We start from the raw sequence: 57,671 nt of genomic DNA on the forward strand, positions 1-57,671 counted from the left end.
ATACAGTAGTTATTATTATATATAAGATCAAGTGATTTTTGCTGTTAAAGTAATCATTATTAAATAAAATTTTATGGGGTTTTATTTTAACCCATTGATTTATATTGATTTTCTTATTTTTAATTTTAATGCTTTGCTAGAAAGAGAGGAGATAAAAAATGTGATGAGTACTTGTTCTAGATTGAAATCCATACAGTAGTTTCAATGCTATACAGTACTTTTTGACTCAATAGTCGTTTGGGAAACGCTATCTAGTTCTAGTTCTAGTTGGGTGGCTAGTGGCTATAGAGGCAATTGTTTGAAAGGTATAGTTTGTGCCGGGTCGGATAGACTTTAGTTTAGAGCCAAAACACAAAAAAGCGCTCTAGGCGCTTTTCTATGTCTTATGGTACTTATTTGTTTCTATGACTTATCTTAGACTTACTTGAGAAAGCTTCGATCTCATTTCTAATTCGCCGATATTGAATTGGCGAACATCCATTGTCGCAAAGTCATTACATTTTTCGCATGAGTGATGGTGTTTTCCATCAAGATAATCATGCTTCATTACTAGGCTTGGCTGCTTACACCAATCACAAATGCCTTCAATTGTGAACATATCAAATCTCCTCACCTGTATATGTCAGGTGTATTTTCGCGGCAGATTATGACACAACCAGGCATTAAAAGTTAATTCTTTGTTACTCTTTTTTGAGAGCGACATCGTTTGCTAGGTCAATAAAAATAAGAGTAAAGGGAAACTCGACTGATTAATGCTATGTAAAATTCACTTTTTGGTAACATTTTGTAAAATGGTTTTTAATGCGGCATTCAATCGTTTCATCTCATCATCACTCCCATGTAGGTCTGGGTGATAAATTTTTGATAACTGCTTATACCTAATTTTGATCGACTTAGGGGGTGGAATTGAATTTGCACTATACCCAAATAGTGCACATGCAATCTTAAGCTTTTGGGTATCTTTGGAAGCTTGATGCTTTTTCACTTCTCGAAACATTGCTTCTAACTGACGCTTCTGCTGCTTAATCGTGAAATTTTTTGATTTGACTTGAGCTTCTAATGCTTGATGCTGCTCATTTGCTTTGTGTGATTGCTTAGTTCGCACTTTTTTGAAAGCAATGGCTAGCCCACCGAGTAATATCAATAATACAGAGATTGATAAATAGTCGGATGTAACAAGAAAGGGTGCAGGAGTAGGTGCTCGATTTGGTTCAACTAGACTGCCTGATTGTTCTTCTTCACTAAAGGCACTATTGAGCTGTTCTATCTCCGAGATCTGTTTCTCGCGCCGAGCATTAAATTTAGCTTCTAAAACACGGCTGTAACCGTCTTGTGCGTTATCATCGTAATAAGTGGCAACTTGATACCATACTTCAGCTAAATCAAGAGGGTTTAATGTTGAATAAGGGTAGTGCTCATAAATTTTTGCGAGTTCTAGAGGGGCGGTGGGGTTGCCTCTGCTGGCTAGTTGGCTATACCAGCGAATGGCAGCTTGTGGGTTTTTCTCTGTTCCTATCCCTAACGCTAGAAAGTTAGCCAGTTTTAATTGAGATTTTATATGCCCATTTTCAGCTGCTTGTGAATACCAGTAAAAAGCATTGTCAGCATTTGCTTCTACATCAACACCAAGGTCATACGATTGAGCAAGTAAGTATTGAGATTGAGGGTCTTGCTGCTGCGCTTTCTCAGTCAAACTAGTAATCGTATCTGCTTGTGTGAAAAAAGCAGAGAAGCAAAATAGAGCAGTGATGATTCGTACTATTATTGACATAATAATTATCTAATTCTAATAAAAAGGCTCAGTAATGATACTGAGCCTTTTTTGATTATTTCAGAGGAAGAATCTGAATTTCTACGCGGCGGTTACAAGAACGACCTTGAGAAGTTTTATTATCGCATATTGGGTAACGTTCACCATTACCTCGTGCAATGGCACGTCCTGGAGCAACATCTTGTGAGATGAAGAATGAACGAACAGATTCAGCGCGACGCTCTGATAAAATTTGGTTTGATGATTCGCTGCCTGTGCTATCAGTATGACCGTCAATCACTAAACTAGTATCTGGGTATTCAACAAGAATACGAGAAATGCCACGAAGTGTTTTGTGAATGCTTGGTTCAAGAGCATAAGAACCAGACTCAAACCCAATGCCATTTTCTAAGCGAAGTAATAGTTGGTTTTCACCTACACGCTCTACTTGGACGCCAGAATCTAATAGCTCATTGCGCAAAGCTTGCTCTTGTTGGTCGAAGTAATACCCAACACCGCCACCAACAGCACCGCCTGCAGCAGCACCAATAAGAGCGCGTTTACGGCGATCTTTAGAATCATCACCGGTCGCTGCACCAGCAACTGCGCCAGCAATAGCACCAATTAGAGCACCTGTTGTAGCTGAGTTTGTTTCCGATTCACCAGTTGTAGCGTTTTGACGCTGAGTAGCCTGACAGCCAGTAAGAGCAATGGTAAGTGCAAGTGCTAGAGTGATTTTTTTCAAGTTTTGGTCTCCGTATAATAATGCTGTGGCGAGCCATAAATAATACTTATCATGGTTAATATTTTATGGCCATGGTAAACATACTATTGCTTTTGGCTAATATACTATTCTGTATAACAACGCGATTAGGTATTGTAAAGTCTTGGTTAAGCTTTACTTATGCGTTTAGCGGCTTGAGCCCCTGCAACTGGGCGATTAACAGACAACTTACGTCCTTTTTTCAACCCAACTTCATAGTCAGCCGTTAAGTTTTTCATCGCCTCACGTAACTGCTGTTTAAATGTTTCGCGGTCAATGTTTTTAAATTCTTTATCAATATAGTTATTGATTTTATTATTGGACTCGTCATCTGGGGTGATAGTCGGCAGCTTTTCAAGGGCGCCTTCAACCCAACCCGAAACAAATGAATTAACACGACGTGTCACTTCTAAAGTACTGGTACCAGAACCAGCAAATCCATTTCTAAATTGTCCGGTATGTTCATTTAGTTCACGGTAGACAATATCAAAAGCAAAAGCTGCAAAAATAGCTCGGTCTGCTTCACCGATAAATTCAACACGCTTCAACCCTTTATGGTTGAGTAAAACAGCCTCAACACCAAATTTAGTATTGATACCGCGGATAACACGCAAAACCGTTGAGCTGATGTTTGCTGGTAATAAATGGCTAGACTGGGTTTTTCCCATCTTGATGAATTCAATATCGTCTTTCTCAAGACCATACTTAAGCATTAAATTATGGGCCATTTTAATCGCATTGGCCGCTTCATTTACGTTCGCTGAATTACCTAATTCAAGGCATTTAGCAATTTTCTTAAGAGCTTTTTTCTTATCCATCGACTAACTATTCATTTCCGCAAATTTAGAAAAGTCCGACATTTTACCTGTTTTCGTGAATAACAGAAAGCCCTAACTATTGAGAGGCGAAAAGCGCACAAGCAAATGACACCTTCTCAGCTATGGCAGGTTTCTATATTGGAGTGCGGGACAGAGCGATTAACTGACTATTTTAAAAGTAATTTGATTGTATTTTAGAGGTGAGCTTGGTGCGAAATCGAAGGGTCTTTAGTGAAAAGTGGACTTTCAGTTAGAGGATAATAAAACGCCATCACACAATATTGATGGCGTTTATTGATGAGTGCTTATATGTAGAAGCGCTTATGCTGCAGAACTTATGCAGAAGAACGCATTGAAAAGCTTAGTTTTGATTTAGATACCAAGCTCATCAAGTAGATCAGCGGCAGAATCATTTTTGTTTGTTTCAGCTGGCCCCTGTTTCTTCGTTTCCTGCATTTGCTTTTGTGTCGCTTCTAAAATGCTATCAGGGCATTCATCTTCAGCGACTTCAAATTCTTCTAGTTGGATAAACTCGGTTTTGTCCATTGCGAGTTCAAGGTAGAAGATATTGTTATTTGCCGTTGAGAATGTTACTCGGCGTGCTTGAGGGCGATCTAGGTTGGTATCGACAGATAAGTTTACTTGCTTATTTAAAGCCAACATCTTTGGTTGGTTTTGAGTGATGTTGGTTTGTAGCTCTTTACGGATTTTATTAGTGAAATCGCCAACAAGTTGGTTCATTAATTCACCTAATACGTCGCCAACTTCATCTGAAGTGTGAAGTACAGCAAGCTCGTCTTCTGGCATGCCCATATTGCGCATATAGTTGGTATAAATTTCTAATGCTGCTTTTGAGGTGAAATTGATCACCACTAAACCAGAGAAACCACCATCAAATAATACGAAGCAACCAAAATCTGGCTTAAGGCTAGTTTTGTTAATCTTTTGAACCATAGCTGAATACGATACTTGAGAAGCAGTAGCTGAAGTCAGTACGCCAGATACCGATTGGCAAAGCTTAAGTAGGATATCTTCTGTTGTGACTGTCTTGTTTTTTTTCATTGTTATATGCTCTTGAGGGTTCGTATTAACGAAATGTTATTCAGTATACTTCCTGATAAAATAAGAGGAAAGAGACCATTTCTGTCATTCTTGCATTGAGATTCTTATTTGATCACCTTTTTATATGAACTTATTAGTAGTAAAGTGACGAAATTCAAATAAATATATTAAAAACCACTCATTACCCATTGCTGATAGGATCAGCGAAGTAGGGGGCAGGAAGCAAATGTTACCAAGACTTCAACTCAATATTGATGTCGATCCAGTAGTTGTAAGCTTTTTACAGGAGTTAAAAGCGGCTGGCTTTACTGGCGATATCGAATCTCAATATTCTAGCCGCTTAGCGGTTGCCACTGATAACAGTGTTTATCAACAATTACCTCAAGCGGTTGTTCACCCTCGAACGACTAAAGATGTCACGCTTATTGGTAAGATTAGCTCACAATCCACTTATGAGAGAGTTACTTTTTCTCCGCGGGGCGGTGGAACGGGTACGAATGGACAATCGCTGACAAAAGGTGTTGTTGTTGATTTGTCTCGTCATATGAATCAAGTTCTTGAAATTAATGAAAAGGAAGGCTGGGTTCGTGTTCAATCTGGGGTTGTTAAAGACCAGTTGAATGACGCTGTTCGCCCATTTGGTTATTTTTTCTCTCCAGATCTTTCTACCAGTAATCGAGCAACGCTAGGTGGAATGATTAACACGGACGCTTCAGGGCAAGGTTCGTTGAAATACGGCAAAACATCAGATCATGTATTGTCTTTACAAGCAGTCTTTGCTGATGGGTCTTGTTTAGAATCTGATTTATCTCACGGATTGCCAAGTGAAGGTGAATTTGCTCACCAAGCACTTGAGGTAACAGAAAAGGTTTGCCGTGAAAAACGTGCAGAAATCCTTAACAAATTCCCTCCACTTAACCGTTTTCTAACGGGTTATGATTTAAAAAATGCCATTGATGAACATGACGACAGTTTCAACTTAACTCGTGTTCTGTGTGGTGCTGAAGGTTCACTTGCTTTTATTACTGAGGCAAAACTCAATTTAACACCCATTCCTAAAGCCAGAACTTTAGTGAATGTGAAATATAACTCGTTTGATTCAGCATTGCGTAACGCTCCCTTTATGGTTGAAGCGAGTGCATTGTCTGTTGAAACGGTTGACTCAAGAGTTTTAAATTTAGCGAAACAAGACATTGTTTGGCATACCGTGAGTGACTTGTTGACCGATGTTCCGAATAAGGAAATGCTTGGTATCAACATGGTTGAATTTGCGGGGCAAAATGAAGCAGAAGTTGAAGCACAAGTAAAAGCGTTGACTGCACAGCTTGAAACCATGCTAGAGACTGAACAAGCGGGTGTCATTGGTTTTCAGGTCTGCAGTGATCTTGCCAGTATTGGTCGCATTTATAACATGCGAAAGAAGGCTGTGGGTCTACTGGGAGCAGCGAAAGGCAGTGCTAAACCTGTGGCATTTGCTGAAGATACTTGTGTTCCGCCAGAGAACCTTGCCGATTTTATCGTTGAGTTCCGAGAGCTACTTGATAATAAGTCACTTAATTACGGCATGTTTGGTCATGTTGATGCGGGTGTACTTCATGTTCGTCCTGCTTTGGATCTTTGTGATCCAAAACAAGAAGCGCTGATGCATGAGATCTCTGATGAAGTGGTCAAGCTGGTGGCGAGATATGGCGGTCTAATGTGGGGTGAACACGGGAAAGGCTTCCGTTCAGAATATGGTCCTGACTTCTTTGGTGATGAACTCTTTACTGAGTTGAGAAGAGTGAAAGCCGCATTCGACCCTCATAATAAGATGAATCCAGGTAAAATTTGTACTCCACTTGATAGTGATGCTCAGTTGGTAAAAGTTACCGATACTAAGCGTGGCTACTACGATAGACAAATAGATGTAAAAGTACGCGATAGTTTTAAACAAGCCATGGAATGTAATGGTAACGGCTTGTGCTTTAACTATGATACTAGCTCTCCAATGTGTCCTTCAATGAAGGTAACCGCTGATCGCCGTCATTCACCGAAAGGAAGAGCTGGGTTAGTAAGAGAGTGGTTACGTCAATTAACGGAACAAGGCATAGATATACTCGACTTAGAAGCACAAGCTCTTAAGAACGATACGCCCGTTAAAACGATGATTGATCGAATCCGCAATAGTATGAATAAGCGTCATGAGTATGATTTCTCTCATGAAGTCTATGAAGCTATGAATGGTTGCTTAGCTTGTAAAGCGTGTGCGAGTCAGTGTCCAATAAAAGTGGATGTGCCAAGTTTCCGATCTCGTTTCTTAAATATTTACTACTCTCGTTACCAACGTCCAGCCAAGGACTATCTTGTAGCAAATATTGAAACCATGCTTCCATTGATGGCGAAAGCACCAAAAGTGGTGAATACCGTTATTTCACAGAAGTGGGTAGCAAGCTTAACTGCAAGTACGGTTGGTTATATAGATACACCATTAATGTCTGTACCGACTTTATCTAAGCGTGTGTCGAATAAAAACCTTCAACTGTTCGATTTGCACTATCTTGCTGGCTTATCTGCCGATGAGAAGCAGCAGCATGTTTTGATTGTACAAGACCCGTTTACTAGCTTTTATGATGCAGAAGTTGTCGATGATTTTGTCATTTTGGCTCAGAAGTTAGGTAAAACTCCGGTTCTATTGCCGTTCAAACCAAATGGAAAAGCTCAGCATATTAAAGGCTTCTTAAATCGATTTGCTAAGAACGCCAAAAGTACAGCTGACTTCTTATCCTTGGTTGCTGAGTTAGGTGTACCTTTGGTGGGGGTGGATCCAGCATTAGTGCTTTGTTACCGAGATGAATATACGGAAGTGCTTGGTGATAAGCGCGGAGAGTTTGATGTATTAACGGTACATGAGTGGCTATACCCAAGGTTAGGTGAGTTCGATGCTCAATCACGCGACTCAGAAGCTTGGTATCTATTTGCACACTGTACTGAAAAGACAAAAATGCCTAATGCTGAAAAAGAGTGGGGGGCTATATTTACTCACTTCGGCGCAACGCTAAACACAGTGCCTGTAGGTTGCTGTGGCATGGCGGGAACCTTCGGTCATGAAGTGGATAAATTTCAGATGTCGAAAGACATCTATGGTTTAAGCTGGAAGCCTCGATTGGAAGACTTACCCAAAGAGCGTTGTTTGGTTACTGGTTATTCTTGCAGAAGCCAAGTCAAACGTTTTGAAGGTGAGAAGCTTGCGCATCCATTGCAAGTGCTTGCAAAACTCATTTAAGATATTTATTAAGCCTAGCTTCCTGCTAGGCTTTTTTATATAGGTTGCTTAGTGCTTAGTGCTTAGTGCTTAGTGCTTAGTGCTTAGTGCTTATATGTGTTTGCATTTCGAGGGCGAATTGTGAGTACATCAAAACAAGGATGTTAAATGAAGACTCTTGAATTAAAAATCCCACCGGTAGCGGTATTCATATTTCTATTGCTACTTTCATATGGTTTTAGCCAGCATGCTGAATTTGGTTATGTAAAACTTCCGTTCACTACCAGCTTATTGATCGTTGGAACTGTTATTAGTGTTGTTATCGGTCTGTCCGGAGTCTGGGAGTTTAGAAAGCACAAGACGACAGTAAACCCAACGAAACCAGATGGCGCTTCTACTATCGTTGATTCAGGGGTTTACGGATACACTCGTAACCCAATGTATTTAGGGCTTTTTATTCTACTGTTTAGTCTCGGCTATTATTTTCAAAACCTAGTGAGCATTTCGTTTAGTTTTCTGTTTGTTATCTACATGAATCAGTTCCAAATAAAGGCAGAAGAAAAAATATTGGAGCAGCTATTTGGAGCGAGTTATGTCGATTATCAGCAGAAAGTAAGGCGGTGGATCTAGAGGGTTTAATGAATAAATTGATAATAGATATCATTTATAAAATATTGATCACATTTATCAATTTCATGACTTTTACGTGCTTTGGATATGAATTAGATTTCACCTGAATTTATAATAAATATATAAGGTTAGGTTATGAAAGGTTTGCAAGCTACTTTGCTCGCTATTGGAATTTCGGTCGCAGGCTTATCGTCAGTGTCTGCTCAAGATACTTCTTCAAGAATTATAAATGGTACAGAAGCGGCTGAAGGGAGCTGGCCATTTATTGCAGCGCTTGTAATGAAAGGTGCCGATCCTTATCAAGGACAATTCTGTGGGGCAAGTTTTATTGGAGAGCGCTACATCTTGACTGCGGCTCACTGTACAGAAGGTATGGAAGCTGAAGATATAGATGTTGTTATTGGTTCCTCAGATCTTTCCGCTTCAAATGTTGAAAGTTCACGTTTTGCAGTCAAGCATATTTATACTCATGAATCTTATGTCTCCGCATCGTCCGGTCATGATATTGCAGTCATTGAATTGTCTGAATCAGCAACAAAAGTGTCAGTTCCACTTGCTGACCAATATTTAAGAAATGACTTACCAACAGGCGAAAGCTTAACTGTTATGGGGTGGGGTAATCAGAACAACCAGTCTGACCAATTTGTAAGTTCTAGTAAACTTCACCAAGTGAATGTTCCACTTGTGGCTCAAAATGTTTGTCGTGCTGCAACGCACCCTGCTTACCGCTCAATTGGTGATGACGCTTTTTGTGCTGGTTTCCCTCAAGGAGGATATGATTCATGTCAGGGTGACAGTGGTGGACCAATTGTTGTAAATAATGGTGGGGTTACAGAGCAACTTGGTATCGTAAGTTGGGGAATCGGCTGTGCTGATGAAGATGCTTACGGCGTTTATACAAACTTAAGCTATTTTACGAATTGGATCACGAGCGCTACTGGTGGTCTCAGTTACAACCAACAAACAGATTTAGGAGTAAAAGCACCTGGCTCGAACTCTCACACTTTTGATTATACAAATAATACCGATGTCGCAATTAAGATTAGTAACATAGCTGAAACTTCGGGCTTAGCTGTACAAAGTTCAAATTGTTCAAATTTACTAGTGGGAGAGACTTGCCAAGTTACGGTTGATTTTAATGTAACAAAGCTAGATTTCGATTCTATTAATATTGAGCTTTCAACAGATCATCCTTTGTATTCTAAAGTGAAATCGAGAGCTTCATTTATTGGTGCAACAGCAGCTAATCAGAGCGCAAGCAGCTTAGTTGATATCACTAATTCTGGTGTGTTTAATACTGCACCTTGGGAATCTCGAGATGGCTATATTGTTTCTCCTCAAATTGGCAATAGTGAGAAAACTGCATTGATTATTGAAGGTATTCCAAGAGGTGAATTAACGATACAAATTGGTGTTTCTTCAGAAAGTTACTCTGATGTCATGAAACTATATGTTAATGGCACTCAAGTCGATCAGATGTCAGGTGAAAGTGTAGAGTCGAAGGTGGCTTTCCTTTCACAAAAATTGAATACAGTTATGGTTGCTTATGAGAAGGATGCTAGCTTATCGAGAGGAACTGATGATGTTAGGTTATTAGATTTCCAATTAAGAGAAAGCTCTGATAGCTCACAAGGCGGTGATAACGTAGCTAGAAGTTCAAGTAGCGGCGGTACATTTGGTCTTTATGGCTTGTTTATGATATTTGGTTTTACTGCGTTAAGAAGTATTCGCTCACGTACAACTAAATAAGATTTGAGTTAAATGAAAAAGGTCTACTTAGTAAGTAGACCTTTTTTGATTCTATTCTTAAGCATTAAGCATTAAGCATTAAGCATTAAGCATTAAGCATTAAGCAGCGGCAGCAAACTGCGCTAGGAACATTTCTTTACGTTCGTTAAATCGGTTTACTAAGTCATCGACAGATGCTTGGTCGTATGGTTTAAGACCACTAGCAACCATACGTTTAATACCTTTACCTACAACTTCACCGTCTTCTTTGAAATCAAAGTTCAGTGTTACTAAACCACGCTTACCATCTACATCGAACGTAGCACCAGAAAATGAGACTTCAGGGTGAGTCAGATCTAAGCGTGAAAATTCAATTTCCATGCTTTCGTAAATAACAAGAGGACGCTGGCAATTGATCATCATTTGCTGTTCTTCCATAAGAGGAACCATGATGTGTGGGAAGTTCATCCCTGAGAATTGCACATAGTTTTTTACTACATGCTCTATGAATGCTTGATCATGGCTCTTTTCACCTTCAGAACTCATATGAAGGTATTCTTTTCCGTTACTATCGACTAATGCACTTTCTGTGTTGCACTTATTATCAACACTTAACGCAATCCCATCATTAACCATCCCAGAAAACTTAAAACGCATTTTCTGGCTAATTCCTTCTTTTTTAAGAAGTACAGCGAACAGAAGATCACCTGGCACACAAAAACGTTTATTGTCTTCGTCGTGTATAGGATTGAAGTCAGCCGCTACTTTTTTTGCAAAGTGGCTTGCTTGTTCACGAGTGAACTGAAATTGGTCGTCTTGAGTTGAAAAGTATGGTGTCAGAAACATAGAATCGCTATTAGTAATCAAATCTGCGGCGGATTATATCCAACAATGGTCATTTCAATGGTCTATCCAGTTGGTGAGGTTGCATAAGTGATTACTTAATATGATGATTTTCTAAATATGTGGGATGTTTTTACGCTCGAAAATAATTTTACAACGATAGCTGGTGGGTAAATTTGTTAGAAAGGGCTAAAACTAGCCCTTATCAATTATGTTGCTAAGTGTATTCGACCATTGGCTGACAATAATCGAATACTTGCTAGAAGCTAGAAGCTAGAAGCTAGAAGCTAGAAGCTGCACATAAGTCCTTCTGGCATGAGATGGTTATGTACTGAAAGTTTTAAGAGTAAATTAGCTTTTTCAATATCAGGAGCAAAGTATCGATCCTTATCGTAGAAAGTGACTTTCTCTCGCAATATTTGCTTCGCTTCTTCAATTCGAGCGGAGGACTTATTCGGTGCTCTGAAGTCGATACCTTGAGCGGCAGATAAGTACTCGACAGCTAAAATTCCTCGTGTATTTTCACTCATATCACGTAGACGGCGTCCTGCGAAAGTTGCCATGGAAACATGGTCTTCTTGGTTTGCTGATGTTGGTAAACTGTCAACAGAGGCTGGATGAGCTAATGTTTTGTTTTCACTAGCAAGCGCTGCTGCAGTCACTTGAGCAATCATAAAGCCTGAATTCACCCCACCATTATCAACAAGGAAAGGAGGAAGCTTACTGAGTGCACTGTCGATGAGCAAAGCCATGCGTCGTTCAGAAAGGCTGCCCATCTCTGCGATGGCTAATGCTAAGTTGTCCGCGGCCATAGCAACAGGCTCTGCATGGAAATTACCACCAGAAATGATGTCACCGTCATCAGCAAAAACGAGCGGGTTATCAGACACGGAGTTAGCTTCTACTTGTAGGATATCGGCAGAATTTCTTATTTGTTGCAAGCAAGCGCCCATCACTTGAGGTTGGCAACGCAGTGAGTATGGGTCTTGCACTTTTTCACAAGCAGTGTGTGATTCACCAATCTCACTGTTTTGATCAAGCATATAGCGGTACGCCATAGCAGCATCCATTTGTCCTCTATGACCACGTACACGATGGATTCGTGGATCAAATGGACGTCGGCTACCAAGTGCAGCATCAACCGACATTGCACCACATACGGTTGCTGATGCAAAAAGGTCTTCACTCGCAAACAAACCTTCTAAAGCGAATGCAGTCGAAGCTTGCGTACCATTTAACAGAGCCAGCCCTTCTTTTGGTGCCAGAGTGATCGGCTCTAACCCTGCAATTTGCATGGCTTCTAAACCCGAAATGATTTTCCCATTATGACGAGCTTCGCCTTCACCAAGTAATACAGTACTCATGTGTGCAAGAGGAGCTAAGTCACCAGAGGCACCAACAGAACCTTTTTGTGGAACACATGGATAAACCTGCGCGTTAACCAAGTCAATAAGTGCGTTAATTACTTTAAGACGAATACCAGAATAGCCGCGTGAAAGGCTATTAATTTTTAGCACCATCATTAGGCGAACGGTTTCGTCTGACATTAGTTTGCCAATGCCTGCAGCATGTGAAAGCACAATGCTTTTTTGCAAGGTTTCCAAATCTTCAGGGGCAATCTTAGTGTTAGCCAATAAGCCAAAACCGGTATTAATACCATAAACGGTGCGATCTTCAGCAATGACTTGCTCGACCACTTTCATGCTCGCTTCGATATCTGGAATAGCGGCAGGGTCTAGGGATAGATTGACTGGACTACGGCTAATTTTACGAAGTTCAGGAAGGCCTAGCTGCCCAGGTTTTAGTAGTAAATTCAACATGTTTTCTTCTCCAGACATTAAAGGCGGCTTAGTTCTTCGTTTAGCATTGGTAAATCAAGTTTTTGTTCTTTTGCGCATTGTTTTGCAATGTCGTAACCAGCATCAGCATGGCGCATTACGCCTGTTGCTGGATCATTATGTAAAACACGAGCAATACGCTGTGAAGCGTCATCGGAGCCATCACAGCAAATCACCATTCCTGAGTGTTGAGAGAAGCCCATGCCAACTCCACCACCATGGTGAAGTGATACCCATGTTGCGCCGCCTGCAGTGTTAAGAAGGGCATTCAGTAGTGGCCAGTCTGACACAGCATCTGAACCGTCCATCATGCCTTCTGTCTCTCGGTTAGGGCTAGCAACAGAACCTGAATCTAAATGGTCACGACCAATCACAACCGGCGCCTTAAGTTCGCCATTCTTTACCATTTCATTGAAGGCTTGACCTAGGCGTTCCCGATCTTTTAGCCCAACCCAACAAATACGAGCCGGTAAACCTTGGAATTGAATTCGTTCACGGGCCATATCTAGCCAGTTATGTAAATGCGGATTATCTGGAATGAGTTCTTTTACTTTTTGGTCTGTTTTATAGATATCTTCAGGATCACCAGATAGCGCAGCCCAACGGAATGGTCCTACGCCTTCGCAAAATAAAGGTCGTATATACGCCGGTACGAAACCTGGGAAATCAAAGGCATTCTCGACGCCTTCTTCTAGAGCCATTTGGCGAATGTTATTACCGTAATCAACGGTTGCTGCGCCTTTATATTGAAGATCTAGCATGGCTTGGACTTGAATTGCCATAGACTGTTTCGCCGCTTTAACGACTTTAGCTTCATCGACTAAGCGCTCTTGTGCTGCTTTCTCCATTGTCCACCCCTGTGGCAGGTAGCCATTTAGTGGGTCATGAGCTGAAGTTTGGTCAGTGACGACATCGGGAGTGATATTTCGTTCTACAAGTTCAGGGAATACATCAGCAGCATTACCGAGAAGACCAACAGAGATTGGAGTGTCAGACTCAGTAATCATTGCCATTGCTTCATCTATACTAGTGGCTTTTTTATCTACATAGCCGGTACGAAGACGGTAGTCGATACGAGACTCATCACATTCAACTGCGATCATAGAAAAACCAGCCATTGTTGCAGCTAAAGGTTGAGCGCCACCCATACCACCAAGGCCACCTGTTAGTACCCACTTACCTTGAGCTTCACCTTGGAAGTGCTTTTTAGCAATCGCTACAAAGGTTTCATAAGTACCTTGGACAATTCCTTGAGAGCCAATGTATATCCAACTCCCGGCGGTCATTTGTCCGTACATCATCAAGCCTTCTTTATCTAGCTCGTTAAAATGCTCCCAATTTGCCCAGTGTGGAACAAGGTTTGAATTGGCAATGAGTACGCGCGGGGCATTTTTGTGTGTTGGGTAGACACCAACTGGTTTACCTGATTGAACCAACAGAGTTTGATCATCTTCTAGTCGTTCAAGTACCTCAACAATCTTGTCGTAGCATTTCCAATCACGAGCAGCGCGACCAATACCGCCGTATACCACAAGTGCATGTGGGTGCTCTGCTACATCTGGGTCTAAATTGTTCATTAACATACGCAGAGGCGCTTCGGTTAACCACGATTTTGCTCGTAGTTTTGTACCATGTGGTGCTCGGATTTCACGAGTTGTATCGAGGCGAGGGTCACTAGAGTGATGATCCGTCATTTGAAACTCCTTATTTTTCACGTATTGGATTATGTTGTTATTTTTATAAATGATGAATTAACGATGCATTAATGATCGTTTTATAAGTAATGAAACTTGTAGGTCTTATTAGCCTTAATGATTTTATCGATTTTATTGCTTGTTTTGCATGGCATTGACGATATCCCAACATAGACGAGCAGCTAAACGTGCGGTTTGCCCATCAATGTCGAAATTTGGATTGTATTCGGCGATATCAGCGATCAGGAGTTTTGATTTTTCCTGCAATATCCGAGTAAATAGGGGAGCGATGCTATCGTAACTGACCCCTCTAGCAGCTGGTGCGCTGACTCCCGGGGCTGTTGCCGCAGGAAACACATCTAAATCAATGGTTAGGTAGATAATGTCGCATTCACCAATGAAGCGTTCTAGCTCAGCTAAATGCTTAGTGGTATTAGAGTGTGATAATTCATTATCCTCTACATACCACACACCTAAGTCATCGGCTTTTTCGAATAATGCGGCAGTGTTGCTGGCTCGGCTTACTCCCAAGCACGCATAGTGAAATGGCCAGCCATGCTGCTGACAGAAATGCTGAATTTGGTTAAATGGAGTACCTGAGCTCGGCTTAACTTGAGCGATATCACTTTCAAAAGCTCTTAGGTCAAAATGAGCATCAAAGTTAATGATGCCAACCTTCGGTTGAGTCATTTCTTGCGAACTATGTTGAGTTAGAGGGCTATGTATACTCAGAGAAGCATGTTTATCAATAGGCTCCTGTTGATTAAGAATAAACTGAGCAAGACCTTGGAAGGAAGCCCAAGCAACTTCATGCCCACCACCGAGTGTAATGACTTTAGTTTTTTCAAGCGCATGGGCAATCACATTGGCACATTGCTCTTGGCTAGACTCAAGCTCATCTTCTTCACATTCTATGTCACCCAAATCAAAAATTGGCGAGTGTTGATGCCAAGCCATATTCGCTAAAGCTTGACGTATTAAATTAGGCGCTTGTTTTGCTCCAATTCTTCCTTTGTTTCTGGCTACTCCAGCATCGCTTGCAAAGCCAACAATAGAAACCGCCTCACTAGTCTGGCAGCTTTCATTCTTAGTAAGTTGAGATACACACGTGACCTTGGTTATGTGGTGAAGACGGGTACCTTTATCACCATCTTCTTCATCATGGCGACCTTGCCAAATGAAAGAGTGATTTGTTGAAGGTAAATCTATTTTTGCCAAATGCTTATGAATTGAATCAGTCATGACAAATCGCCCCATTAACAATACGTTGGAAGAGCCTTGGAACGCCTACTTGATAGCTTAAATCGGCAGGGTGTTCGATATCCCAAATCGAAATATCAGCCTCCATTCCTACTTCTAAACACCCTCTAGTTTGGGCGTGACCAATTGCTTGTGCTGCATGGCATGTGACTCCACGAAGTGCTTCTTCAGGGGTGAGACCAAATAAAGTGCAGCCCATATTCATCATCAAAGTCAGGTCGGCGAACGGGGACGTTCCAGGGTTAAAGTCAGTGGCGATCGCCATGGGAATATCTTTTTCACGGAGTAATTGAATTGGAGGTAGTTGAGTTTCACGCAAAAAGTAAAAAGCACCGGGTAGCAAAGTTGCAACGGTATTACTGTTTGCAAGCGCATTGACACCAACACTATCAAGATACTCAATATGGTCGACGGACAGTGCGTTATAGCTTGCTGCTAATGCACTACCACCTAAGTTAGAAAGCTGCTCAGTGTGTCCTTTAATGGCAAGACCATTGGCTTTAGCGGCACAAAAGACTTTTTCGGTTTGTTCTAAATTAAAGCCAATGGATTCACAAAAAACGTCGACTGAATCGGCAAGGTTTTCTTGAGCTGCCGTAGGAATGATTTCTTGGCAAACATAGTCGATATATTTATCGGGCTTGCCTGCATATTCAGGTGGTAGGGCATGAGCGGCAAGTAAAGTTGTGCTCACTTTAATACGCTTGTGATCTTCTAATGCCTTAGCAGCCCTAAGCATTTTGAGTTCATCATTAAGTGTCAGCCCATAACCAGATTTTACTTCAACGCTGGTGACACCACTTCGAATTAAACCTTCTAATCTCGGTAAGGCAAGTTCTATTAACTCACTCTCAGAGGCTTTTCGAGTTGCCTTTACGGTTGAAATAATACCGCCACCTTGTTTAGCAATAGTTTGATAAGGCACGCCGTTAAGACGCATTTCAAATTCATTTGCTCGATTGCCAGCAAAAACAAGATGCGTATGACAGTCAATTAAGCCAGGTGTAAGCACTCTATTTTGGCAATCAATCGTGGGATATTCAGCATAAAGGTTGGGAATTGATACATCTGCACGGCTAGAGATAGATTCAATTTTTCCAGAACTTATAACAAGAGTCATTGGTTGAGAAGGAAGGTATCCTTCAGCGCCTTTGGACATTGAAACTATGCGTGCATTTTTAAGTATCAAATTCATTTTTAACCTAAAGTATTTGGATTGTTTAAATGTATATACAAATAAATAGGTTAAAAACGAGTTTGGATCAAGTTGATGTTACGAATATGTGATCAATAAATAGAATGAAATGCTTTAATCGAACAATACTTTAGAGCTTAATTTGTATTTAGACCCCGGGTGATAGAGTAATGCAAAGCTAATTAAGCGATCTTTACTCCACGTTCTTCTGTTCAACAGTAAGCATGGCTCTGTACTGGATAACTGTAAGGATTCTTTAACCTTCGCATCCGGAATAATTGCCTCAACTGTATGTTCAATTGCCGTTAAAGGGCAAGTTTCTGAGAGATACTGATTGGGTGTTTTCTTGGAAAAATCTTGTGTTAAATAGTCGGGAACTGAATGGATGTTTACCCAGCGCACCTCTAGCTGTATAGGCTTATCATCAGCATAGTGAATTATTTCACTATAAAACACTTTGGAATTCAGCATGATGCCTAGGCGTGTTGCCGTAGTTTCATCAGCATGTGTCTGTGTCTGATTAATCACTGTATTTTTATATGCCTGACCGCGAGCCGCGACTTCTTGAGATATGTTATTAATGTCGAGAAGAGGGGACTCTGCTTTTTCCGACGGCGAGCAAACAAAAGTTCCTAATCTTGGTTTTCTTATCAATTTCCCTTCGCTAACTAAATCACGAATGGCTTTATTTACCGTCATCCTACTTACATTAAACTGCTCAGTAAGCTCTAGTTCGGTTGTGATTTTATGCCCAACAGGCCAGTGACCACTCTCAATTTTAGTGTCTATATAGGATTTGATTTGTAGGTATAACGGTTTATTTGTCATAAGTTAACGCCTAATTGACTATACAATTAGAGTAACTGATTCATTATTAATTACAATATTTTCACTGTTAATGTTACGCCTGCTCTTATAAATGTTGTAAATGACTTGCGAAGAGTGAATGAGTAAGGATATTTTGTAGCGAATAAAAGTGTTATGAAAAACATAGAATTAGAAAGGAAAAGTTATGCTTAACAAACTGAAAGCGTCATTGGGTATTGGTGCAGCGAAAGTAGACACTGTGTTAGACAGTATTGAAGTATTCCAAGGCGGTGAATTGTCTGGGACCGTTAATATTGTTGGTGGTGATGTAGAGCAGCAGATTGATGCGATTAACATCGTCCTTAATACTGAAGTAAAAGTGGAAACAGAAGACAGCACTAGCTATGAAAATTTTTCGCTTGGACGAATTCAAGCGGTAGACGCATTTGTTATTCAACCGGGTGAAACAAAGCAAGTTCCATTTAGAATGTTGCTTAATGATGAAACACCAGTAACTGCTCTAAATGCATCAAAGAATCAAAGCCATGTATGGGTAGAAACAACGTTAGACATTGATTTCGCGATTGATCCGAAAGATCGCGATTTTGTTGTCGTAAAACCTTTACCTGCTGTAGCGAAAATCATTCAAGCGATTGAAGCTTCTGGTATGTCGATGGTAAAAGCGGATGTTGAGAAAGGTTTCCTTAATGGCAATACTTTTGCTTCACGCTCTGGTTGTTATCAAGAAATCGAATTCCGTTCAGGTGGCTTCGTTAACACAAAAGAGATTGAGCTTTCGTTTATTGTGGAAGGGGCAGTGATTAACTGTCTTGCTGAAATTGATCGTTCAATGAGCTTCCGTGGTGATCAATATATTTCATTTAGCTTACCTGTTAACGCTTCAGACTCTGATATTCGCAATGCAGTTTCAAGAGTGCTTAGCGTTTAATCTTGTCATAGCTAGCTAAGAGGGCTGGCTCCAGCTCTCTCATTCTTTTATTCAGTCATTTCGAAATTGGTATCGATATCCTATTTGAAAAGCAATGTCTGTAGAGTTATCCATATTCACGACATTCTCTACAAACAACAACTCAATTGCCGAATTTTTCATTGTATATCGGTAACCCGCCAGTATTTCGTGCACAGCAAAAGATAGGTCAGAAATCCCATTTTCAGCGCCTTCATATAAGCGATATTCAAGGTGAAGCTCGTGATTTTCTATAAACTCAAACTGGTATCCTCCCGCCCAAGAAAACCTCAAAGTGTTATGTGGTAAGTCACCAATGGTTTGTGCCTCGTACTGATAAATGACCCCTACATTGGTGAAAAAATTATGGTCAGTCACTCTGAATTCATAGTTAAATTGAAGTGATTGCTCCAATTGGTGACCTTCAAATGCTCCATTCGCAACTCGGTTATAAAAAATTGACGAGCCTATAGATAATCCATGATGTTCAGCTGCTATAAGTTGGTACTGCGCGTAAAGGGTAAACGCACTACTTATCGTATCTCCTTCAAAGTCATCAACCCTGATGTTGTACTTTGGTACAGCAATATTGAACTGGTGATCATCGACTTTATCTCGACCATTGTGTTGGATACTAAAAAAGTCGTGGAACCCTTCAATTGGTCCATCTAAATAATTATTTGAGGCGTAGTTCCAACGATAATGAAGGTCTAGTTGGAATTGAGGCGTTGCTTGCCATTTTGTTCCGATAAAAAGTTGATTTTGATAGTAATCCGCTCGATATTCGCGCGTTTTTATCCAAATGCTGGCTGCTGTTAAAGCGGCATAAGCTTCTGTTGAACCATCTTCCATTGAGTAACCGGAACGCAGCTGGGGCGTTAGACTGTTGGTTTGAATAGGAGCTTGAGCATAGCTGAGCAATGGACCAAAATTTGGCGTCACATGTGGTTTTGGTTCTACATGATACTTTGGTTCTACATGAGATTTTGGTGCTATATGTAACTCTGAAGGCGGCTGTGCATCAACCGCAAAGCTTTGTTTTGTGTAAAAGAAGAACAGTGCCGCCAAGAGAATATAAGTGATGTGAAATGTCATTTTACGTATAGAAAGAATAACCAACTCGTAGTCCAACTCAACGACTTTTCTCATACTAGCCTCCATGCAAAGCATAATTACTAATACGAAAAGTCTAGTTAGATAAGTGATAGATATCTAATTAATTGCTTACACCGTTTGTTAATAGATTTATAAGTGAGATGAAAATAGAGAATTTATGGAAAGAAGAGTTGAGGTGTGGCTATGGGAAAAGTTTAACTGGTAGACAGCTTTCCAGAAGTGAAAAGCTATCTAATCCGTGTAGTGGTTGCCTACCAAAGTTAATTAGAAAGGACAATCTTAGGTGAAATAACGACAGGTTGCGCCAAAGTGAGAATCACTGGAGTCAGCGCTTTAGTTACATTAGTAAGGGTGTTGATGGTAGGGGCTAAGTTAATGCTTTTGATCGGTGAGGCAACCATCAAGTTTGAAGCATATCGTGTACTTGTACATCCAACAGTAGAGGTCAATGCGAGAGTTGCTAATAATAACTTACTAAAAATGTTCATGGTTTCTTCCTTTTACCTATGTAATTTATTCAAAGGAGAGAAAGTATTTAGAATGCATCTCCTCTGCCTGTGAGGTAACAATGCATTTGTATTTAATATAATAAAAGCTTAGGTATTCAAGTTTATAATGTTGAAACTTGAAGTCGCATATGGTGTTACTTAACGTTGATAGAACCAACAGTATCGAACATATCAAAATGCCATCGCCTCAAAGCAATCACAATCGAAGTCCCATTTCTGTCTTTCATATCTAGCTTAGAGTCGTCTTGGCACTCTTCATGGAAATCATCAATTAGCTTTTGCACTTTCTTCTGAAACTTCTGATTGGTATGGGGTGACATAAGCCCAGTTGCCATAACTAACTTTTCATCTTGGCGAGCAAAGTGACTATTAAAAAATTGAGGTAACACTTCTTTAAGGAAGAAAGTTTGAATTGGTCCACCTGCAATCCAGTCAAAAGTCGGCGAGAGTAATAATCGAATGCGGTTATCCGGCATTAACTCAATTATTCGAAGGCGATCAAGCTCTGCAAGTTTTTGGATTAGAACGTTTTTATTTACATCGTAGCGATCCATTATTTCATTGAACTTAAACCCATTGAGCACACAGACTGCAACCATGAGTAATAATTTATCGTTAACGATGTTTTGTTCTTGCTTGAAGGTGAGTGTTTGTAGCCCTGTTGTCGAGCGAGAAGCGAGCCTAAACAATTCTGCTAAATCAAACCTCATTAGCTCGCAAATTTTATTAAGCCTAGCCAAGCTAATATTACTGCCATCTGCCAGTAAGCGTTTTACTGAACCTTCACTTAAGTCCAATTGAACAGCAATGTCTTGATATTGAATTTCATGTAGCTTGAGCTGTTTCTTCAGTTCTTTAATGACAAATTGTGTACCCTGCATATCAACTCTATTTTTTATTAAAATTCATTAGTCTCATCAATAGAAAATAACAAGTAACTGAATAAAATAAAACTTTTGATGTGGATGACAAAGCAAAAGTTTGAGAAGCACTGCTAGTTTCTACCTTTAAAGTGAAAGCTGGATCAATGTTTAATGACCATAAATGCTTAAAGGGTAATATTCATTTAACGAAGCGAACAATGTTATTTATACTATTGTTACTTAAGGAAGCAGATAATTTGAGGACTCTAAAATGAAGCTTTTGGTTTTTATATTTGCTTTCGTATTACTACCTTTTGCTCAGGCTGAGCCTTTGCAAATAACTTTGGGAAATAATCAACAAGCACCGATCACATTGGAAATGAAAGATCTCCAAAGTATGCCCATGACTTCTTACACTACGAATCTACCTTGGCTAAAGGGTGAAGCTAAATTTACAGGTATCACTGTTTCTGATTTGTTCAACTCTTTGAATATTGAGCTTCCTGATGTCATTACAGTGCGTGGTTTGAATGATTACTCAGTTGATATACTGAAGTCAGATATTGAACAATATCAACCCATAATTGCATTTCTGAAAGATGGAAAAGAAATGCCTGTGAGATACAAAGGACCGTACTGGCTGATTTACTCTTTAAGCCAATTCCCTGAAATAAATATCGCTAGTTACCATGCTCAAATGGTATGGCAAATAGAGAAAATTGAACTGATAGGCGATGAATAATAAATTTAAAATAATTCAACCTTTCTTACGAATAGCAAAATTTCTTTTGTTGATAATTTCATGTGCGTTGTTATTTGCTGATCTTTCTTTAATGAGAGAGACTCGCAACCTAGCGAAATCTTACTCTGATCATCAGAACCAAGCGACATGGTTTTTATTCCAATTAACGAAAGAACTTTCGGAGTTAGTGGCTGAGTCTAACCATATTGGTGATGGTGATCAGCATATGAAAAAAGTCTGGTTAAAGTATGATTTAGCATGGAGTCGATTTGATTTAGTTTTAGACAGTAAGGAAGCGGATAATTTCCTTTCAAATAATCAAACCAAACTCTTCTTCTCACGTTTGTTTGAAGATTACAAAGCTCTTGAACCACTACTCAAGGAAGTAACTGACTTAGATGTTGAGAAAGGGGAAACCTTCAACAGAGCAGTCAATGAGCTGTATGTCAGTATGATTGATTTTGTAAATCGCAACTTTAGGGTGGCAAGTCCGCTTTATCAAGAGCAACAGCGAAAAGCAAACTATCTTGAATCATTACAATGGATATTCTTAATTGGCTTTGTTTTTTGTATTTGCCTGATTAGTGGCACTTTCTATTTGGAAGCTCGTCATCATAAATATATCGCCCTATCTGACTCATTAACTTCATTGGGTAATCGACTTGCTTTGTTTGAGGCGATAGATAAATTAAAACTAGAACAAGGTAAATTTACAGTTTATCTTCTTGATATGGATGGATTTAAGGCTATAAATGATAAATTTGGACATCAAGAAGGGGATAAAGTACTTGTCGCTTTTGCTAAGTATTTAAATGCTATAACCGTTCCTAACTGTGAAGCTTTCCGAATTGGTGGGGATGAGTTCGCTATTGTTCAAACCTTTAGTAACGCGACTTTAGAAAGTACCGTGGTTAATTACGTGCGTGCTCCTTCACAGGGAAATAACTATTTTAAACATAGTCAGCTTGCCGTCAGTGTCGGGGTGTCCCATTACCCAAATGATGCTGAAGATATTGATGATCTTTTAGGCATCGCTGATATGAAAATGTACGAGATGAAGTTTTCTAATAAGCAGGATAAACAGCAGCGAAAAAAACAGGTATGATACGTCAGTTTTTAAATCCTGAGTTGGGAAGGTCATGGCAAAGTTAACACTACAAGAGCAAATGCTAAAAGCTGGCTTAGTAAATGAAAAAAAATTAAAGAAAGCAAAGAAAGGCTCTAAAAAGTCTCGTGTACAAGCAAGAGAAGCAAAAGCTGCAGCTGAAGAAACAAAACTGACGCAGCAAGCGAAAGATAAAGAATTAAATCAGCAGCTAAAAGACAAGCAATTGAGCAAAGAAATTAAAGCTCAAGTGAAACAGCTGATCCAGCTAAACAAATTGGATCTTAAAAGCGGTGAGATCAAATATAACTTTACCGATGGCACGATCGTTAAATACCTTTATGTTGAAGAGTTGACTCGAAAGCAACTGAGCAGCGGTATCTTAAGTATTGCTCGTGAAGGTGAAGGCTATGTCGTTATCCCAACTGGTGTCGCAAACAAAATCGCGATGCGTGATGAAGAGTCAATAGTGGATACGCAGGTTACAGAAGAAGTGCTAGACGAAGATGATCCATATAAAGATTTCGTCATCCCTGATGATCTAATGTGGTAATGCCTTTCATTAGAAAGTTTTGAGATACTAAAGCATGTCATAAGCGTTTTAAGCAAAATCTTAGATAGTGCTAATAACATCTTAGACAGTGCTAATAACTTGAAACAAGCGTATTAAAAATGCAGTGACTATTGAATAAATAGCCGCTGCATTTTTGTATCTGGATTAATCGTTTTTCCAATAGTCATTTGGTCCTACTGGATGCACCTGTATCACTGGCGGTCTTTAAAGTAGTCTCGAACAAATTGAATGAACACTTTATGTTTTTGAGCCGGATATATCATCTGCGGGTGGAATAAATACACACTGTTATTCATTTCAATACACTCATTGGCAAGTACCAGTTCTAAGTCTCCTTTCATCACTTCTTTTTCTACGTAATAACTCGCGATACGAATAATGCCATTCCCAGCTAAGGCTTGCTGTTTGAGCAAATGGTTTTCGTTACTCGCCACCCAACCGGAAACGGTGATGTCTTCAGACAAAAGTGGCCATAGTTTTTGATGTAAAGTTGCTAAGCATTGGTGGTTGTGAAGATCAGATACTTGCTTCGGTATCCCAAACTCTTCTAGGTATGCTGGGGATGCCACTAAATCATGTTGGTATGAAATAAGTTTGGTTGCCACCATGTTCTCCGGTGGTGTATTAGTGGCTCTGAAAGCGATATCAATACCATCTTGATTGAGGTTGAACGTGGTGTAGCTGGAGTTGATTTCAAAACAAATGTCAGGATAGAGCTTCTTAAAACGCTGACAGATATCAAATAGAAAAACTTCAGCGAACATTTTAGTTGCGGTGAGTCTAAGCAAGCCACTGACTTTTTCATGTTCGTCAGACACACTGCGTTCTAGGTCAAGTACCTGGCTGCGAATTGTTAGCCCCTGAGCAAGCGCACGCTCGCCTTCTTGAGTTAGGCGAACACTGCGTGTTGTACGAACCACCAGCGGGCATTTTAATTCAGTTTCAAGCCTTTTTACTTGTTCAGATAAATAGCTTTTAGATATTCCCAATGTTTGAGCTGCTTTAGTGAAATTAAGCTGTTGAGCGAGTTCAACAAAAAGCATTAAGCGTTCTATCCGCTTGTGTTCATTCATCTTACTTCTCACCTTTCTTCGGCTAGTGTTTCTTAGTATCAAATTTGAAGTGCAAAACGTTAATAGCAGGCATGGCTTATTATTGTGTCTGTTCATTATAGCGAACAATCAATTCGTAACTAGCTTATTTAGTTTCTTATAAAGAACAATATGATATGAGCATAACTTTATGAATGAGAAACGATTATGAGCAAAACATCCATTTCAAGCCAAGCCATACCATTGTCTAATTATCTTCCGAACGTCAGTACTATTGCCTATGGATGCATGGGTTTAGGCGGAGGGTGGAATCAAAACCCAACCTCAAAAGAGGATGTTAAGCAAGCTAATGAAATTATTGAATTAGCACTAGAGTCAGGGATTAACTTGTTTGATCATGCTGATATTTATACGTTCACCAAAGCTGAGCAAGCATTCGGATCTGTACTTAAACAGACCCCTTCGCTACGTGACAACATGTTTATCCAATCAAAATGTGGTATTCGATTTGAAGGAGAAGGCAATGTAGGTCGTTATGACTTCTCATCAGATTGGGTGAGTGAGTCAGTTGATAGCATTTTGCAGCGTTTGAATACTGAGAAGTTAGATGTCCTTTTGCTGCATAGACCTGATCCATTGATGGATCTAGAAGAGCTTGCTAAAACAATGCAGTCGATACATAAGCAAGGAAAAGTCGACTACTTTGGTGTGTCGAATATGAATAGCCATCAAATCCAATTTCTGCAATCAGCACTTGAGTTACCCATTGTCGCGAATCAGATGGAGATGAGCTTAGCGAAATTAGATTGGTTAGATGAAGGGGTAATGGTGAATACCGAGGGTTATCACCAATCTGACTTCCCAACCGGAACGATTGAACATTGCCGTATGAATGGTATTCAACTGCAAGCATGGGGATGTTTGGCTCAAGGGCGTTTTTCTGAATCGGGTCATCATTCTGAACACGAAAATGTACGTAAAACGGCTCATTATGTAACGCAGCTTGCAGATCAATATGGCGTAACGAGTGAAGCAATTGTACTGGCGTTCTTGTTAAGACATCCCGCGAATATCCAGCCAATAATTGGCACTACCAATTTAGATAGAATCAAGGCTTCTTCACAGGCTACCCAAGTGCAGTTAAGCCGAGAAGAATGGTACAACCTTTACGTTTATTCTCGTGGGCAAGCGTTGCCATAGTGATGTTTGAAAGTTCATGGAAGAAAGCACATTGAAATAGGATTTATTTATGTTGAATTTAAACCTTGCACAAAACTTAGTGAATACTGCACTAGATATTGCCCAAAGTCGTAACCAATCAATCGCAGTGAGCATTTGTGATACTCATGGTGAGCTGATTAGTTTTTCTAAAATGGATGGTGTTAGCGTTCAAGCCGGATTATTGGCTCAGAACAAAGCTTATACATCGGCAAGAGATAGGCAGCCAAGTGGTAATCTCGGAGCTTGGGCAAAAGAAACAGGGAAGGACATGAGCTACTGGACGGATTCTAGAATTACTGGTTTTAAAGGCGGTATTCCTATTGAAAAGGGTGACCAGGTAATTGGAGCGATTGGTATCAGTGGCTTAAGTGAGCAAGAGGATGAAGAGCTTGCTAACGCTGTGATTGCTCGCTGCCTTTGATTGTTCTTAACTTTCTAGATAGAAGATAGAAGATAGAAGACAAAAGACAGAATGAGTCACTGATTGATAGTTGAAGTTCTATCTAATAAAAAAACCGACACTATTAGCGTCGGTTTTTTATGGACTAGATAGAAAGATAGATAGATAGATAGATAGATAGATAGATAGATAGATAGATAGATAGCGTCTAGCTAATCCTCTATATAAACCAATTAGAAAATAGGCAATTAAGCGTTCGCTTCTTCAAGCTTAGTTTCTGATTCTTTCTTACCAAGTATACGGCTTGTGATTGTTCCTGCAGTCATAGCTCCTGATACGTTAAGCGCGGTACGTGCCATATCGATAAGTGGCTCGATAGAGATAAGCAACGCCGCGATAGTCACAGGAAGCCCCATAGCAGGTAGTACGATAAGTGCTGCGAAAGTCGCGCCGCCACCGACACCAGCAATACCAAATGAGCTTACGGTAATAATTGCAATCAGAGATAGGATGAAGTTGATGTCCATTGGGTCAATACCCACAGTTGGAGCAACCATTACTGCTAGCATTGCAGGGTAAATACCCGCACAACCGTTCTGACCAATTGTTGCACCGAATGAAGCTGAAAGGTTTGCGATAGCTGGTGGCACGTTTAGTTTGGTAATTTGAGCTTCAACATTCAGTGGAATGGTTGCTGCAGAACTACGCGATGTGAAAGCGAACGTTAAAACCGGCCAGATTTTTTGGAAGTATTCCTTTGGGTTCACACCAACAAAAGAAACCAATACGCCGTGTACAACGAACATCAGCAGAATAGCCACGTAAGATGCGACGATGAAACCAAGCAAACTTAAGATATCTGAAGCACTTGAAGTTGCCACAACCTTAGCCATTAGTGCAGCAATGCCGTAAGGCGTTAATGCCATAATCATCTTAACTAAACGCATTACAATAGATTGAGCCGCTTCGACAAAAGTACGAATTGGTGATTCCAGTTCTTCTTTCTCTGCCATCACTTTACGTGCTGCAATACCTGTAAGCACACCAAAGATAACAACCGCAATGATTGACGTTGAGCGAGCGCCAGTTAAATCTGCAAATGGGTTGGTTGGAATGAAGCTAACCAGCATTTGAGGAATCGTTAAGTCAGATACTTTTCCGATGCGGCTTTCAAGTGCAGCAATACGGGCGGTTTCGCGTGACCCTTCAACAAGTCCTTCAGCTGAAAGCCCGAATGCTTGTGTCACGATAATGCCGACAATTGCAGAAATGGCAGTTGTTGCTAGTAAGATTGAAATAGTCAGACCTGAAATCTTACCTAATGATCCGCCTTTTTCTAACTTAACTACCGCAGCAATCATTGAAACAAGTACAAGCGGCATGATGACCATTTTAAGTAAACCGACGTAACCGCGGCCAACCACATTCACCCAGTCCAAAGTTTCTTTTATTACTGAGCTGCCTTCACCGAATATCAGCTGCAAGCCAAGACCAAAAGAGCTGCCAAAAACTAAACCAAGTAGTACTAATCGTGAAAGGGTGTTTTCTTTTTTCTGCTGTCCGTAGAGAAAGAACAGAATACCAATGAATACCGCTAAGGCTGCGATAGCTGGAAATGACATTTGACGTCCTTATGAATTACTTATTATCAATGAGCTGAATTATATATGGTCAGCGATACTGTTAGCTAAGATAGCGATCTGTAACAAAACGTAAAATAAGCAAAAGTAATTTAATAGAACGAATGGGAATATCTGATTTTGTTAGTGTTTATGCATTCACCAACCTGATGGTTAACTGAGCACATTAACGATATTTTGAGAGTAAATTAAGCATTTCCGTCGAATCACACATCTCAATTGGGTGGTGATTAATTTCAAATAATTTAAACAACATGGCTTGAGCAACATCGTATGCCGCGATTGGACGAAGGTTCTTAAATTTCCCCACCATGAAAGGTGAGAAGAGTGGCATCAATTTTTGAATAAACTGTTCATCGGTTCGGTTATGTTTTCTTTCTCCGACCAGAGGACCTGGTCTCATGAATAGTACTTGTTTAAATCCCATTCTCATCAAGTTCTGTTCCATGTTTCCTTTGCAACGTAAGTAATGAGAATACGATTGAGTTGAAGCGCCATAGCTAGACACAACGGCTACTCTTTCAACTCCAAGTAGTTTCATGGTTTGCGCGACTTCGCAGACTAACTCAACGTCAACTTTTCTCAATGCTTCTTTTGAACCTGCTTGTTTTAAGGTCGTCCCTAAACAGATCAGCCCAAGTCTTGGAGGAGGTAAAGCATCATCCCACTGGTTAATGTGTAAATCAGCATTAATGATATTGGTTAATTTACTTTGGTCGATTGAACTATCGAAAAGAGACGTGCGAGATAGCGCATAAACATGAGAAATAGCCGGCTCCATGACCAATAGCTTTAAAGCTTGACCTCCAATTAGCCCTGAAGCTCCTGCAATGATTACGGAAGTGTTGTCACCTGAGATGGTCATTAATTATCAATACCTTGTGTCATGTGTGAATTTGGACATGATGCGCTTGTCCAGTGTAGTGCTTTGTTTGAGAACAGTCTGTGATGTTTAAGTGTTTATTTTTATTGAATTATCATTAGTTAATAATAGATAGAGACTGGCATAGCGAGTAAACTAATTCGAGTTTAAGCTCGATTAATAATTATGTAGTTGAATACAGAGCTTTCTAATTAATGCTAAACATAGACCAAGGATGCGCTATGAACATCAAATTTGATACGCTTGCACCAACGCAAATTTATCACTTAATGACTCAAACTATTGTCCCTCGCCCTATTGCATGGGCTCTAACTGAATCCTCTCCAGAAAATTTTAATCTCGCGCCATTTTCTTATTTCACGCCTGTTTCAAGTAACCCACCATTACTGATGTTGTCTGTTGGGAAAAAGCCTAACGGTGACATTAAAGACACAACTCGAAATGTGCTAGAAACAGGAAAAATGGTGGTTCATATTGCGTCTGCTCATTCTTCAGAAGCGGTCACTGCCACAGCAGCAACGCTTGAACATGGCGAGTCGGAGGTTTCTACCAATGGTATTGAACTTGTCGATTTTGAAGGTTTCGACTTACCAAGGCTAAAAGAATGCAGTATTGCTTTTGGTTGTAGCTTGTTTGAAGTAAAGGAATTAGGAGCGACACCGCAGAGCCTTATTTTTGCTCAGGTTGAGTGTGTATACATCTCTGATGACGTTCTAGACCAAGATAGCGAAAGGTTAAAAGTTGACGCTTTGGCGCTTGATCCATTATCTCGATTAGGTGGTGGTGAATACGCGACTTTATCAAACGTGTTTTCTGTCGCTCGCCCCAAATAACGGTACATTAACTCATTATTACCGCCTAAGAATCCCAATAAATAGAACCTTTATGCTAAACACAAAATACTCGCAAGATATCCAAAATCATATTGACCAAAAAACGAAGCCATTAGGGGCGTTAGGTCAATTAGAACAAGTCGCACATCAATTGGCATTGATTCAAAGCCAAGGAAAAGAGCAAGCGGTTAAAGCCATTGAAATTAGAAAGCCGAGCCTAATTATCTTTGCTGGTGACCATGGTATTGCTGATGAAGGCGTGAGTATTGCACCAAGTGCAGTTACTCAGCAAATGGTTCTAAATTTCTTAAATGGCGGAGCAGCAATTAACTGTTTTTGCGCGGTAAATGACATTGATTTAACGGTTGTCGATACCGGAATCCTTTTACCCATAGAGAAAGCACACATAGAAAAAGCGCCTATAGAGCAAGAGCCTGTAGATCAAAAAACAGTAGAACAAGCGTTGGTACAGAAGGAAACTCCAATATTGGTCACTCAACGTTTAGGTACGCGCACCGCTAATTTTGCCAAAGAAGCGGCAATGTCAGATGAGCAAGTAGAACGTGGTTTGGTTTTAGGTGGTCAGATTGTTTCTAAAAAGGTGTCTCAAGGTTCTAATTTGATCATGTTTGGTGAAATGGGGATCGGGAATACCAGTAGTGCATCAGCCATTCTAGCGGCTTTATCAGGAAGTGAGGTTGAACACTGTGTTGGATTAGGTACAGGTATCAGCGATGAACAATTAGCGTTGAAAACTCAATTGGTATCAAAAGGTGTGGCGCGTTGTTTGGACTCGTTATCTTTATCCAATAACGAAAAACTGTCTCCGCATAAGGCATTGGTTGAAGTGGGCGGTTTCGAAATTGTACAAATGGTGGGAGCTTTTCTTTCAGCATATCAACATAAAACACCAGTCTTAGTTGATGGATTTATTGTTTCTGTCGCAGCTTATGTGGCAACGCTTATTGAGCCAAATTCTCGTGAACACATGATATTTGCACATCGTTCAGAAGAGTCTGGTCATAAAATTGTTTTACAGAAATTGAATGCTGAACCACTACTGGATCTTGGGCTACGCCTTGGTGAAGGGACTGGCGCAGCATTGGCTCTACCAATCATTAAAGCTTCTGCTCAGTTTTATAATCATATGGCGAGTTTTGAAAGTGCAGGAGTCACTGTTTAATGATCGATGTAAATACCCTGACATTAACGCAGCGCATTAAATATCAATGGGAGTTGTTTGCACTCGCGTTGAGTTTCTTCTCACGAATCCCAATTCCAGCAAGTACGCCATATTCAGAAGACAGAATGAACCGTGCTGGTCGGTATTTTTCTCTGGTTGGCTTATTACTTGGTGCATTGTGTGGTGTTTGTTATGCCTTGCTTGAACTGATATTCCCCGCAACTGTCAGTATTTTTCTCACTATGGTTTTTAGTTTAATGCTCACAGGCGCATTCCATGAAGATGGTCTAGCCGATATGGCTGATGGCATTGGTGGCGGTATGACGCTTGAACGCCGCTTAACCATAATGAAAGACAGCCGAATTGGCACTTATGGTGCATCTGCTCTTGTTATGGTTTTACTAGGCAAATGGTTACTGTTGAACGAGCTGGCTTCTATTACATCAATTTTCTGCATTTTGGTTGTTAGCTATGGGCTTAGCAGGGCGGTTGCGGCTTCTTTAATTTATGACATGCCTTATGTTAGTGACTTAGATACCAGTAAGAGTAAGCCATTGGCAAGCAAGCAAACTATTGGTGAGTTAGTGTTTCTAATGGTTATTGGCATTTTTCCGGCGCTTTGGTTTGGTCTTGAAGTCGCTTTAGTTCTCCTGGTTTTAGCCTTTATCTTTCGATACTTATTCAAAAAATGGTTGTTAGCACGTTTAGGTGGATTTACTGGTGATTGCTTGGGCGCAGGGCAGCAGTTGATGGAGTTACTGATCTATCTCTTTTTCATTGCGGCGTTTAACTAAATGGATTCACAAATGAACAACCATCACCTTATTCTTGGTGGAGCAAGGTCTGGAAAGTCAGGCTTTGCAGAGCAAAAAGCGATTGAACTTGCGAACAGTTCAAATGACCTGAGGCTTAACTATGTTGCAACGGCTATTTGCTTTGATGACGAAATGAAAGAGCGAATAGCGCACCACCAACAAAGAAGAAATAAGCGTTGGATTGAACATGAAGAACCTATAGCTTTAGAAGCCTTGTTCAGTGGCTTTGGTCGTTATGATGTTGTGCTGGTGGACTGCTTAACATTGTGGCTGAACAATGTCATTTATGACCTAGGTGAAGAAGCTACGAATGAACAAGTTGAATTGGAAATTGAACGCCTTGTTTCAAGTGTTAACCAATCCAATGCTCAATTTATCATGGTTTCAAATGAAGTAGGCTTAGGCATTGTGCCAATGGGAAAGGTCTCACGTTTGTTTGTTGATAATGCAGGTAGAATGAACCAAGCTCTTGCAAGAGTCGTAGGTAATGTCACTTTTATTGCCGCTGGTTTACCGATGAAGTTAAAGTCTTGAAATTAATTAACTTGGCGATATTGGCTTGAAATTACTAAAGTGAAACCATCAGTTAGGCGGTAGTCGTGATGGAAAAATACAGCTGAGCAAGGTCAAAAAATAAGACAGAATGTTGAAGACGAAGAATATTTATTTAGTAAGGCACGGTAAGGTGGAAGGGAAACCTGCACTGAATGGCTCTGCCGACGTGTTGGTTGCTACTGAAACACAACAACAAATCAAACGAGCATTACAAGCTTACCCTGTCGAGTTTGATCACGTTATTACTTCTCCATTAAAGCGTTGCTGCGATGTGGCGACTCTATATTCGAAAGAGTCAAATGTAAGCATGTTCAGCGACCCTAGATTTCAAGAAATGAACTTTGGCGACGTAGACGGTATTCCTTTTGATGATTTAACTCATCAATGGAATGAACTCGAACAGTTTTGGCAAGATCCGGCAAACCATGCGCTATCTGGTGCGGAAAGTTTACACTCATTTAGAGAACGGGTTCTTAGCGGTTGGTCGCACGTTTTAGAAAGCTCAGGTGACAATATATTACTCGTTACGCATGGTGGCGTCATTCGAGCGTTATTGGCTCATGCACTGAATATTGATTGGAAAAACCCCAGTTGGTATTCAAATTTATCGATTGCTAATGCATCGATAACTCATATTAAAATTACTCACGCAGACCAAGATTTTATTAGCGTGAAATCTATTGGTTTAGCGCTTCTTTAGGCGTTTAGCTCGTTTCGCATACTTTCACTGCGATGAGGTGTGTTTTTGATTGAATCGCATTTTGATTGAAACATAGTCTCGGTTGAACGTTATTAGCACAGATTAAACGTTGTTAATATAACTACAACGGTAAAAAGGAATTATCAAATGACAGCTCCTAGTTGGGACTTAACGATCGCTTATCGTGATTTAGACGATGCAAAAATTGAACAAGACATTGAACTGATTCAGCAATGCATAGAGCTTATGTACCTGCATGTCGACAAGCGAGATACGGTTATCGCAATGCAAAATGCCATTCAAACTTCAGAAGCAGCAGGCACATTGCTAAGCACCATTAACACATTTGCTAATTGTTACGCATCGGTAGACGCTACTCATACTGAAGCTAAAGCTTTGCTCGGCCGTGTTGCTAAATTGAATTCAGAAATGTCTCAAGCTTTCAGTCCATACGAGGACACGTTAATTCACGCTCAGCCAGAATTTATTAGCGATGTATTGGACCACGACAGCCCAGATGTAGCGGGGCAGTCATTCTTAATTGAAAGCAGCCGTAAATTAGCGGATAGCCGATTAAGTGTGGTTGAAGAGCAACTATTGTCCGCTATGGAAGTAGATGGTCGTGATGCCTGGGGACGCTTATACAATAACTTAACCGGTTCGCTAAAATTGTCACTGAAACTGGATGGAGAAGACGAGGTTCTTGGCTTCTCACAAGCAGCAAGCCTTCTTTATGGCAGTGAGTTTGATAAACAAGAAAGTGCATGGCGAGCAATACAAGGTGCGATGCAAACGCATCAAGAATCTTTTGCCTCAATCTTAAATGCTTTAGCTGGCTGGAGACTAACGGAAAATAAAAAACGTTCAAATTTAAAAGACGTTCACTTTTTAGCGCCAAGCTTACACGGCAGCCGTATCGTCCCTGAAACGCTAGATAGCATGATGACAGTTGCCAAGGCAAACCGTGGCGTAGGGCAAAAAGCCGGAAAGCTAATGGCACAAGTGCATGGTTTAGATGAAATGAAACCGTGGAATCACTTAGCTGCAATGCCGCCATTAGGAGATGCAGAAGCAAAAGTTTACCCATTTGAGGAAGCGATTGAGCTGATCAAAACGGCATTTGCGGAAGTCGATGAAGAAATGGCGCAATTCGTACAGCTTATGGTGGATAACGGCTGGGTTGAAGCTGCGCCAGCTTCGAACAAGCGCTTAGGTGCCTATTGCACTAAATTTGCTGCAACGCGTACACCCCTTGTCTTCATGACTTGGAGTGGCAGCCGTTCTGACTTGATGACATTAGCGCATGAACTAGGTCATGCATTCCATAATTGGGTTATGCGTGATATGCCACTTTGCCAAACACGCTACCCAATGACACTCGCGGAAACCGCGTCAATCTTTGCTGAAAATATTGTGCGTGATTATTTGCTAAAACAAGCGAAAACGAAAAATGAAAAACTAGAAATGCTGTGGGAAGAACTTTCTTCTTCATTAGCGTTAATGGTGAATATTCCAGTTCGATTTGAATTTGAGAAAGCCTTCTACGAACAGCGTGAAAAGGGTGAGCTTACCGCAGAGCAGCTTTGTTCTTTGATGGAAACAACGTGGAAAGATTGGTATGGCGAAGCAATGACAGAAGCTGATACTTACTTCTGGGCAAGTAAGCTGCACTTTAGTATTTCAGGCGTGAGCTTTTATAACTACCCATACTTATTCGGCTACTTATTTAGTAAAGGTGTGTATGCGCAAAGAGAAGCCAAAGGCGATCAGTTCTATGGTGATTACGTGTCGTTACTTCGCGATACTGGCAGCATGATGGCAGAAGACGTGGTTGAAAAGCACTTAGGAATGGACCTTACTCAAGGTGATTTTTGGCAACAGAGTATCGATATGGTTAAAAATCAAATCGATGAATTCGAAAGCCTACTCAACCAGCCCGATTAATTGATCTCAGTCGGTTCATCTATACCGAGAGCTATGTTAGGTTACGTAGCTCTTATTTATATGAAAACTCAACGAGTTAACAGAATGAGTTACTGCAATATCTATCTGTTCAATATTCGTTCAAAGGATAGGTATTTGTGAGTGATAATTTAATTTCTGTTGATAAGTGCGATCCTAGCAACAATATTTGTATGCACAATTTATTAACATACGGCCGTGCAATTAAGGAGTAGCGCATGACGAAATCTCTCTTTCGCCAATCATTTCTTTTTGACAGCCTAGATCTTGAACAGGAAATGCCAGCAGGACGCACCGTTTTATCAAATGGTGTAGAACTTAAGCTTCACCAACGAGGTGTACTTGAAGTAACCCCTGCTGATTATAGCGATCAAAGTAAAAATATAATCTTCTCTTGCGGTGTTCATGGTGATGAAACATCGCCAATGGAACTGGTTGATAAGTTGATCGAAGATATTGAAACGGGTTTTCAAACGGTAGAAGCTCGTTGTTTATTTATCATTGCTCACCCAGAAGCAACTAATGCACATACTCGTTTTTTAGACGTAAACCTAAACCGTTTATTCGATGAAAAAGAACGAGAGTCTAACCGTGAAGTTGAGATCGCCAAGTGGCTTAAAAAGTCTGTAACGGATTTCTACGAAGGAACTCAAGTAGAGACTCGTTGGCATCTAGATTTACATTGTGCCATTCGTTTATCTAAACATTATTCGTTTGCAGTCAGCCCGAAAGTTAGACATGCAGTGCGTAGCAAGGCATTAGTTGAATTTGTTAACAGTGCACACTTAGAAGCGATTTTACTTTCTAACTCGCCATCAAGTACCTTTAGTTGGTATAGCGCTGAAAACTTTGCAGCTCAGGCACTGACGATGGAACTAGGGCAAGTTGCTCGTATTGGTGAAAACCAACTGGATAAGTTAACTGCTTTTGATCTAGCAATGAGAAACCTTGTTTCTGAAATAGAGCCAGAGCATTTACCTAAACGTACGATTACTTACCGAGTAAGCCGCACGATTGTTCGTTTACATGACGATTTTGATTTCATGTTTACTGATGATGTCGAAAACTTTACGAGCTTTAAGCACGGTGAAGTGTTTGGGCATGATGGTGATAAGCCTTTAATGGCAAAAAATGAAAATGAAGCGGTAGTGTTCCCAAATCGTAAGGTTGCGATTGGTCAACGTGCTGCGCTAATGGTGTGCGAAGTGGAAACTCGTTTCGAACATGACCAGTTAGTTTATGATTAATTGGTAATTGGTAATTGGTAATTGGTAATTGATAATTGATAGCGGATATTGGTTTTACTATCGAAGCCAACCACTACCGAAAAAGATTACTATTATCACTGTTGAAGCCTACTTATACTAAAGCGTATAAATACCGCTCAACCGTTTGAAATATCAAGGTTCATGGCTTGCTGTGAACCTTGAGTTTGTTTTGGGATACAGGTAAGGTTACGCGAACATTGATAAAGTAGCGTGATATGGATTTCCAACAACTCATTCTTCAAAAACAGACCAGATGGAAACGTGCCATTTATGCCATGGTCGCCCTGCTCGTGATACTGAGCGGTATATATTTAATGGTCGGTGACTTGTTTATCTCCCCTCTAGAGTCACTATCTCCACTTCAAGAAAAATTACTCGTTGATTTAAGGCTTCCTCGTTTACTCGCTGCGATTGCGATTGGCTCCGCGCTGGCGGTTTCAGGCGCAAGCCTGCAAGTTTTATTAGGCAATGTATTGGCTGAGCCTGGTGTATTGGGCATATCAGGTGGTGCAAGCTTGGCTATGGTTATTGTTCTATTTTTCCTACCGTTCGCACCGACACCCGAATTATTCATGATAGCAGCCGTGATAGGTTCACTTTGTTTTACTATTATTCTGGTCAGCATGGTCAAAATGATGCGCTTAACCACCACTAAACTGCTGCTGGTGGGCGTTGCTCTGGGAATTTTGTCTGGGGCAATGGTGACTTGGGCATTCTATTTCAGTGATGACCTGAGCTTACGCTTATTAATGTATTGGCTGATGGGGAGCCTAGGTGGCGTCACTTGGTATCAGCATTCGCTAACTATCGTCATGGTTCCCGTTATTATTTGGTTATGCTTACAGGGCAGTAAGCTCGATAAATTGATGATTGGGGAAACTCACGCCGCTCAGCTTGGTGTAAATGTCGCTTCATTACGTTGGCGATTAATTGTTGCTGTCTCTATTCTAGTGGGTTGTGCTGTGGCTCTTGGCGGTGTGATTAGCTTTGTGGGCTTAGTCGTTCCTCATTTGTGGCGGTTAGCCATTGGCACCGATAATAGATTCTTACTGCCTCTTTCTGCCGTTGCGGGTGCAGCGCTGCTCGTTTTTGCCGATATATGTGCACGTACACTGTTAGATTCTGCTGAGTTACCTTTAGGTGTGATGACGACCAGTATTGGCGCCCCAATCTTTATTTGGATGTTGATAAAAAACCATGATTCGAATTAAGAGTTTACAGGTGGATTCTCGTTTATTACCTCTTTCATTTGATCTTAAGAAAGGGCAGGTTACTCATGTGATTGGTCCAAATGGCAGTGGAAAAAGCACGTTACTAACAGCTTTGTCCGGAGTTAGTGATGGTTATAAAGGTGAAGTGTGGCTTGGCGAACGTCTATTAGCCGATGTGCTATTAAATGATTTAGCGTTATATCGCTCTTACCTTAGCCAAAGTGCGAGGCCCGCTTTTAATCTCGAAGTCTTCCAGTTTTTAGCATTGTCATTACCGAGCACTTCTTCGGATACAAATAATGAAATACAAGTAAAAGCGGTATCTCAAGCGATTGATGAGATTTGTCACATGCTGGAAATTAGCGACAAATTACACCGTTCAATTCAAGCTTTGTCTGGTGGAGAATGGCAAAGAGTTAGGCTTGCAGGCATGTGTTTACAAATTTGGCCGACTTTAAACCCTTATTCAAACCTGTTGATCCTAGATGAGCCAGCAGCACCGTTAGACATTGCTCAAGAAGCGTTGCTTTACCGATTAATACAAAGGGTGGCAGAGCAGGGGATTGCAGTCATCATGGCGAATCATGATCTTAATCGGACGTTAAGACATGCTGATCAAGTATTGCTGCTTGATAATGGTGTATTACAAGCACTTGGCTCTGCTAGTGAAGTGATGACACCAGAGCAATTAGCTTTAGTGTTTAAGACGGAAGTAAAAAGTGTCACAGTGGATAATCAAGATTACTTACTATTTGGATAAGCGTTTATCTTGATACTCAGGAAATAAAAATGCCACGCTATTTAACCTATTAGTTAGTCGCGTGGCATTTTTGTATCTGCTGGTTGTGTTTTCCGACTTTGTGTCGGCGGTTTAACTTTGAACTATGCCGCAGTTAAACAGTTAAAGCCTTTAGGTCCGCAGGGCGGTAGTAAACTGACTTTAATACTTTACCTTGGCGGATAGTTTTTCCTTCAGATACGAAGTCTTCCGCACATTTAGCAATAATGTAATCGCCTTTTTGAACAGCCATCAATTTGATGTTCTGCTTCGCGTAAAAAGCTTCAGTATCGGCAAACTCTGCTTCATTACGACAAACTTTACTCATGTTGCTTGAGTGCACTTCATCCCAGCAAGGAATGAAATCAATATTACGGTTTTTAGCCACGTTTAGTAGAAGATCAATGAGGTAGCTAATAGCAATATTGTCTTCTATATTTTTCTGACCTAGGTGAACAAGACGGCCCATTAACACGTAAACACTATCCACAATAGCGTCAGCCTGTTCCATTTTACAATCGGCTTCCGCAAGCTCTGTCAGTTCTTCAATAGCAAGCGAAGTGTGTAGAGTGTCGGCTTTTTCATCTAAGGTTTGAGGCGCGGCAACAGGTAAATCAAAAGTGCTACGAAACTCTTCTATATCGCTATAAAGGTGGCTGTAGATTTCTTGGTTCAGTTGAGAAAGGGTCATAATCCTATCCATTTTAATTTGGTAACTTGGTATTTTATCAAAGCTAATATCTTGGTGCTAACGGTTATCAGTTAATACCAATAATAATCGAGCTATTTTCATGGCACGCTTACTAATAACTGACCAAAGTAATTGATTTAATATGAAAATTGCACTTTACTCAAAGAGTACGTTGATTGGGCTTTTACTGAAGGGTCCTAAATACACAGTGTCGAGATAGCATTTATGCATGAAGCGAGCGAAAGTGAACTTGTGATACGTCGTTTGTATCAAATAACAAATGATTATCAGAAAGGTTTTAATATCCAGATAAGTGAGTTGCTTATTATGGGGTTAGAACGTTTCAATTTAGATATAGGTATACTTTCTCGGATTGACGAAGATGTATATACCGTTCTACATTGCGTCACCCCTGAAGGGGTTGCTCTTGATGTGGGGGACACTTTTGAATACTTCGCTACTTATTGTCAGATTACTTGCGAAGCTACAGGTCCCGTTTCTATAGAGCATTGTGGTAAAAATGATGCGTATGCGACTCATCCTGCCTATCAAGCTTTCGGTCTTGAATCTTATATTGGTATCCCAATTTACGTTGATAATGAAATTTATGGCACGTTGAATTTCTCCAGTGCGACACCATACCCAAGAGAGTTTAAAGAATTCGATATCGATGTGATGAAGCTTATGGCTTCTTGGATCGAAGTGGAAATTGTTCGTCGAATGCAAGAGCGAAAATTGGTTGAGCTGAATGAAAAGCTAGAATATCAAGCACTTTATGATCCCCTTACTAAATTACCGAACCGACGCTGTTTATTCCGAACGTTGAATGCGGACGTGGATAAACTAAAAGGGCATAAAGGTTTTGGCACATTGGCTATGGTTGACATCGATTTATTCAAACTAGTAAACGATAACTACGGTCATCAAATAGGTGATGACGTGCTTAAAAAAGTGGCCAAGATATTATCGGTTCATGCTGTGGAAGATGAGTTTGTTGCACGGTTTGGCGGAGAAGAGTTTTTGTTATGGTTCCCAAATATTTCTCCTACTTTAGTGGAAAGCAAGCTCAAAGATCTTTTGGAAGCAGTTAAAGCCATCACATTAGATCGCAAGCCGATTACTGTATCCATTGGTGCTTGTCATTTTCAACTGACTTCTGACAATGTGGATGACAATAGGAAGTCAACTTTAGATACGTTGATCAGCCTAGCTGATGAAAGCCTTTATGAAGCAAAAGATAATGGGCGAGACCAATATACAACACGTACCTACCAATTTTTAGAGCAGGTAGATTAGTTCTTAAATCATCATCTTTGCCAGATGCCAATATCTAGTTTTTAGTGTTAAACAGATTATCGACTCAATAAAGTAAAAGCCCGTAATGACTTGATCACGACGGGCTTTTAAGTTTTTCATCTAGTCATTATTTAGCTAAATAGATAAGGGAATAACTTTCTGCGTTCTTCGTTGTTTAATGATTCAACACGCGCAATGTTAGTGTCTGGAATTGCTTCTGGATTAGGGTAGTGTTTCAAAACCTTTTCCATGCTTGCTTCCCTGATTAAGTGATAAACAGGGTAAGGTGAGCGGTTCGTTAAGTTTTCATCATCTTCTGGGTCAGCACCGCCAAAGCAATAATCAGGGTGGAAAGTGGCAACTTGATAAATGCCTTCCCAATCTTGCTGTTTGAGCAGAGCTTCAATCCAATCAATAAACATGTTGTAGTCAAAAAAGTCTTGCAGCATGTTCGGTACGACAACGAGTGTCGTTTCGAGTTCTGCAACAGGGGTATTATCGAGTTCAACAAAGTGAGTCATAATATCTTCAAGAAGTAACTCTTCTGTCTTTGCTTGGCTTACAAAGATCTTAATCTGTTTATTACGTTGTGGCTTCGCAGCAAATGGGCATAGATTTAACCCAATAACAACATCGTCTAGCCATTGCTTGACTTGGTCGTGGATGATTTGAATATCAGTTGTTGTATTGGTTAGAGACATGACCGCTTCCATTGTAATTTTTGCGTAGGATATCAGAACATGTACTAATCAAAAGGAATTATTCGTCGCTTCTTTAGCTTTGAGCGGATTAGTGACTTTTACACTCTGACTTTTTTGGTTTCTAGATAACTGATATAAGCCAATAAAAATGCCCGCAAAGAATACTAATCCGCCTGTGATAACGCCTTGCCACTCAAATTTCTGCCAGCAATAAAGTAAAACAAACCCACCTAAGCTTCCTCCAATGTAGTAATGAACTAAGTAGAGCGCTGTTGCGGTAGCTTTAGCGGTAGTGGCTTTTTGGCTGACCCAAGAGTATGCCAATGTGTGAGTGAAAAAAGCCCCAAAACTAATCATTAATAGTCCGAGTAGCATGAATGGAAGCTGATCAATAGCAGAGGTCAACATCCCTATTAAGCTCACACAGGTGCCGATGAACATGCCTGTTAGAGGACTAAAGTAGTTAGCCCATCGTCCCGACAATTTAGAGCTGATAGTCCCTGCCAGGTAACAAAGGAATATTAACGAAGCTAATCCGACAGGAATTGCATGTGGCTCTGCGACGAGCCTAAAGCCCATAACTGAGTAAAGGTTTACGAAAAGTGCAAAATTGGCACCACCAATTAGCATTGCAAACCAGATAGTACGATTCTTTAGATGTTTGATTACGGCTCTATTATGATGGAAGAACAAACCGCGTTGAGGAGTGAAATTACGCTGTTTAGGTAATTGAAAATAGATGAAGAGAGCTCCAACAAGTGAAAATACGACAAAAATAAGAACCGCGATCCGCCAATCAAACAAATCAGTAAATAAGCCTCCTAGAATTCTCCCGACAATACCACCAAGTGAGTTGGCTGCAATATACCCACCAATCGCAATCGAAAATGCTTTGGGTGAAAGCTCTTCCACCATATAGGCGACAGCTACACCAGCAAAGGCAGCGATTGCCACGCCCATAAAAGCCCGGGCAATGACAAGCTCCAATAAAGATGTTGTAAAAAACATCATTAACCCAACAAGAGGAATGGAAAATAACCCGAACAAAATGACGGGTTTGCGACCAAAGCTTTCAGATGCAATTGCCCAAGGTACTAAGCTAATAGATAAGCCTAAAGTTGAAGCGGCAAATAGCCAGTTTATCTGCGTCTCACTTACTTGAAAATGTTCCGACATATGCGGCAGTAAGGGTTGGAACAGGTACAGGTTGCAGAAGATAATAAATGACCCAATCGCAAGTGAACGGGTGATTTTTTTGTATTGGGGTGTACCAGTTTCAATCATGCTTTGATTTCACATAGTCAACGTAAGGATTTGTGAACAAAGTAACAGTGCTATTGAAATTAAAGAAATATATTAAAAATATCACATCGATATATTTTATTAATAGCCATGATTGAATCGAAACCCCTAAGACATTTTCTTGCCGTTGCTCAATGTGGCAACTTCACATCCGCAGCTAAAACGCTTCATATTGCTCAGCCTGCATTAAGTATTTCCATCAAGAAATTAGAACAAACATTAGATACCACCTTATTTCGTCGAGGTGATAAGCAAGTATCACTGACTGAAGAAGGGAAGGTTTTGTTCGAGCATGCCAAGCGAATCGCCCAGCAATTTGAAGATGCGCAGCTAGCTATGGATGAATTAAAAGGGCTAGAAAAGGGAGAGGTTAGGTTAGGCGCCCCAAGTATGATGGGCAGCTATTTTTTTCCACAAATTGTAATGGCTTTTAAAAGCCAATATCCAAATTTAAAGTTGTCCATCATTGATGCTGGAACGGAATCGATTAGAGAAATGCTATTGAATGGGGAACTCGATATTGGCGTGATTAATAATGACAATGTGCCAGACGATCTTGAAATTGATCATCTGTTGTCTTCTGAAATGCTCGTGGTTGTGGGTAAAGAACATCCATTTGCGAGTTTATCTGAGTTGTCGTTTGAAGAGTTTTTTAGCCAAGATTTGGTGATGTTTAAATCTGGCTATTTCCATCGTGATTTTATTGATTCTGTTTGTGAAAAAACAGGTTTAGATATGACTATTGCCTTTGAAACCAACTTATTAGCGATGATTCTTTCTATCGTGAAGCAGGAGTTCGCTGTTACTGCATTATTAGGTTTGGTGACAGAACATGAAAAGGACGTGGTGGGCGTGCCTTTTTCTACACCAGTAAAACTCAATCTCGCCTTAGCGTGGCGCAAAGAAGGCTATCTGTCACGGGCAGATAAAACCTTCATTGAGTTTGTTAAACGCTATGTTTAATAAAGAATGTATTGGTTATCTGTCTTGAATTGAAAACCGTCTAGACTACGACACTACTAGGTCTAATCTAAACGGTTTATTACTGAATTTATGAAGTTATTGCTAGGCTTTCATGCTAGTTAATTGGCTTGAGCTCGATTACTTTATCACCTTCATAAAAATGCTTTTCAACAGTTTTCTCACCAGTTTGCATATTGATAGTGACATGGTCAGTTTCGTAGACACTATCAACCGTATCTGAATACATAACAAATGGTGCGGTCATTCGTAAAGAGCTTTGTGTGTTTTCATTCGATGGAATATCTACATCGTGTAAAACTTGATGTGTCACTAAATCAAATGAAGTTGCACCCATATAGCTATTGTAGTTATCCATACAATAGAATTTGTCATCAACAACTTCTGTTACTCCACCACCAGATGAAGGTTTTACTCGGTATTCAACCCAGTTTGTCATGTCCCAAATAGTACATCTATCGCCAATGATGTATTGGTCATTAATTACATGATTTACAGCCCAATTATTACCACCTTCAACAAGTGGTAAAAGAAGTTGTTCACCAAAAGTACCATCTGGGTTCATTTTGATAAAATGATCACCATACTTACCTGTATACATGTCCCCTTTATACTTAAAAGGAGTCATCATGCTTTCATCACGATCTGTCACCCATGTTTGCAAAACGATACCAGTACCGACCTCAATTTTTCGCGTTACTTTGTCATTTGGATAATAGAAAAATTCATTTTCTGTATACAAAAAATCATTATATTGCCAGTCAGAAATATTCACATTTGGCATTAACATTTCAAGCTTTGCACCATTTTCAATTGATTCTTCAATCAAAAAGTACACAGATTGTTCGTAGTCGACTTCATTTCTTAAAACTAACACCGGGTTATCAGTTTTATTAAATGTAGTGCCTGGTTGAATGACCTTTAGCTTCACATCATTGTGGATATAGGAATAATCTAATTGATAGCCGTCAGGAAAGTTATACACTTTTCCGTTATTTTCTAAGTATGTTTTTGTTTGGTACTCATCAAACTCACATTGAGAAAAATGAACGGGTACATGTGCTTTGATTACGCGCCAATCATCTGAAATTCGATCAATATTTTGAATGTGGATGGTTGGGAAAGCTAAACAAGCTGGTGGTGTAATCACACCAAAATCAGGGTCAATATCAGGGATAATGCCAATTTCTGGGTTAACTATAGATACGTTACCTGAGTTTGTAATACCAACGGACTGCAAATCACCGCTATTGCTAGTGACAATACCTAATGAGGTAAACTGAGAGATGTTTAAATCACTAATGATTACATCACCACTATCAGTGTTAATTGGAGGAAGGCTTGGGTCTGTAGGGGAACCTGAACCAGAAGAGGAACCACCGCCACATCCATTAATTAAAACAGCAGTAGCAAAGACGATAAATTTTTTCATAGAACAACTCAAATATGGCATGCGATTTAATAAAGTATGCCATACTGTGAGGTAAAAACGCAAACATTTTACAAAATGATGCGTTTTAAAGCTGTTATCGCTAAAACTTATAGTGTGCCAGTTGGTTTAGTTAGCGTTATACATCTTATCGAAGTTTTTCTGATTCCAGCCAACCATGACTTGGTCACCGATCTTCAGTACAGGAATAGAGCGGGCGCCCATTGCTTGTAATTCCTTACGACCACGCTGCATTTTTGCGTTTGTCAGCCTGTAAGTGATTTTTTTAGAATCTAAATAGCGCTGTGCATCTTTACAATGCGGGCATTTGTCTGCGACATATAAAACAACACGTTTCATGTTAATTGCTCTTTTCAATACTTAACTGTAGTTACTTATTTACCGTGCTCGGTGGAATACAATATTCAATGAAGCGCGGCAATACAGGAAGCAACCGATATTGCAGAGAAGTGTAGCGAATCTTAGGTGATTAGAAAAGTGTGATCAGTTACACTGTACGCCCTTAAATACAGCTATTTTGTCTGTTAGCGGCTTCAAACTATTAGTGACATTAAATAATGCATCCTTCTTTACGTTTTATCCAAGGCTATCCCGAGCATATTGTAAACCCAGTGAACCAGTTGATTGAGTCAGATTGTCTAGTTGCCTGGTTTGAATCGAGATACCCTCAAAAGCACACCATAAAAAGTGAAAAAGCCTTATTTGACTACGCGATAGACATTAAAAACCGCTACATGAAAAAGACACCTCCTATCAGTAAAGTGATTTACGATAGTAAAATTCATATTATTAACAATGCGTTGGGTCTACATAGCTATGTTGCGAAGAATCATGGTGGGAAAATTAAATCCAAGAATGAAATTCGCATTGCTAGTGTCTTTAAAGATGCACCTGAACCTTTGTTAAGGATGTTAGTTGTTCACGAGCTCGCACATATAAAAGAAAAAAACCACGATAAAGCGTTTTATCAACTATGTTGCCATATGGAGCCGAACTATCATCAGCTTGAGCTGGATGCTCGTTTATTTATGATTTACCTAGATTTGAAGAAGTAACCTAATGAGCCAATCTGAAAATAAAAAAACATTGAGCCTACCTAAGCGTAAGCCTGCTAACGACTCTAATGCTGATAAAACGCCTGTAGTTACTAGTAAATCAAAGCCTGCTAAAAATACTGAGACTTCTAGTAAGTTCAAGCCAACGAATAAAACAAGTTCTAAAAAAGCGGGCAATAATCCTGCGAAGGCTGGATCTTTTAAAGAAAGTAACGCATATAAAGATAAAAGCGGTTCTAAAGAACAGAAGGGTTATAAAGGTAAGAACGGTCACAAAGGGTTCAAAGCTGCGAAGAAGCAAAGTAAGCCAAGTGGTCTTCACCCTCGTAATCAACATACGGGGCGTTATGATTTCAGCTTGTTAGTTAAAGCGTTGCCAGAATTAGCGGAACATTTGATAAAGAACCCATCAGATGAAGATACCGTCAACTTTTCCGATCCTGTCGCAGTAAAATTGCTTAACAAAGCTTTGCTTGCTCATCACTATGGCGTGAAACACTGGGATATTCCAGCTGGTTACCTTTGCCCACCTATTCCAGGCAGAGCCGATTACATCCATCGAGTCGCTGACCTTCTAAACTCTGAATGCGAAGATGAGCTGTATCCACACAAATCAGTGAAAGCGTTTGATGTTGGAGTAGGGGCTAACTGTATTTACCCAATTATTGGTGCAACTGAATACAATTGGAAGTTTACTGGCAGTGATGTAGACCCGCTTTCAATCAAAGCGGCGAATTTTATTGCAGAAAGTAACCCAACATTGAAAGGTAAGATTCGTTGTAAGCTTCAACATAGTGAAGACTTTATCTTTAAAGGGATAATTTCTCACAATGAACGTTACGATGTCACAATTTGTAATCCACCATTCCATAGTTCTTTAGAAGAAGCCGAAAAAGGCAGCCAGAGAAAAATAGATAACTTGGCAGCTAACCGAGCGAAGAAATTAGGTCAAACTCCGGCTCAGGATAAGTCTGATAGAAGCAAGTTTGATAAGAATAAGCTTGGCAAAAATTCTGCGTCAATGAAGAATAAAGAACAGCCGATTTCAGGCAAACCAGTCTTGAATTTTGGTGGTCAGAAGTCTGAGCTATGGTGTGAAGGTGGAGAAGCCGAATTCGTTTCTAAGATGGCTCGTGAAAGCCGAAAATTCTCTACTCAGGTACTTTGGTTTACCACTTTGTTGTCTAAGAAGGACAATGTAGAGATCTTACGTAAAGAGCTGGATAGACAGCAAGTGAAACAAGTTAAAGTGGTAGAAATGTCGCAAGGACAGAAAGTTAGCCGTTTTGTTGCGTGGACATTTATGGATAATCAGCAACGCCAAGAGTGGATTAAACTGAAGTAGAAGTAGAAGTAGAAGTAGAAGTAGAAGTAGAAATATAAGTGAATTAATGACTGACTGGATTACAGGGAGAATGATATGGATATTGAAATCTACATGCCCTGTAATCCAGTCTGGTTTTGTGAAACGTTAGAAGTACTATTTGCTGTTCTCTTTTTGGTTGGCGCATTATTTTTTATAAGAATCGTATGGAGAGAGCACCAGCGGATTTATGGAAAAACCAAACGTTCTTCTAAACATAAACCCAATTCTAAGAACAAAAATTCTTCTAAGCAAAATACCTTTTCTGAGAACAAATCACGCTCCAAGAGACCACCTAAAAACAAGTGAAGCCTTGATTTACTTGTAACGCATCTAGCCTACTTGTAATGCATCTAACTTGCTTGTAACTCATCTAACTTAGCTTGATATTTTTTCTGCAAAGCTGAATTGCCAGCTTTCGACTCTAACTCGACTAAAATTTTCAGAGATGGAATTTGATATCCATAACTTTGGTGGAACTTCAGCAGTCGAATTCTCGCGTCCAAAAATTTATCGTTGGAAACTTCTATCATGGAGAGTTGAAGAATTGATCTTACGCGATTTGGATCATGATCAAGTGCTTTAGCAAAGTAATTCTGGGCTTGGTCGATATTTCCTGCTTTTACTGCACATAAAGCCGCATTTTCATAACTGGCTGAAATCAAATAGTAATACGGCTGCTTAATCGCTTGGTTGAAGTATTTATCTGCTTGTTTGTAGTCACCTTGTTTACATAAAAACGTACCGTAATTATTTAATACGTTACCGTTTCGTGAGTCATATCTTAATGCTTTCTTGTATGTCGTTTCCGCTTGTTTAGGCTCCCCAACTTTTTCATAATAATGAGCCATTGAGAGGTGCGCTCGGTAGTAAGTGGGATCATGTTTGATAGCCAATTCGAGGTTTTCCCTAGCTCGAACCATATTCCCTTGCTCCATGTAACCAAGCCCCAGTGCAATGCGAGACTCAGACATCGCTTTAGGCTCCGCTTCAACTTGAAGAGGACCATCTGTAACAGAAACACAGCCAACCATAGTTAATGATGACAATAACACTAGGTGAGATAATGATGTTTTTACAGGCATGTTTCGACTCCTTATGAACATGTTGCCATCATATGAAATCGAATGTGGTAGCGGGTTAAGTCAGGTGCATAATGCGACTCATACGCCACAAAAAAGCCGTGTCCTCAAATCACCAACTTATGAATCACTTGGCTTTGAATAGCACGGCTGAGTAGATGACTATAAGGTAAAGGATGTCGCTATTGAGACTATGTTGCTATTGAGACTATGTTTGTATTGTTAGCTACGTCGTTATTGCTAGCTAGTCATCTTTTGTGAAGTTCTCTTCGCTAAACTTATCAAGGTCATAAGGTGTTTGTTGGTATACACAGTAATTTAGCCAGTTTGAGAACAGCAGGTGACCGTGACTACGCCAACTTGCGACTGGCTTATTGTCGGGGTTGTTATTCGGGTAATAGTTAATAGGGATGATAGGTTCCATACCTTCCCCAAGATCTCGAATGTATTCATTGTGTAGGGTGTGAGCGTCATACTCAGGGTGACCTGTTACAAATACATTACGTTTATCTTTCGTAGCCGCTAAATACACTCCCGCATCATCAGATGTAGCCAGAATATCTAAGTCCGTATGCTCAGCAAGAAATTCAGACGAGAAGTCAGCGTAACGAGAATGAGGCGCTAAGAAAGTGTCATCAAATCCGCGTAGAACAGGGTGATAAGGCTGGTGGATTTTATGATGATATACACCCGACAACTTTTCTTTTCGCGTACGTTTTGGTAAATCGTAAAGCAATTTCAAGCCAGCTTGCGCAGCCCAGCAAACATAAAGCGTTGAGGTAACGTGCTTATTCGCCCAATTCATGATGGTTTGTAGATGTTCCCAATAAATCACATCTTCAAATTGAACCAAACCAAGCGGGGCACCAGTAATGATCAACCCATCAAAGTTTCGTCCTTTTACCATTTCAAACTGGCGGTAAAAGTTATCTAAGTGTTCTGTTGGTGTGTTCTTGCTTGCGCGGTCATCAATTCGAAGCAGTTCAATATCAACTTGCAGTGGGCTGTTAGATAAAAGGCGTAAGAATTGAGTTTCAGCTTCAATTTTCTTAGGCATCAAATTTAAGATCAACACTCTCAGTGGACGGATTTCCTGAGTTGATGCTCTTGAAACAGGCATTACGAAGATGTTTTCTTCGCGAAGAACATCGGATGCTGGTAGTTGATCTGGAATACGAATAGGCACAGCTTTCTCCCTAAGCTAGATATTTAGACGTCTATACTTCTGAACTTATCGCATATTGATCTCTATGTCGATATAGAATTACATTGAGATCACATTTCTTTCATATCTAGACCGCTGTTAGTAAGTAAATTGAAGCTAGGTATTCGGTTGAGCTTGTCATCTAAGTATTTGCTAGATGGACTAAATGTAGGTAATCAAAGTAAGAAAAATAAGACGAGCTGCGTTAATATTGCTGTGGGTATAACGGAAATAGAGTTTTCATGGTGAAACTGATACTTATTAGGGGGCTTCCTGGTTCAGGAAAGTCAACGAAAGCTAAACAGTATGTCGCGACGCAGCCAAACCAAACGAAACATGTTGAAGCCGATATGTTCTTTGTTGGAGACGACGGTCAATATAGTTTTGATGCCAGTCAGATCTCTGATGCTCACGGTTGGTGCCAAGACACAGCTGAAAATTGGCTAAAAAGTGGTTTCGATGTTGTGGTTTCAAATACATTTGTGAAGCAATGGGAAATGAAGTTTTATAGGCAATTGGCGTTAAAATACAAAGCTGAATTGGTCATAGAGACTTGCCGTGAACAGTATCAAAATATTCATGGTGTTGAGGACTCCGTCATTAAACGTATGAAGCGCGATTGGCAAGAATAGCAAGGCAAGACAAGGTAGAGAGAAACATGGCAAAACGTTCAGTCATTGTTGATATGACTTCTTACGGTGTTTACACAAAGTGGGATTCCCGTTCTAAACAGTTACCGAAAATTCAAGAATTCACGACTCAAGTGGATGCAGAGATTGATGTTGAATTTGGCTACATTATCAACATTAAAAAAGCGAAAGGTGAGAAAATTCGTTACTGCATTTACCATCCCAACATTACCACTGAAGATGGCGAAATTCTTGAACCATTCGATGGTGAAGAATACGTTGGCAATAATGATTGGGATTTTTATCTTGGTGATACGATTTGGGAACCGATTTCGAATAAAACCGGGAAATGGCGTATGACCATAGAGTTGCAAGGTAAGATCATTGCGGATAAGACCTTTGATCTCATTGCAAAAGATGAAGCCCAATTTTGGAAGCGCCGAGGTTTTTAGCCTTATCTACTTTACCTTTACTTAGTTAATAGTTAATAGTTAGCCTGATTATCCGTGAATATAAAAAGCCGAACTGTTTGATTTCGGCTTTTTTATTGTAAGAAACGTGGCGAGTTATTGAAGTCGCCACGAATTCATATCAAGACTTAAATTAGTTAGTTACGTATGAAATAACAAATTCAGTGATAGAAACCATGTCTTTCACAGCAATGTATTCTTCAGTCGTGTGGACTTTAGCCATACCAGTAGATAGGTTTACAGTAGTAAGACCTTTTGCATTGAAGTTATTCGCATCACTACCACCACCAGTACGTTTTGTATTCGCCGTGATGCCTAATTTTTCAAACGCAGATTTAATAGCAGTAATGTGTTTATGGTCATCTTCGATAACGAAAGCATCATAAGCGCGAGTAGATTCAATTTCGACTTCTGCACCAAACTGCTTCGCACTTGCTTCGAAAGTTTCAATCATGTGATTAACTTGATTAGTTAACTTCTCACCATTTAGAGAACGCGCTTCCGCCACAACTTTGATTTCAGGCATGACGATATTCGTTGCTTGTCCACCTTCAACAATCCCAACGTTTGCTGTTGTTTCTTCGTCAATACGAAGTAGGTTCATTTTTGTGATGGCGTCTGCAGCCACTTGGATAGCACTGATGCCTTCTTCAGGCGCAAGACCAGCATGCGCAGGGCGTCCTTTAATTGTCGCAACGATTTTTTGTTGACCAGGAGCGGCATTTACAATCGTGCCAATAGGACCGCCAGTATCTAAAACAATAGCGTGTTCAGATTGAATGAATGACATGTCGAAGTTTAAAGAGCCAAATAAGCCGCCTTCTTCAAATACAGTGAAAGCAATCTCAATCGTGTTGTGCTCTAGACCTTCGGCTTTAATGCAGCGAACCGCTTCCATTATTGCTGCAATGCCAGATTTGTCATCACCACCAAGGATAGTGTTACCTTTCGAGCGGATAATGCCATCTTCAATGATAGGTTCAATACCAATACCCGGGGTGACGGTATCCATGTGGCAACTGAAAACAGTGCTACCTTCAAGAGAACCTTCAAGCTTCGCATAGATGTTAAAACCATTTGAAACTTCAGCCGGTACTGCCAGTTTATGTACTTCAAAACCAAGTGCTCCTAGCTGTTCAGCTAATGTCTCGGCAATGGCTTTTTCATTGCGAGATTCGCTGTCAATTTTTACAAGATCGCAAAAATGCTCAACTAGGCGTTGTGCGTTAACTTTGGTCATTATTAAACTCTCATTATGTCTGCACCTATAAGAAATAGGCGCAGTGTAGGAACAGGAAATCCAATATAACGCTAATGAACTAGTAGATTGCCTGAGTTAAATCAAAAAAAGCATATGATTGTGCTAAAAAATGCAGAGTAATTTGAAACATTCTATTTATTGATTGATCGCGACATTAAATGATTATCGAGAGATATTGATTTGATATGGAAGTGTTGTAGAAAGACGTCAAAATTCAATTTCATTTTGTAGTCTATGATTTTCTCTAAAAAGTTTGAGTGTTTTACAGTAGTAAATCTTCTTGTACATAAACAAGTACAAGCTGCTACAAAGTTAACTCTTTGATTAATCTATTTAATGCTAAAAACCGGAGTAAATGTAACTTTAAATTTACGTTAAATATTTGTTAAATTTGGTTTTTGTATTTCCTCTCTTAATATTCCCAATCCCATCATTTTGAGCCAAGTTAGAACTACCTAATGTAAAGCGCTAATTGATTGAAAACTTATCAAGTTGTAGCTCGCTATATTGAAACATCAGTTTTATGCGCGAGGAAGCTTTCAATAGAAAACTAATAATGAACAGTCTAAGGGAGTAGAACATGTCCACGATATTTAACCCACTAGGTACAGATGGCTTTGAGTTTGTTGAATATACAGCCGCAAATTCGGAAGGGATAGAACAGCTTAAAGGGTTATTTGGTGATCTAGGTTTTGCTGAGATAGCTCAGCATCGCTCGAAAAAAGCATGGCTATATCGTCAAGGGGATGTGAATTTCATTGTTAACGCCGAACCTCACAGCCAAGCTGAGGCTTTTGCTGCTCTTCATGGACCTTCAGTATGTGGTATGGCTTTTCGCGTAACAGATGCAAAAGTTGCTCTTGACCATGCAAAAGAAAATGGTGGGCGAGAATACCAAACTCAAGTAGGACCAATGGAGCTGAGTATCCCTGCTATCTATGGCATTGGTGACAGCCTTCTTTACTTTGTCGACCGATACGGTTCACAAGACATCTATGACGTTGATTTTTGTCTTTACGACGATGCAAAACAACGAATGGAAAAGAAAGATGTTGGTCTCTTTGAAATTGATCACCTCACGCATAATGTGAAGCAAGGAAACATGGACGTTTGGTCCGGTTTCTATGAACGCATTGGTAACTTCCGTGAGATTCGTTACTTTGACATTGAAGGCAAATTGACCGGGTTAGTTAGCCGTGCAATGACCGCGCCATGTGGCAAAATCCGCATCCCAATTAATGAATCTTCAGACGATAAATCACAAATAGAAGAGTTCATCCGTGAATACAAAGGTGAAGGCATCCAGCATATTGCGATGTCGACCAATGATATTTACAAAACTGTACAGACACTTCGTAAGCGTGGCATGGACTTTATGCCAACGCCAGATACCTATTATGAAAAGCTTGATGGCCGCGTTCCTGGGCACGGAGAAAATAAGGCGGAGTTACAAGATTTACGTATTCTTCTTGATGGTGCTCCAACAAAAGATGGCATTTTATTGCAGATATTTACTCAAACCGTAATCGGCCCGGTTTTCTTTGAGATTATTCAGCGTAAAGGTAACGAAGGGTTTGGTGAAGGTAACTTCAAAGCTCTGTTTGAATCGATTGAAGAAGACCAAATAAGACGAGGAGTGTTAAGCGATGCGTAAAGCCATCTCTTACCCTCATAAAGAAGGTGTGTGCTCTAAACAAGCACATGCTGACTTTCCTGAAGGGGCGATCTTTGAACGAGAAGCGGGCAGAAGTGGCTTTTTTGGTCCTGCTGCACACTTCCATCATCAACATGCTCCAACAGGATGGAGCGAGTGGGAAGGTGAACTTAAGCCAAGGGCATTTGATTGTAATTTAGTAGAAAGCGCTAAACAGCTATCACCTTGGCTGGTTCCTAATTTGCTCGAAAACAGTGACTGTAAAGTGAAGATCTGGAAAATTTCAGACAATATGGAGTTTCTAGTAAGAAACGCAGATGGTGATGAATTACTTTTTATCCACCAAGGCAAAGCCGAGCTGTTTAGTGACTACGGTCATTTAACCGTAGAAGAGGGGGATTATGTATTGATCCCTCGCTCGACATCTTGGCGAGTAGAAGTACAAGAGCCGCTATTTGTGTTGATGATAGAAACGACAGACAGTGCCTACTCACTTCCAGAAAAAGGCATAGTGGGGAATCATGCCGTTTTTGATCCTGCTGTTTTAGAAGTACCAAGCATTAACGAGCACTTTAAGGCGCAGTATTCGGAAAAGACCACTCAAGTTCATGTGAAGCGACATAATAAAATAAGCGTTATTACTTACCCATTCAACCCGCTTGATGCGATTGGTTGGCATGGTGATTTGTCAGTCGTGAAACTGAATTGGCGTGATATTCGTCCGTTGATGTCTCACCGTTACCATCTTCCTCCTTCCGCACATACCACTTTTGTTGGTGGCAACTTTGTTGTTTGTACTTTCGTACCTCGCCCAATTGAAAGTGACCCGGGTGCGTTAAAAGTGCCGTTTTACCATAACAATGATGATTACGATGAAGTGCTTTTTTATCATGCGGGTGATTTCTTCAGCCGAGACAATATTGAAGCGGGCATGGTGACATTCCACCCTGCTGGTTTTACTCACGGTCCTCACCCGAAAGCTTTTAAAGCAGGGCAAGAATATAAGAAGAAATTTACAGACGAAGTAGCGGTGATGATAGATACACGTCATGCTCTGACACTAACGGAAGACGCGGCAAAAGCTGAAAATGAAGCGTATGTGTATAGCTGGCAAGAAAAATAGACTTTAGGGTTTCTAAAGCTATTAAAGCTGTAAATAAAACTGGCTTGGAAAGGTATACACAGTTGAGCAAGGAAAGATTATGAAGTTAGCAACGTTAAAAAATAATACTCGCGATGGTCGCCTGGCTGTCGTCTCAAAAGACTTATCTCGATATGTGTTAGTTGAACATATAGCCCTTACGATGCAGCAAGCATTGGATAATTGGGATTCAGTGGTCGTTGAACTTGAAGCAACATACCAAAGCTTAAATCGTCAACAGCTTGAACAAGCATTGCAATTTGATGAGAGCTTATGTCATTCACCACTGCCTAGAGCATACCAATGGGCGGACGGCTCAGCTTATGTGAATCACGTAGAGTTGGTCCGTAAAGCTCGTGGTGCAGAAATTCCTGAAAGCTTTTGGCATGATCCTTTGATGTATCAAGGAGGCTCAGATTCATTTATTGGACCCACTGATGACATTGAAATGGCAGACGAATCTTGGGGAATAGATTTCGAAGGAGAAGTCGCCATTGTGACCGGTGATGTACCCATGGGTGAGAAGTCATCTGATTGTTTACAGCACATTCGTTTATTAATGTTGGTGAATGATGTGTCTTTAAGAGGGCTCATTCCTGGAGAATTGGCTAAAGGGTTTGGTTTTTTCCAGTCTAAACCGTCTTCTGCTTTTTCACCTGTAGCAGTTACGCCAGATGAATTATCAGATAACTGGTTAGATGGAAAAGTGACTTTGCCTTTGGTTTCAACGTATAACGACCAATTGTTTGGTCAGCCAAATGCAGGCGTTGATATGACGTTTAGCTTCACAGAGCTGGTGGCTCACGCTGCGAAGACTCGTCCACTAAGTGCAGGTGCTGTCATTGGCTCTGGAACAGTTTCAAACAAGCAAGGAACAGACTTTGGGACTTCTATTGAAGAAGGTGGTGTAGGTTACTCATGCATTGCTGAAGTGCGGATGATTGAAACCATACGAGACGGAAAACCAACAACCAATTTTATGAAGTTTGGTGACACAATAAAACTTGAGATGAACGATAGTAATGGTGAGTCAATTTTTGGTTCGATAAGCCAAAAGGTTGTGAGATATGAGCGATAAGGTTGTTAATGGCGTACAAGGTCAAGCTAATGACTTTCAAGTTCAAGCTAATAATCAGGGGTTGACGCTGTACGGTTATTGGCGATCCTCAGCGGCATACCGCGTTCGAATTGCATTGAACTTGAAAGGGATAGATTACCAATATGTTCCTGTCCATTTAGTAAAAGATGGAGGTCAACAGCATAGCGAAGGCTACCATCAACTGAACCCTTCTGAGCTGGTTCCAACTCTTGTTCATGATGGCTTCGTACTCAGCCAATCAATGGCAATCATCGATTATTTAGAAAGCTTAAATGCCGATGTCCCACTCTTACCTGAGTTTGAGGAGCTTCAGTTAGAAGAGCAGCAGTCAAAAGAGCTTCGTTGGTTAGTACAATCTATCGCGCAAGATATCTCTATGGATATTCATCCGCTCAACAATTTACGTGTTTTACAGTATCTAAAAGGTGAATTGGGGTGTACTGAAGATCAAGCAAACAAATGGTATCAGCATTGGATAGTGACTGGTTTTCAATCAATAGAGGAAAAGCTAGAAAGGCTTGATAACATACACATTAAACATAAGCTAAGTATCAAACATGACCACCGTATTAAACATGGTCAATGTATTAAGCATGATCAACAACCAGATAATAACTCTGAAGGAAAAGTTCCAGCTTATGCATTAGGAGCACAACCTTCACTGATTGATGTATGTTTAATTCCTCAGGTTTACAATGCACTTCGCTTTGAGGTTGATATGTCAGCTTATCCAAAGATCATGTCTATCTATGAATATGCCAATACCCAGCCCGCATTCATTTCAGCTTTACCTGAAAACCAAAGCGATGCTCTTAACTAGAAACGTGAATAAAAGATACGCTAAATAAAGCACCGTTCTCAGGTGCTTTATTTTATTCCCCTCAGTAGATTGGATTGTGATACGGAATGATTATCTAGATTCAAAAATCAGCTGAAGCTTTATGATTTACCTTAATTAAGTAGACGTATATCACATTCACTCCTAAGTTTAATTTATGTAATTAACATTAGGAGCGGTCCAATGAATAGTAAGAGTGGTCTCTATCTGATACTTGCTACTTTTTGTTCATCACCTGTACTTTCTAAAAGCCTGTCCGAATTAACGTATTTGAGTGAAGAGTACCCTCCCTATAATTTCAGTGAAGAAGGTCTGGTAAAAGGTATTGCCGTTGACTTGCTCATTGCTGCCTCAGATGAAGCGAACGAAAGAGTAATGGGAAATGACATTGCGCTCCAACCTTGGGCTAGGGCATATCGTTCAACACTCATTAAGTCTGACACAGTGCTATTTTCAACGACTCGGACAGAATTAAGAGAAGACTTGTTTTATTGGGTTGGTCCGATTGCAACCACTCGAATTGTGGTTTTAGCTAAAAAAGTGAATCAAATTGTTATTAATTCTCCAAGTGACCTTGCTCAATACCGTATTGGGGTAATTCGAGATGACGTTGGAGAGCAATTGCTTTTGGAAGCTGGAGTGCCAAGAGACTCCATTATGGAAAGTTTTCATGCTGAAAATATTGCTCAACAGATTCAAAAAGGGCGAATTGATTTGTGGGCTTATGAAGAAAATGTCGCGAAGTGGTGGATATCTACGGCTGGCTATAAAGCTTCAGCTTATGAAGCTGTGCATGTATTGCAAGAAGGTGAGTTGTATTACGCGATTAACAAAAATACAGAAGTTGCGACCGTAGAACGGCTTCAAAAGTCGATTGATACAATTCGTACTACGGACAATGAAGATGGCGTGAACCATTTTGAGGTGATTCTAAATCGGTATAAATAGAATCCTGTGCTTGAGACCTTCAGTTTTAAAGAGTTAAAAAAGGAAGTAAAAAAGTTATTCTGATCATTGCTGTGCTTAACAGTACTAGATAAGAATAACTTCTAACGTTCTTTACTTAGCCATGTCACTCAAGAGAGACACCAGCTCATTCTCTGTGGAAGGTTCTTTACTCAGCTCAACTTGGGCTGAAGCTCCACCTTTAAGCATATAAGCAGTTGTTCCGCAGTGATCGTAGTGGAACCATTTCCCATTTACACAAACATCTGTATAGCATCTCGGATCTTGTTTCAATTCCATTTGTCGCTCCTAAATTAACGTTTGCTTAACAAGTTTTAATCTAAGTGATCACAAATTACGGGAAGATGATCTAAATCAATTTATTGTTAGGTTGTTTGTTACCGTTTCTAGTTAGAGACAATGATCACTAAAAACAAACTGATTCATTGGGAAGCGTTTCATTCGGTATTAAGTGCCATATTTTAGAGCAGATAAGAGGGTTT

56 protein-coding genes are annotated in these 57,671 nt (G+C 40.2%); 30 read left to right on the plus strand and 26 right to left on the minus strand.

The features are described 5' to 3' along the window. Positions 1-409: 409 nt before the first annotated feature. From F0226_RS14125 to F0226_RS14145, 5 genes are all read right to left on the minus strand, one after another. A complete protein-coding gene (locus tag F0226_RS14125; protein ID WP_171736241.1) occupies positions 410-598 on the minus strand; it encodes a hypothetical protein in 189 nt (62 codons plus the stop codon). Positions 599-766: 168 nt separating this feature from the next. Then, positions 767-1,771, minus strand: coding sequence for a tetratricopeptide repeat protein (locus F0226_RS14130; RefSeq protein ID WP_171736242.1), 1,005 nt, complete (start codon positions 1,769-1,771; stop codon positions 767-769). A gap of 55 nt (positions 1,772-1,826) precedes the next feature. Further along, entirely contained in the window at positions 1,827-2,495 is a 669-nt protein-coding gene (locus tag F0226_RS14135) for an OmpA family protein (protein ID WP_171736243.1), read from the minus strand. A 146-nt stretch (positions 2,496-2,641) separates the two neighbouring features. Then, positions 2,642-3,331 (minus strand): DUF2786 domain-containing protein, encoded by a 690-nt coding sequence (locus F0226_RS14140; RefSeq protein ID WP_137372681.1) that lies wholly within the window; start codon positions 3,329-3,331, stop codon positions 2,642-2,644. A 372-nt stretch (positions 3,332-3,703) separates the two neighbouring features. Beyond that, positions 3,704-4,393: a DUF3334 family protein gene (locus tag F0226_RS14145; RefSeq protein ID WP_171736244.1), complete on the minus strand. Its 690-nt coding sequence runs from the start codon at positions 4,391-4,393 to the stop codon at positions 3,704-3,706. Between the two features lie 226 nt (positions 4,394-4,619). On the opposite strand from F0226_RS14145, the gene F0226_RS14150 reads away from it, so the two are divergent. From F0226_RS14150 to F0226_RS14160, 3 genes are all read left to right on the plus strand, one after another. Next, positions 4,620-7,655, plus strand: coding sequence for an FAD-binding and (Fe-S)-binding domain-containing protein (locus F0226_RS14150; protein ID WP_171736245.1), 3,036 nt, complete (start codon positions 4,620-4,622; stop codon positions 7,653-7,655). A 147-nt stretch (positions 7,656-7,802) separates the two neighbouring features. Then, on the plus strand, positions 7,803-8,264 hold the full coding sequence (locus tag F0226_RS14155) for an isoprenylcysteine carboxylmethyltransferase family protein (RefSeq protein WP_171736246.1): 462 nt from the start codon (positions 7,803-7,805) through the stop codon (positions 8,262-8,264). A gap of 135 nt (positions 8,265-8,399) precedes the next feature. Then, positions 8,400-10,013 (plus strand): serine protease, encoded by a 1,614-nt coding sequence (locus F0226_RS14160; protein WP_171736247.1) that lies wholly within the window; start codon positions 8,400-8,402, stop codon positions 10,011-10,013. Between the two features lie 99 nt (positions 10,014-10,112). Here F0226_RS14160 and F0226_RS14165 read toward each other — a convergent pair whose 3' ends face one another. The 6 genes from F0226_RS14165 to hutC all read right to left on the minus strand — a co-directional run bounded on the left by F0226_RS14165 (position 10,113) and on the right by hutC (position 17,650). Then, the gene (locus tag F0226_RS14165) at positions 10,113-10,838 is read right to left on the minus strand and encodes a DUF3581 domain-containing protein (RefSeq protein ID WP_171736248.1); all 726 of its coding nucleotides are present in this window, start codon (positions 10,836-10,838) and stop codon (positions 10,113-10,115) included. Between the two features lie 284 nt (positions 10,839-11,122). After that, a complete protein-coding gene (gene hutH, locus F0226_RS14170; protein WP_171736249.1) occupies positions 11,123-12,655 on the minus strand; it encodes a histidine ammonia-lyase in 1,533 nt (510 codons plus the stop codon). Positions 12,656-12,672: 17 nt separating this feature from the next. Next, a complete protein-coding gene (gene hutU / locus F0226_RS14175; RefSeq protein WP_171736250.1) occupies positions 12,673-14,367 on the minus strand; it encodes a urocanate hydratase in 1,695 nt (564 codons plus the stop codon). Positions 14,368-14,499: 132 nt separating this feature from the next. Then, positions 14,500-15,609, minus strand: coding sequence for a formimidoylglutamase (hutG, locus tag F0226_RS14180; protein WP_171736251.1), 1,110 nt, complete (start codon positions 15,607-15,609; stop codon positions 14,500-14,502). Further along, positions 15,602-16,822 (minus strand): imidazolonepropionase, encoded by a 1,221-nt coding sequence (gene hutI, locus F0226_RS14185; RefSeq protein ID WP_171736252.1) that lies wholly within the window; start codon positions 16,820-16,822, stop codon positions 15,602-15,604. Before hutI ends, hutG begins: the two co-directional genes overlap by 8 nt. 114 nt (positions 16,823-16,936) lie before the next feature. After that, the gene (hutC, locus tag F0226_RS14190; protein WP_171736253.1) at positions 16,937-17,650 is read right to left on the minus strand and encodes a histidine utilization repressor; all 714 of its coding nucleotides are present in this window, start codon (positions 17,648-17,650) and stop codon (positions 16,937-16,939) included. Positions 17,651-17,834: 184 nt separating this feature from the next. Between hutC and F0226_RS14195 the strand changes: the two genes are divergently transcribed. Next, the gene (locus tag F0226_RS14195) at positions 17,835-18,578 is read left to right on the plus strand and encodes a sporulation protein (protein ID WP_171736254.1); all 744 of its coding nucleotides are present in this window, start codon (positions 17,835-17,837) and stop codon (positions 18,576-18,578) included. Positions 18,579-18,629: 51 nt separating this feature from the next. On the opposite strand, the gene F0226_RS14200 is transcribed toward F0226_RS14195, so the two are convergent. The 3 genes from F0226_RS14200 to F0226_RS14210 all read right to left on the minus strand — a co-directional run bounded on the left by F0226_RS14200 (position 18,630) and on the right by F0226_RS14210 (position 21,102). Then, the gene (locus F0226_RS14200; RefSeq protein ID WP_253820832.1) at positions 18,630-19,745 is read right to left on the minus strand and encodes a DUF3187 family protein; all 1,116 of its coding nucleotides are present in this window, start codon (positions 19,743-19,745) and stop codon (positions 18,630-18,632) included. A 227-nt stretch (positions 19,746-19,972) separates the two neighbouring features. After that, complete coding sequence (locus F0226_RS14205; protein WP_171736255.1) at positions 19,973-20,200, minus strand: hypothetical protein; 228 nt, start codon at positions 20,198-20,200, stop codon at positions 19,973-19,975. A 155-nt stretch (positions 20,201-20,355) separates the two neighbouring features. Then, a complete protein-coding gene (locus tag F0226_RS14210; RefSeq protein ID WP_171736256.1) occupies positions 20,356-21,102 on the minus strand; it encodes a helix-turn-helix transcriptional regulator in 747 nt (248 codons plus the stop codon). A gap of 253 nt (positions 21,103-21,355) precedes the next feature. Here F0226_RS14210 and F0226_RS14215 point away from each other — a divergent pair, with 253 nt between their 5' ends. From F0226_RS14215 to F0226_RS14225, 3 genes are read left to right on the plus strand one after another with little or no spacing between them, the layout of a single operon-like run. Beyond that, on the plus strand, positions 21,356-21,826 hold the full coding sequence (locus tag F0226_RS14215; protein WP_171736257.1) for an oxidoreductase: 471 nt from the start codon (positions 21,356-21,358) through the stop codon (positions 21,824-21,826). Beyond that, positions 21,819-22,931, plus strand: coding sequence for a GGDEF domain-containing protein (locus tag F0226_RS14220; RefSeq protein ID WP_171736258.1), 1,113 nt, complete (start codon positions 21,819-21,821; stop codon positions 22,929-22,931). The genes F0226_RS14215 and F0226_RS14220 overlap by 8 nt, the downstream gene beginning before the upstream one ends. Before the next feature lie 34 nt (positions 22,932-22,965). Then, the gene (locus tag F0226_RS14225; protein WP_171736259.1) at positions 22,966-23,484 is read left to right on the plus strand and encodes a DUF2058 domain-containing protein; all 519 of its coding nucleotides are present in this window, start codon (positions 22,966-22,968) and stop codon (positions 23,482-23,484) included. Between the two features lie 212 nt (positions 23,485-23,696). Here the strand turns inward: F0226_RS14225 and F0226_RS14230 are convergent, their stop codons facing one another. Then, positions 23,697-24,578, minus strand: a complete 882-nt coding sequence (locus F0226_RS14230) for a LysR family transcriptional regulator (RefSeq protein WP_171736260.1) — start codon at positions 24,576-24,578, stop codon at positions 23,697-23,699. A 186-nt stretch (positions 24,579-24,764) separates the two neighbouring features. Between F0226_RS14230 and F0226_RS14235 the strand changes: the two genes are divergently transcribed. Further along, the gene (locus F0226_RS14235) at positions 24,765-25,757 is read left to right on the plus strand and encodes an aldo/keto reductase (RefSeq protein WP_171736261.1); all 993 of its coding nucleotides are present in this window, start codon (positions 24,765-24,767) and stop codon (positions 25,755-25,757) included. A gap of 49 nt (positions 25,758-25,806) precedes the next feature. Beyond that, entirely contained in the window at positions 25,807-26,199 is a 393-nt protein-coding gene (locus tag F0226_RS14240; RefSeq protein ID WP_171736262.1) for a heme-binding protein, read from the plus strand. 227 nt (positions 26,200-26,426) lie between these two features. Here F0226_RS14240 and F0226_RS14245 read toward each other — a convergent pair whose 3' ends face one another. Both F0226_RS14245 and F0226_RS14250 read right to left on the minus strand, forming a co-directional pair. Next, positions 26,427-27,800: an L-cystine transporter gene (locus F0226_RS14245; RefSeq protein ID WP_171736263.1), complete on the minus strand. Its 1,374-nt coding sequence runs from the start codon at positions 27,798-27,800 to the stop codon at positions 26,427-26,429. 184 nt (positions 27,801-27,984) lie between these two features. Continuing rightward, a complete protein-coding gene (locus F0226_RS14250) occupies positions 27,985-28,683 on the minus strand; it encodes an NAD-dependent epimerase/dehydratase family protein (protein ID WP_171736264.1) in 699 nt (232 codons plus the stop codon). Positions 28,684-28,922: 239 nt separating this feature from the next. Between F0226_RS14250 and F0226_RS14255 the strand changes: the two genes are divergently transcribed. The 9 genes from F0226_RS14255 (at position 28,923) to btuD (ending at position 37,988) form a co-directional block, all read left to right on the plus strand. Continuing rightward, on the plus strand, positions 28,923-29,534 hold the full coding sequence (locus F0226_RS14255) for a flavin reductase family protein (RefSeq protein ID WP_171736265.1): 612 nt from the start codon (positions 28,923-28,925) through the stop codon (positions 29,532-29,534). A gap of 52 nt (positions 29,535-29,586) precedes the next feature. Next, entirely contained in the window at positions 29,587-30,717 is a 1,131-nt protein-coding gene (gene cobT / locus F0226_RS14260) for a nicotinate-nucleotide--dimethylbenzimidazole phosphoribosyltransferase (RefSeq protein ID WP_171736266.1), read from the plus strand. After that, complete coding sequence (locus F0226_RS14265) at positions 30,717-31,511, plus strand: adenosylcobinamide-GDP ribazoletransferase (RefSeq protein WP_171736267.1); 795 nt, start codon at positions 30,717-30,719, stop codon at positions 31,509-31,511. The genes cobT and F0226_RS14265 overlap by 1 nt, the downstream gene beginning before the upstream one ends. 12 nt (positions 31,512-31,523) lie before the next feature. Next, a complete protein-coding gene (gene cobU, locus F0226_RS14270; protein WP_253820833.1) occupies positions 31,524-32,066 on the plus strand; it encodes a bifunctional adenosylcobinamide kinase/adenosylcobinamide-phosphate guanylyltransferase in 543 nt (180 codons plus the stop codon). Positions 32,067-32,175: 109 nt separating this feature from the next. Then, positions 32,176-32,787 carry a histidine phosphatase family protein gene (locus F0226_RS14275; RefSeq protein ID WP_171736269.1) on the plus strand — a complete coding sequence of 204 codons (612 nt, stop codon included), beginning with the start codon at positions 32,176-32,178 and terminating at the stop codon, positions 32,785-32,787. 147 nt (positions 32,788-32,934) lie between these two features. Then, positions 32,935-34,731, plus strand: a complete 1,797-nt coding sequence (locus F0226_RS14280) for a M3 family oligoendopeptidase (protein ID WP_171736270.1) — start codon at positions 32,935-32,937, stop codon at positions 34,729-34,731. Between the two features lie 236 nt (positions 34,732-34,967). Then, positions 34,968-35,996 (plus strand): succinylglutamate desuccinylase, encoded by a 1,029-nt coding sequence (locus F0226_RS14285; protein WP_171736271.1) that lies wholly within the window; start codon positions 34,968-34,970, stop codon positions 35,994-35,996. Between the two features lie 236 nt (positions 35,997-36,232). Continuing rightward, a complete protein-coding gene (btuC, locus tag F0226_RS14290) occupies positions 36,233-37,228 on the plus strand; it encodes a vitamin B12 ABC transporter permease BtuC (protein WP_171736272.1) in 996 nt (331 codons plus the stop codon). After that, the gene (gene btuD, locus F0226_RS14295) at positions 37,215-37,988 is read left to right on the plus strand and encodes a vitamin B12 ABC transporter ATP-binding protein BtuD (RefSeq protein WP_171736273.1); all 774 of its coding nucleotides are present in this window, start codon (positions 37,215-37,217) and stop codon (positions 37,986-37,988) included. The genes btuC and btuD overlap by 14 nt, the downstream gene beginning before the upstream one ends. Positions 37,989-38,121: 133 nt before the next feature. Here the strand turns inward: btuD and F0226_RS14300 are convergent, their stop codons facing one another. Next, on the minus strand, positions 38,122-38,697 hold the full coding sequence (locus F0226_RS14300) for a nucleoside triphosphate pyrophosphohydrolase family protein (protein ID WP_171736274.1): 576 nt from the start codon (positions 38,695-38,697) through the stop codon (positions 38,122-38,124). A 225-nt stretch (positions 38,698-38,922) separates the two neighbouring features. Here F0226_RS14300 and F0226_RS14305 point away from each other — a divergent pair, with 225 nt between their 5' ends. After that, a complete protein-coding gene (locus F0226_RS14305) occupies positions 38,923-39,993 on the plus strand; it encodes a sensor domain-containing diguanylate cyclase (protein WP_171736275.1) in 1,071 nt (356 codons plus the stop codon). Positions 39,994-40,124: 131 nt separating this feature from the next. On the opposite strand, the gene F0226_RS14310 is transcribed toward F0226_RS14305, so the two are convergent. Both F0226_RS14310 and F0226_RS14315 read right to left on the minus strand, forming a co-directional pair. Continuing rightward, on the minus strand, positions 40,125-40,694 hold the full coding sequence (locus tag F0226_RS14310) for a DUF1415 domain-containing protein (RefSeq protein WP_171736276.1): 570 nt from the start codon (positions 40,692-40,694) through the stop codon (positions 40,125-40,127). A 48-nt stretch (positions 40,695-40,742) separates the two neighbouring features. Next, positions 40,743-41,978, minus strand: coding sequence for an MFS transporter (locus F0226_RS14315; protein WP_171736277.1), 1,236 nt, complete (start codon positions 41,976-41,978; stop codon positions 40,743-40,745). 108 nt (positions 41,979-42,086) lie between these two features. On the opposite strand from F0226_RS14315, the gene F0226_RS14320 reads away from it, so the two are divergent. After that, positions 42,087-42,959 (plus strand): LysR family transcriptional regulator, encoded by an 873-nt coding sequence (locus F0226_RS14320; protein ID WP_171736278.1) that lies wholly within the window; start codon positions 42,087-42,089, stop codon positions 42,957-42,959. A gap of 115 nt (positions 42,960-43,074) precedes the next feature. Here F0226_RS14320 and F0226_RS14325 read toward each other — a convergent pair whose 3' ends face one another. Beyond that, entirely contained in the window at positions 43,075-44,409 is a 1,335-nt protein-coding gene (locus F0226_RS14325; protein WP_171736279.1) for a hypothetical protein, read from the minus strand. Between the two features lie 126 nt (positions 44,410-44,535). Then, positions 44,536-44,766, minus strand: coding sequence for a glutaredoxin family protein (locus F0226_RS14330; RefSeq protein ID WP_171736280.1), 231 nt, complete (start codon positions 44,764-44,766; stop codon positions 44,536-44,538). Positions 44,767-44,984: 218 nt separating this feature from the next. Between F0226_RS14330 and F0226_RS14335 the strand changes: the two genes are divergently transcribed. The 3 genes from F0226_RS14335 (at position 44,985) to F0226_RS14345 (ending at position 47,154) form a co-directional block, all read left to right on the plus strand. Next, positions 44,985-45,482 (plus strand): M48 family metallopeptidase, encoded by a 498-nt coding sequence (locus F0226_RS14335; protein ID WP_171736281.1) that lies wholly within the window; start codon positions 44,985-44,987, stop codon positions 45,480-45,482. A gap of 4 nt (positions 45,483-45,486) precedes the next feature. After that, entirely contained in the window at positions 45,487-46,827 is a 1,341-nt protein-coding gene (gene rlmF / locus F0226_RS14340; protein ID WP_171736282.1) for a 23S rRNA (adenine(1618)-N(6))-methyltransferase RlmF, read from the plus strand. A 75-nt stretch (positions 46,828-46,902) separates the two neighbouring features. Next, the gene (locus F0226_RS14345) at positions 46,903-47,154 is read left to right on the plus strand and encodes a hypothetical protein (RefSeq protein WP_171736240.1); all 252 of its coding nucleotides are present in this window, start codon (positions 46,903-46,905) and stop codon (positions 47,152-47,154) included. Positions 47,155-47,198: 44 nt separating this feature from the next. Here the strand turns inward: F0226_RS14345 and pilW are convergent, their stop codons facing one another. Continuing rightward, positions 47,199-47,930, minus strand: a complete 732-nt coding sequence (pilW, locus tag F0226_RS14350; protein ID WP_171736283.1) for a type IV pilus biogenesis/stability protein PilW — start codon at positions 47,928-47,930, stop codon at positions 47,199-47,201. A gap of 241 nt (positions 47,931-48,171) precedes the next feature. After that, on the minus strand, positions 48,172-49,113 hold the full coding sequence (gene metA, locus F0226_RS14355) for a homoserine O-succinyltransferase (RefSeq protein ID WP_137372722.1): 942 nt from the start codon (positions 49,111-49,113) through the stop codon (positions 48,172-48,174). Between the two features lie 263 nt (positions 49,114-49,376). Here metA and F0226_RS14360 point away from each other — a divergent pair, with 263 nt between their 5' ends. Next, complete coding sequence (locus tag F0226_RS14360) at positions 49,377-49,763, plus strand: AAA family ATPase (protein ID WP_171736307.1); 387 nt, start codon at positions 49,377-49,379, stop codon at positions 49,761-49,763. A gap of 26 nt (positions 49,764-49,789) precedes the next feature. Then, positions 49,790-50,212 carry a DUF3859 domain-containing protein gene (locus F0226_RS14365; RefSeq protein ID WP_171736284.1) on the plus strand — a complete coding sequence of 141 codons (423 nt, stop codon included), beginning with the start codon at positions 49,790-49,792 and terminating at the stop codon, positions 50,210-50,212. Positions 50,213-50,363: 151 nt separating this feature from the next. Here F0226_RS14365 and F0226_RS14370 read toward each other — a convergent pair whose 3' ends face one another. Further along, the gene (locus F0226_RS14370) at positions 50,364-51,470 is read right to left on the minus strand and encodes a M20/M25/M40 family metallo-hydrolase (protein WP_171736285.1); all 1,107 of its coding nucleotides are present in this window, start codon (positions 51,468-51,470) and stop codon (positions 50,364-50,366) included. A gap of 601 nt (positions 51,471-52,071) precedes the next feature. On the opposite strand from F0226_RS14370, the gene hppD reads away from it, so the two are divergent. From hppD to F0226_RS14395, 5 genes are all read left to right on the plus strand, one after another. Continuing rightward, positions 52,072-53,145 (plus strand): 4-hydroxyphenylpyruvate dioxygenase, encoded by a 1,074-nt coding sequence (hppD, locus tag F0226_RS14375; RefSeq protein WP_171736286.1) that lies wholly within the window; start codon positions 52,072-52,074, stop codon positions 53,143-53,145. Continuing rightward, a complete protein-coding gene (locus F0226_RS14380; RefSeq protein ID WP_171736287.1) occupies positions 53,138-54,268 on the plus strand; it encodes a homogentisate 1,2-dioxygenase in 1,131 nt (376 codons plus the stop codon). The genes hppD and F0226_RS14380 overlap by 8 nt, the downstream gene beginning before the upstream one ends. A 79-nt stretch (positions 54,269-54,347) precedes the next feature. Further along, positions 54,348-55,364 carry a fumarylacetoacetate hydrolase family protein gene (locus F0226_RS14385; protein ID WP_171736288.1) on the plus strand — a complete coding sequence of 339 codons (1,017 nt, stop codon included), beginning with the start codon at positions 54,348-54,350 and terminating at the stop codon, positions 55,362-55,364. Further along, a complete protein-coding gene (maiA, locus tag F0226_RS14390; RefSeq protein WP_171736289.1) occupies positions 55,354-56,205 on the plus strand; it encodes a maleylacetoacetate isomerase in 852 nt (283 codons plus the stop codon). The genes F0226_RS14385 and maiA overlap by 11 nt, the downstream gene beginning before the upstream one ends. A gap of 201 nt (positions 56,206-56,406) precedes the next feature. Further along, positions 56,407-57,171, plus strand: a complete 765-nt coding sequence (locus F0226_RS14395; RefSeq protein ID WP_171736290.1) for an ABC transporter substrate-binding protein — start codon at positions 56,407-56,409, stop codon at positions 57,169-57,171. 111 nt (positions 57,172-57,282) lie between these two features. Here F0226_RS14395 and F0226_RS14400 read toward each other — a convergent pair whose 3' ends face one another. Then, a complete protein-coding gene (locus F0226_RS14400) occupies positions 57,283-57,468 on the minus strand; it encodes a hypothetical protein (protein ID WP_171736291.1) in 186 nt (61 codons plus the stop codon). Positions 57,469-57,671: the final 203 nt, after the last annotated feature.

Origin of the sequence: Vibrio sp. 99-70-13A1 (assembly GCF_013114625.1) — a bacterium.
GTDB lineage: Bacteria > Pseudomonadota > Gammaproteobacteria > Enterobacterales > Vibrionaceae > Vibrio.

Excerpts from the sequence above, each read along its gene's own strand:
- F0226_RS14125 (WP_171736241.1), bottom strand. The coding sequence starts at position 598 with ATGTTCACAATTGAAGGCATTTGTGATTGGTGTAAGCAGCCAAGCCTA.
- F0226_RS14130 (WP_171736242.1), bottom strand. The coding sequence starts at position 1,771 with ATGTCAATAATAGTACGAATCATCACTGCTCTATTTTGCTTCTCTGCT.
- F0226_RS14140 (WP_137372681.1), bottom strand. The coding sequence starts at position 3,331 with ATGGATAAGAAAAAAGCTCTTAAGAAAATTGCTAAATGCCTTGAATTA.
- F0226_RS14145 (WP_171736244.1), bottom strand. The coding sequence starts at position 4,393 with ATGAAAAAAAACAAGACAGTCACAACAGAAGATATCCTACTTAAGCTT.
- F0226_RS14150 (WP_171736245.1), top strand. The coding sequence starts at position 4,620 with ATGTTACCAAGACTTCAACTCAATATTGATGTCGATCCAGTAGTTGTA.
- F0226_RS14155 (WP_171736246.1), top strand. The coding sequence starts at position 7,803 with ATGAAGACTCTTGAATTAAAAATCCCACCGGTAGCGGTATTCATATTT.
- F0226_RS14160 (WP_171736247.1), top strand. The coding sequence starts at position 8,400 with ATGAAAGGTTTGCAAGCTACTTTGCTCGCTATTGGAATTTCGGTCGCA.
- F0226_RS14165 (WP_171736248.1), bottom strand. The coding sequence starts at position 10,838 with ATGTTTCTGACACCATACTTTTCAACTCAAGACGACCAATTTCAGTTC.
- hutH (WP_171736249.1), bottom strand. The coding sequence starts at position 12,655 with ATGTTGAATTTACTACTAAAACCTGGGCAGCTAGGCCTTCCTGAACTT.
- hutU (WP_171736250.1), bottom strand. The coding sequence starts at position 14,367 with ATGACGGATCATCACTCTAGTGACCCTCGCCTCGATACAACTCGTGAA.
- hutG (WP_171736251.1), bottom strand. The coding sequence starts at position 15,609 with ATGACTGATTCAATTCATAAGCATTTGGCAAAAATAGATTTACCTTCA.
- hutI (WP_171736252.1), bottom strand. The coding sequence starts at position 16,822 with ATGAATTTGATACTTAAAAATGCACGCATAGTTTCAATGTCCAAAGGC.
- hutC (WP_171736253.1), bottom strand. The coding sequence starts at position 17,650 with ATGACAAATAAACCGTTATACCTACAAATCAAATCCTATATAGACACT.
- F0226_RS14195 (WP_171736254.1), top strand. The coding sequence starts at position 17,835 with ATGCTTAACAAACTGAAAGCGTCATTGGGTATTGGTGCAGCGAAAGTA.
- F0226_RS14200 (WP_253820832.1), bottom strand. The coding sequence starts at position 19,745 with ATGAGAAAAGTCGTTGAGTTGGACTACGAGTTGGTTATTCTTTCTATA.
- F0226_RS14205 (WP_171736255.1), bottom strand. The coding sequence starts at position 20,200 with ATGAACATTTTTAGTAAGTTATTATTAGCAACTCTCGCATTGACCTCT.
- F0226_RS14210 (WP_171736256.1), bottom strand. The coding sequence starts at position 21,102 with ATGCAGGGTACACAATTTGTCATTAAAGAACTGAAGAAACAGCTCAAG.
- F0226_RS14215 (WP_171736257.1), top strand. The coding sequence starts at position 21,356 with ATGAAGCTTTTGGTTTTTATATTTGCTTTCGTATTACTACCTTTTGCT.
- F0226_RS14220 (WP_171736258.1), top strand. The coding sequence starts at position 21,819 with ATGAATAATAAATTTAAAATAATTCAACCTTTCTTACGAATAGCAAAA.
- F0226_RS14225 (WP_171736259.1), top strand. The coding sequence starts at position 22,966 with ATGGCAAAGTTAACACTACAAGAGCAAATGCTAAAAGCTGGCTTAGTA.
- F0226_RS14230 (WP_171736260.1), bottom strand. The coding sequence starts at position 24,578 with ATGAATGAACACAAGCGGATAGAACGCTTAATGCTTTTTGTTGAACTC.
- F0226_RS14235 (WP_171736261.1), top strand. The coding sequence starts at position 24,765 with ATGAGCAAAACATCCATTTCAAGCCAAGCCATACCATTGTCTAATTAT.
- F0226_RS14240 (WP_171736262.1), top strand. The coding sequence starts at position 25,807 with ATGTTGAATTTAAACCTTGCACAAAACTTAGTGAATACTGCACTAGAT.
- F0226_RS14245 (WP_171736263.1), bottom strand. The coding sequence starts at position 27,800 with ATGTCATTTCCAGCTATCGCAGCCTTAGCGGTATTCATTGGTATTCTG.
- F0226_RS14250 (WP_171736264.1), bottom strand. The coding sequence starts at position 28,683 with ATGACCATCTCAGGTGACAACACTTCCGTAATCATTGCAGGAGCTTCA.
- F0226_RS14255 (WP_171736265.1), top strand. The coding sequence starts at position 28,923 with ATGAACATCAAATTTGATACGCTTGCACCAACGCAAATTTATCACTTA.
- cobT (WP_171736266.1), top strand. The coding sequence starts at position 29,587 with ATGCTAAACACAAAATACTCGCAAGATATCCAAAATCATATTGACCAA.
- F0226_RS14265 (WP_171736267.1), top strand. The coding sequence starts at position 30,717 with ATGATCGATGTAAATACCCTGACATTAACGCAGCGCATTAAATATCAA.
- cobU (WP_253820833.1), top strand. The coding sequence starts at position 31,524 with ATGAACAACCATCACCTTATTCTTGGTGGAGCAAGGTCTGGAAAGTCA.
- F0226_RS14275 (WP_171736269.1), top strand. The coding sequence starts at position 32,176 with ATGTTGAAGACGAAGAATATTTATTTAGTAAGGCACGGTAAGGTGGAA.
- F0226_RS14280 (WP_171736270.1), top strand. The coding sequence starts at position 32,935 with ATGACAGCTCCTAGTTGGGACTTAACGATCGCTTATCGTGATTTAGAC.
- F0226_RS14285 (WP_171736271.1), top strand. The coding sequence starts at position 34,968 with ATGACGAAATCTCTCTTTCGCCAATCATTTCTTTTTGACAGCCTAGAT.
- btuC (WP_171736272.1), top strand. The coding sequence starts at position 36,233 with ATGGATTTCCAACAACTCATTCTTCAAAAACAGACCAGATGGAAACGT.
- btuD (WP_171736273.1), top strand. The coding sequence starts at position 37,215 with ATGATTCGAATTAAGAGTTTACAGGTGGATTCTCGTTTATTACCTCTT.
- F0226_RS14300 (WP_171736274.1), bottom strand. The coding sequence starts at position 38,697 with ATGACCCTTTCTCAACTGAACCAAGAAATCTACAGCCACCTTTATAGC.
- F0226_RS14305 (WP_171736275.1), top strand. The coding sequence starts at position 38,923 with ATGCATGAAGCGAGCGAAAGTGAACTTGTGATACGTCGTTTGTATCAA.
- F0226_RS14310 (WP_171736276.1), bottom strand. The coding sequence starts at position 40,694 with ATGTCTCTAACCAATACAACAACTGATATTCAAATCATCCACGACCAA.
- F0226_RS14315 (WP_171736277.1), bottom strand. The coding sequence starts at position 41,978 with ATGATTGAAACTGGTACACCCCAATACAAAAAAATCACCCGTTCACTT.
- F0226_RS14320 (WP_171736278.1), top strand. The coding sequence starts at position 42,087 with ATGATTGAATCGAAACCCCTAAGACATTTTCTTGCCGTTGCTCAATGT.
- F0226_RS14325 (WP_171736279.1), bottom strand. The coding sequence starts at position 44,409 with ATGAAAAAATTTATCGTCTTTGCTACTGCTGTTTTAATTAATGGATGT.
- F0226_RS14330 (WP_171736280.1), bottom strand. The coding sequence starts at position 44,766 with ATGAAACGTGTTGTTTTATATGTCGCAGACAAATGCCCGCATTGTAAA.
- F0226_RS14335 (WP_171736281.1), top strand. The coding sequence starts at position 44,985 with ATGCATCCTTCTTTACGTTTTATCCAAGGCTATCCCGAGCATATTGTA.
- rlmF (WP_171736282.1), top strand. The coding sequence starts at position 45,487 with ATGAGCCAATCTGAAAATAAAAAAACATTGAGCCTACCTAAGCGTAAG.
- F0226_RS14345 (WP_171736240.1), top strand. The coding sequence starts at position 46,903 with ATGGATATTGAAATCTACATGCCCTGTAATCCAGTCTGGTTTTGTGAA.
- pilW (WP_171736283.1), bottom strand. The coding sequence starts at position 47,930 with ATGCCTGTAAAAACATCATTATCTCACCTAGTGTTATTGTCATCATTA.
- F0226_RS14365 (WP_171736284.1), top strand. The coding sequence starts at position 49,790 with ATGGCAAAACGTTCAGTCATTGTTGATATGACTTCTTACGGTGTTTAC.
- F0226_RS14370 (WP_171736285.1), bottom strand. The coding sequence starts at position 51,470 with ATGACCAAAGTTAACGCACAACGCCTAGTTGAGCATTTTTGCGATCTT.
- hppD (WP_171736286.1), top strand. The coding sequence starts at position 52,072 with ATGTCCACGATATTTAACCCACTAGGTACAGATGGCTTTGAGTTTGTT.
- F0226_RS14380 (WP_171736287.1), top strand. The coding sequence starts at position 53,138 with ATGCGTAAAGCCATCTCTTACCCTCATAAAGAAGGTGTGTGCTCTAAA.
- F0226_RS14385 (WP_171736288.1), top strand. The coding sequence starts at position 54,348 with ATGAAGTTAGCAACGTTAAAAAATAATACTCGCGATGGTCGCCTGGCT.
- maiA (WP_171736289.1), top strand. The coding sequence starts at position 55,354 with ATGAGCGATAAGGTTGTTAATGGCGTACAAGGTCAAGCTAATGACTTT.
- F0226_RS14395 (WP_171736290.1), top strand. The coding sequence starts at position 56,407 with ATGAATAGTAAGAGTGGTCTCTATCTGATACTTGCTACTTTTTGTTCA.
- F0226_RS14400 (WP_171736291.1), bottom strand. The coding sequence starts at position 57,468 with ATGGAATTGAAACAAGATCCGAGATGCTATACAGATGTTTGTGTAAAT.